Raw genomic sequence first — 57671 nt, 5'->3', positions numbered from 1 at the left:
GGCAAAACCTCTGTGATGAAAAAGCTGCGTGACCAAGTTCGTCGTGTGGCACCTACTGATGTGTCAGTGCTTATTCACGGTGAAAGTGGCACAGGTAAAGAGCTTGTAGGTATGGCGATTCACAACGCTTCTACACGTGCTAAAGGTCCCTTCGTTTCTGTGAAATGCAGTGCGTTACCTGAAAAACTGATTTCATCAGAACTGTTCGGTGATGGCACCACAGAAGGCAAAGTGCAGCAAGCACACCAAGGCACCTTGTTCTTGGATGAAATCGGCGATTTGCCGCTTAACCTCCAAGCGAACTTGCTTCACCTTCTTCAAGATGGAACCGTTGAATCTCATGATGACAAATACGCGAAAGAAATCGATGTTCGCGTGATTGCAGCAACGCACATGGATTTGGAGAAAGCTGTTGCTGAAGGTCTGTTCCGTGAAGATCTCTACTACCGTTTGAATGTTCTGCGTATTTCAGTGCCTTCATTGAAAGAGCGCGGTGCAGACATTCCTGAGTTGGCTGAGCACTTCCTGCTCAAGTTTGCACGTCAATACAACACGCAAGCGCGCACCTTCTCAGAAGAAGCAAACAAAATTTTGGTCAACTACAGCTGGCCAGGTAACGTTCGTGAATTGATCAACCAAGTGAAACGTGCAGTGCTCCTTGCTGATAACTTGGTGATTGAAGCCGAGCACTTGGATCTACCGCGTCAAGGCGATTACAAGCAGAGCCTACGTAAGATCCGTGAAGAATCAGAGCGTGATGCACTGCTAGCAGTACTTGAAAGCAACAACGGTCAAGTGTCTGCGGCAGCGAAAGAGCTGGGTGTTTCTCGAGCGACCATGTATCGCCTGTTGAACAAGCACAGCTTGATCCCTGCACCGCGCAGCTTTCGTTAATTAAGGCATATTAATAACGAAATCTGCTGCGTAATGCATCAGCGTGCTATTGGCCAAAAGCCAAAAGCCAAAAGCCAAAAACAAAAAACCGCCCGAGGGCGGTTTTTTTTATGCGTGTGCTTGAGGCGTTTTCACTGGAAACAGTTTGTCATACGCCAAGTTGTAGACATAGGCATAAACCAGATAGAAGAGCACAAGGCCAATATCCATCAGGAAGGCATTCCACAAGCTTAGGTTTAGCCACCAAGCGATCACCGGAATGGTTATCCAAAGCAAACCTAACTCAAAGAGCAGTGCATGCAAGATGCGGTGCTTCTGTTTCTTATTAGTTGTGCCTGTCCACTTCTGCATGGCTTTGTCGAACCATACGTTATAGATATAGTTCCAACCGGTTGCTAACAGTGAAAACGCAATACCGAGCACACCCGTGTGGGCAGCATCAAAGCCAAACTGTGTCATGATCCCTATGATCAAGATCAGTCCAATCAATTCGAAGGCTATGGCATGTCTAATACGATCTGCGGCGGTTCTCATTATTCTCTCTCCTGTTGATGGGGAGAATGATATCCATAAATTAGATTGGTTGTAGTTACTTACTATCCGATATGGAGATAGATGGTTAAGCAGGAAAGCGGAAAGGGTTTCAATGTATGTCTTTATGGTCATTTTGCATTGAATCTGTGAGGGAGATAACAAACAGAGATATGTACCAATTTATAGGCAAATGACCGACAGTGGCGTGGTTATGTTTTGTACCGCTATAAAACAGAAGAGGATGCGGCTAAATTCATTGTTATAAGAAATAACCCGTTGATATATTGATCTATATCATTAGTATTAACAATGAATTTACAAACGCGATTTTACTGAAATGAAAGGGTTAAGGAGGCAAGCGATGACTTTAAATACGTTTACATCTGTCATGAATTGTTCTGTCTCTTCGCATGCGGGCATGCGAAAACCTGTACAGTAATTTCCGCACCGTAAAATCGGGCCGCGGGAATGATTGCGGCTTTGAAGATACGATATTTTTCACTTTTTCCTGCCGTAACATTCTCTAAGGCCTCCTTAAACCTTAATAGGAGACCATCATGAATCAATCTGTATACCTTCGTTTAGCCACTTTGTTCGTTCAACTTGATATCAAGCGTGAAGAAAAAGCGTGGCGAAAAGCCCATCGACGCATCCGATATATTGGCGAACCTTTGTCTGAGCACATGTTAAAAGATATTGGCTTTGAAAAAGACGGCCTGTCCATTGGACACACTGTTGCACCTCAATATAAGGCACTTCGTGAAGTGGCGCGTATCCGTCGTCGGTTGAGGGTGAACTTAACAACGTAACGATGCGGGAACCTTTAGTGTAAAGGTTCCCGCATTTCTCGTTTTGAGATTCAAAAAACCAAAGAAAAGCGCCAGTGGGCGCTTTTTTGTGTTGAGGTGTGACGTAAGCGAGTGGCTATGGACAGGGGTTCGAATACGTCGCCCCAATCTCTTCAATGCGAGTAAGCAGCGCTTCGGGTAGTTGCACATCTATCGATTCAATGTTGGTTTTTAATTGCTCAAGCGTGGTGGCACCGATGATGTTACTGCCAACAAACGATCTGCCATTCACGAATGCCAGCGCCATTTGAACCGGATCCAACGAGTATTCATGGGCCAAATCCACGTAAGCACGTGTTGCTGTTTGACCTTGTTCGGTGAAGTAACGGCTGAAGCGGCTCCAACGCGTGCAGCGAGCGCCATCTGGGCGAGCACCATCGAGGTATTTGCCCGTTAATGCACCAAAGGCAAGGGGCGAATACGCCAGGAGTTCGACACCTTCGTGGTGGCTGATTTCCGATAAACCGACTTCGAAACTGCGGTTTAACAGGTTATAAGGATTTTGAATGGAGACGATGCGGCTCAAGTTGTGCTTTTCTGCCAGCTTTAAGTAATTCATCACACCCCAAGGGGTTTCATTGGACACGCCGATGTATCGAATCTTTCCTTCGCGCACGAGTTCAGTCAGGGCATCCAACGTTTCTAAGATGCTAACCCCTGAATTTTCGTCTTCATGCTGGTAGTTGAGCTGACCAAAGCTGTTCACATGGCGTTGTGGCCAATGCACTTGGTACAAATCGATATAGTCGGTCTGTAATCGGGCAAGGCTGTCTTCAACGGCTTGGCGAATGTTACGACGATCCAATGACATGTTTTCGCGAATGTAGGGAACACCGCGTGGTCCGGCAACCTTGGTGGCAATAATGCGTTTGTCACGCTGGCCTGATTTTTTTAACCAAGTGCCGATATAGGATTCGGTTAATCCCTGGGTTTCAGGGGTTGGCGGCACGGCATACATTTCAGCGGTATCAATAAAATTCACGCCAAGATCGGTGGCGAGGGCGAGCTGTTCGTGCGCTTCAGCTTCCGTGTTTTGTTGACCATATGTCATGGTGCCTAAACAGATCTTGCTGACGTCTAAGCTGGTATGAGGAAGGGTATGGTATTGCATCCGATCTCCTTGGATTGCGAGCGTAGTCAGTGAAAAACAATGCGTTACAGACAGGACATGCCCAATGGCGATATCGGGCGAAGAAATACGACAAACACTTCCATCTTAGGAGATTTTGTTGGAGGTACAAACCCCTTTATGACTGTTGAACGCGAGGCAGCCTTGGACGCCGCTATTTTTGCAGGATCGAAGCGGATCTCTCCTCACCTTTAGTGTGTTTAATTCTTGAAACTGGTGTGAATTAACGTCTGTTTTCACTATGGGAAGTGTTTGTTTTTCGATGAAATGCACTATAGTTAACATATGGTTAACAATGTGGTAACGATATGAAATTAAAGCAATTGAAGAACTGGATTCTTTCTCACCCAGATAATGTACCTCATTGTTACGTTGTGGCGCACGCGGGTGGCGCTAAGTACATTGTGGAAGTGGAAGTGAGGCATCAGCTTGAACCCCTTAAAGATGACAAACATGATGAAGTGATGCACTTCGATAGCATTGAGCAGGTGAGTGATAAGCTGCGAAAAATAGGGGTAAAGAAAGTGACGCTAAGGCTGCTTGATCCCTACGACGAGTTTGGGCCTGCTGACACCTCCTGCAAAGAAGACATGGAAATTACGCTTTAAAAGGTGTCTTCCGCTGGCAGCATGAAGTGTGCTGCCAGTATCCTGCTTGTAAACGGCTTCTTGAGATAAAACCCCCTCGGCAGTGTCTTTATCGGTTGTCCGTTTGCGCCGTATGCTTCGGTTACGGCTTTGCTGTTGGCCGCCTTAGGGCGCAATTGAAGATACTCTCCATGCTTGGCGGTAATTTGGTGTACCTTCCCAAGGACAATAAATTCCATCAACTCTTCCCAATCCGCTTTTAGCTGGGCTTCTTCTTCATCTGATGGTTGCCAAATGAGTGGCATGCCAACATGCCGTTCGCACACTGGGATTTCACGCTCGCCTTCTACTGGGATCCACAGTACTTTCGACAGTTTATTGCGGATATGGCTGTTTTCCCATGTTAGGCCATGCACATTGGTGAGCGGTGCGACACAAACAAAAGTGGTTTCAAGTGGCTTTCCGGTGTGGCTGATGGGGATCGATTTGAGCTCTATGCCCAAGTCTTGAAAATCTTGTTCTGGTTTGCTTCCTGCGGTTGCGCCTAAACAAGTTTCAAGCAGCATACCCACCCAACCTTTTTCCCGGCGAAGATCGGCAGGGCAGACCAAACCATACTGCTCTGCCAATTCACCAAGCGTAAACCCAGCCAAGGCTGTCGCTCGCTCAAGCAATTCGTTTTCAGAAGTAGGTGCAGGGATCATGGTCTATTCCGTTCAAGATTCTTCGCTGAGCACGCTACCAGCCTCGTTGAGAAAAAACCAGTGTCGAGAAGATGATCATATGGGATTACCCATTAAATGCAGTTATCCACAGCGGAAAGTGACGATTTAGTGTCCAACGATAATGTGTATGTTTACACAGTGTTTTTTTAGGTTTAATTTGAAGGTTTTGCAGGTTTAAGGCGATAAATTGCGCAAGTGGTGTGGGTAACTCTCGCTTTGGTGGATCTTTAACCAGTTTAAGATCTTACCGTTTTTATCCGATACGATCTTCTTTCTACTCCCTAGTGGTTTGTTTTTATCTTGTTGTAATCATTGATTTTATGGTTTTTTTTTCTAGGTATGTAAAACGCAGTTAGCATGGTGAATAAAAATAAAAACAGATGTTTAAGTCCTTTCTACACAAATCTATCCACAGAAAGCGTGAATAAATGTGCGCTTGGTCTCACCGAGCTGTTTATAACTCTAGGTTTAATGTCTTTTCAGCACAGAAGACGGTTGAAGCCCCCAAAAAATGCGTTTCATACGCAATGTTTGTTTACCACTGTGCACATAGTATGAAAAAATCACTGTTAATAGAGATTTATATTTGAGGTCGTCCAGTGATAGATGGCGATGGCTACCGTCCCAATGTAGGGATTGTTATATGTAATAGCCACGGTCAGGTTCTCTGGGCTCGTCGATACGGACAACACTCTTGGCAGTTTCCACAAGGTGGCATTGATGAAGGCGAAACCCCTGAACAAGCCATGTTTCGAGAGTTATACGAAGAAGTCGGATTAACTAAAAAGGATGTCCGAATTCTGGCAACAAGCCGACATTGGCTACGCTATAAGTTGCCTAAACGTTTAGTTCGTTGGGATTCAAAGCCTGTGTGTATCGGACAAAAACAGAAATGGTTTTTGCTGAAACTGGAATGTGACGAGTCTAAGGTGAACATGCAACGCGGGGGTACGCCAGAATTCGACGGTTGGCGTTGGGTGACTTATTGGTACCCCGTGAGGCAAGTGGTGTCATTCAAGCGCGACGTGTATCGCCGTGCAATGAAGGAATTTGCCGCCATTGCGATGCCTTTTCGTGAGCGAAAAGTGAAGCGCAAAGGAAAGCGAGGTTCTCCAAAAAACTAGAACAGTAAATTGCGTGTTCGGTAAAGGCTAGGTCTACGAAAGCAAAGGAAAAGAAAGAGGGTGCTGATGCTAACGAAACTGCGAGACATCGTGCACAACGTTGCGTCATCAAGCGACGTGAAGCAAGCCCTCAATACTTTGGTGGGAGAGACCTGCACTGCAATGGAAACAGAGTGTTGCTCTGTTTACATTGCGGACCATGAACGACACGTTTACGAGCTGATGGCGACGAAGGGACTGAACTCCCGTGCTCGCCGTGTTTCTCTCTCTTTCGAAGAAGGTTTGGTCGGGCTAGTTGGTCGTCGTGCTGAACCCATCAATCTTGCTAATGCCGCAACCCATGCGGACTTCAAACACTTTCCTGATATCGGCGAAGATCATTTCAACTCCTTCTTAGGTACGCCCATTATTTATCGTCGACAAGTGCTCGGTGTGCTGGTGGTTCAGCAACGCGCACCTCGTCAGTTTGATGAAAGTGAAGAATCATTTCTTATTACACTCGCCGCGCAACTGGCTGTCGTTTTTGCACACTCTAAAGCACAAGGTGTGTGGCCAAGTGACGGCAGTGGGTCCATGTTATTACAGGGGGCTGCAGCGTCGCCGGGTGTTGCTATCGCCGAAGCGTGGTGTGATGTCTCTCAGCCGCGCTTAGATCTTGTTCTTCCCGCTTCTTGTCTTGATATTCAACAAGAGCGCGATCGTTTCGACGGTGCTGTCAGTGCCGCCATTATTGAGTTTGGACGTCTTCGCAAACGTTTTGACAGCGAACTCAATCAAGACACCTTGGCGATCTTCGATCTCTTTATCCACTTGCTGAATGATCCTGTGCTTAGAAAAGCCATGAAGGAACGCATTCACAGTGGTGATATGGCTGAGTGGGCAGTGAAGCAAACCATTGATGAGTTTGCTGAACGTTTCAATAACATGTCTGATCCGTACCTTCGTGAACGCGCGAACGATGTGAAGGAGTTAGGTCAACGCCTGCTGTATTTCCTCGAAAACCAAGAAACCAAGCATTGGCAGTTTGAGAAACCCATCGTATTGTTCGCCCGTGAATTGACGGCAGGTATGTTGGCATCCATTCCTCGCGATCAGCTCGCCGGTGTTGTCGCCGAAGAGGGGGCGGTCAATGCCCATGCTGCGATTTTAGCGCGTGCGCTAGGCATTCCCGCGGTGATGGGGGTGGAGTTTCGCCCTGAGCTCGTTCACCGTAAGAAAGTGGTGCTGGACGGTTTTAAAGGACGTTTGTTGGTTGAGCCTGCGCCACAGGTACTTAAAGAATATAAACGTCTGCGAGACGAAGAGATTGAGCTTCAAAAAGAAGTTGATAATGCCTTCACCAAGCAAACCAAAACCGCAGACGGCGTTCGTGTTCAAATACACCTCAATGCGGGGTTGAGTGCAGATACCAGTATTGCCATTAACCGCGGGGTTGATGGCGTGGGTCTTTACCGTACTGAAGTGCCGTTTTTGATGCAGCGTAGCTTTCCATCCGAAGATGATCAGGTCAATCAGTACCGATCCATTTTGGATTGTTACCCGGGGCAACCTGTGGTCATGCGTACGCTCGACATTGGCGGTGATAAGCCGCTCCCGTATTTGAAAATTGAAGAAGATAACCCGTTTTTGGGGTGGCGAGGCATTCGTTTTACGCTGGATCATCCTGATATCTTCTTGATTCAAGTTCGCGCCATGCTTCGCGCAAGCATTGGCCGAGAGAACCTTGCCATTCTGCTGCCGATGATCTCCGGATTGTCTGAGTTGCTGGAAGCCAAAACGTTGATTGAACGTGCGTTTGCTGAAGTGACAGAGCTTGCGGAAGCCGAAGGGGAAGTGCTGCATCGTCCACGTTTGGGGATCATGGTGGAAGTGCCGTCAGTGCTGTATCAATTTGATGCCGTCGCACCCCATATCGATTTTCTTTCCGTTGGTACGAATGACTTAACCCAATACCTGCTGGCAGTGGATAGAAATAACGCCCGAGTCGCAGATGTCTATGATACATTTCACCCATCGGTGATTGCGGTGCTTGTTCAAATACTTGCGCAAGCCCAACGGTTAAAGTTACCTGTCAGTGTTTGTGGGGAATTTGCTGGTGATCCTATAGGTGCAACCTTACTTGTTGGCATGGGTTACCGCCAATTGAGTATGAACACGCGCAGTGTTGCAAAAATTAAATACGTACTTCGTCATATCCCCTCTGACGCGTTGCAAAACCACGTCAACGCGATGCTCGGTCTTTCTCTGGCGAGCGATATTCGCTCGGCGTCAGAAGACTTTCTGGAGCAGTACAACTTGGGTGGCCTCATTCGGGTCGGTAAATAGGAATACATTCATGTTAGATGCCACCTTGTGGCTGTTCGCTGTGTGCCTCATGTTAGGCTGCTGCGTGGGGTTGTTGGCTGGCCTGTTGGGTATTGGCGGCGGCTTGTTGATCGTTCCTGCTTTGTCGGTGCTGTTACCATGGGCCGATATTTCTCCCTCTTTGATCATGCCAATGGCGCTCGCGACATCTTTAGCCAGTATTGTTGTGACTTCTTCTTCTTCCGCGTTCTCTCATTATCGTCTTGGCAATGTTCAACCCTCAGTGATCAAAACGCTGCTACCGGGCATTCTGGTCGGTGGATTAATGGGGAGTGGCATTGCAGATATACTGCCAACAGAGTATTTGCCGAGAATCTTCGGCGTGATTGTGCTGTTGCTCGCGCTACAAATGGTGCTTTCGCTACGTGTAAGGGCGGAAAAGCCATTGCCTTCTGTGGGCAAAAACGTGCTGAGTGGCGGTCTTATAGGTGTGACATCAAGCCTTGCAGGGATTGGTGGGGGCTCGCTTACCGTGCCTTATTTGAATTATCATGGTGTTGAAATGCGCAAAGCCATCGGCACGGCATCTTTGTGCGGTGTGTTTCTGGCGTTATCTGGGATGACGGGGTTTATCTTTTTTGGACTCTCACAACCGGAATCTTTGCCAGAATACAGTGTCGGATATGTTTACTTACCCGCGTTGATTGGTATCGTAAGCACCTCTGTGTTCACCACTCGTTATGGTGCCAAGTTAGCATCGCGGTTACCTACACCAATGATAAAACGCGTGTTTGCAGTATTTTTGCTCCTTGTTGGGGCGAGTATGTTTTTAAGCTAAGGAAGACAAGCTAATGTCACTGACATTTCCCCAAATAGATCCTATTTTGATTGAAATCGGCCCTGTTGCCGTGCGCTGGTATGGTTTGATGTACCTCGCGGGCTTTGCGTTTGCATTGTGGCTAGCAAACCGTCGCGCCGATAAGCCGGGAAGTGGTTGGACGCGCGATGAAGTGAGTGATTTACTTTTCGCAGGCTTCCTTGGTGTGATATTGGGCGGCCGTATTGGCTACGTCTTGTTCTACCAATTTGATACCTTCCTCGCTGATCCTCTGTTCCTGTTTAAAGTATGGACGGGTGGCATGTCTTTCCACGGCGGCCTATTAGGGGTGATCTCCGCGATGGCGTGGTATGCGTTCCGCACCAAGCGCACTTTCTTTGCGGTTTCCGATTTTATCGCGCCACTTGTGCCGTTTGGCCTTGGCGCGGGTCGCCTTGGTAATTTCATGAATGGCGAGCTGTGGGGACGTTCAACGGATGTTGCATGGGGCATGGTATTCCCAACCGGTGGTCCACTGGCTCGACATCCTTCCCAGCTTTATGAATTTGCCCTTGAAGGCGTTGTGCTCTTCTTTATTCTTAACTGGTTCATCAAGAAACCACGTCCAGCCGGTGCGGTATCTGGATTGTTCCTAATGGGTTACGGTACATTCCGTTTCATCGTGGAATTCTATCGCGAGCCTGATGCGCACTTAGGGCTGTTCGGTGAATGGATCAGCATGGGACAGATTTTGTCATCACCAATGATCATTCTTGGTGCCCTAATGATACTGTGGGCGTACCGTCGCCAGAGCGTATCTCAGTCCGCATAATGTCAAAATTTAAGCCGCAGCCCTGTCTGCGGTTTTCTTTATTTTATAAATCATAATTGTCACGCCGGAAGGCGTGCGGGGTAACGAAAGGAAATTCCATGAAGCAATATCTTGATTTAATGCAGGATATCATCGAAAACGGGAGTGATAGAGGCGATCGCACGGGTGTGGGAACGCGTTCTGTATTTGGTCGTCAATTACGTTTTGACCTTAGCGAAGGCTTTCCGCTTCTGACAACCAAGAAGCTGTATACCCGCGCCATCATTCACGAACTGCTTTGGTTTTTGAATGGCGAAACCAATATCAAATACCTGCAAGACAACAAGGTATCGATTTGGGATGAGTGGGCAACAGAAGCTGGCGATCTCGGCCCTGTTTACGGTGCACAATGGCGTTCATGGGCATGTCCAGACGGTTCAACGGTTGATCAAATTGCCGATCTGATCGAGCAGATTAAAACCAAACCGAACTCTCGCCGACACATCATTACTGCATGGAACCCGTCTGACTTGCCAGATGAGAGCATTGCACCGCAAGCGAACGTAGAGCAAGGCCGCATGGCATTGGCACCTTGCCACTGTTTGTTCCAGTTCTATGTTGCCGACGGCAAACTCTCTTGCCAGCTTTACCAGCGCAGTGCGGATTACTTCCTTGGTGTACCGTTCAACATTGCAAGCTACGCGCTGCTCACGCACATGATCGCGCAGCAGTGTGATTTGGACGTGGGCGACTTCGTACACACCTTTGGTGATGTTCACCTTTATGGCAACCATCTGACAGATGATATCGTCTATGAGCAGCTTAAGCGCACGCCAGGGACGATTCCGACATTGACCATCAAACGTAAGCCAGACTCTATCTTCGATTACAAACTGGAAGATTTTGAAATTGAAGGTTACGAAGCACAAGCCGCTATCAGAGCGCCTATTGCGATTTAATTGTTGAGTGCGATGCCAATGAGATAGAAGCCGGGGATTCCCCGGTTTTTTTATGGACAAAGATAATCAAGGCGAGTTAGGAAAGCGTGTTCATATTGCAGCACAAAGCGAACGCTGAATGTGATGAAAGCAGGGTTTGTTTGGTGAGATGCTTGGAGGCTAGAGGCTAGAGGCTAGAGAGTAGAGAGTAGAAGCTAGAGGCTAGAGAGTAGATAACGCAACGAGAAAGCGTTCCGCTAGAAACAAAAACGCCCGCTAAATGCGGGCGTTTTTCATATCTGTCTGAGTGCTTATTGTGTTGCTAGCATCACAGCAGATGGGATTGCTACGAAGACGAGACCAAGGTATGCAACCACAGCCAACTTGCTCTTCGCTGCCGCTTCACCCAGCATCTCAGCACACTTCAATGGGATTTCGCGTAGGAACGGCGTACCAAAGATGAGCAGTGTCGCGAGAATGTTGAACGTTAGGTGAACCAATGCAATTTGCAGAGCAAATACTGCGTTTGGACCCGTTACCGCTGTCGCTGCAAGCAGAGCAGTGATACAGGTACCGATGTTTGCGCCAAGTGTGAATGGGTAAACATCGCGTACTTTTAATACGTTTGTACCTACCAATGGAACCATCAGGCTTGTCGTCGTAGAAGAAGACTGAACCAGAATCGTTACCAAAGTACCTGATGCGATACCGTGGATTGGACCACGACCGATGGCATTGTGAAGAAGTTCTTTTGCACGACCAACCATCAGTTTACGCATCAGTTTGCCCATCATAGTGATAGAAGCAAAAATCAGTGCGATACCCAGTACGATCAGTGCGACGCCGCCCCAGTCACCAGGTAGCACTGATAGTGCGCTCTTGGTGCTGTTAACAAGAGGCTTAGTCAGTGGACCCATGAAGTCCAAGCCTTTCATGCTTAAGCTGCCATCAAACATCAATGGAGCAACCAACCAGCTAGAGATTTTATCAAGAAGACCAAACATCATTTCCAAAGGAAGGAAGATTGAAACAGCCATCAAGTTAAAGAAGTCATGAACGGTTGCACAGGTAAATGCACGACGGAATTCGTCTTTGCAACGTGCGTGTCCTAGGCTTACCAAAGTGTTGGTAACTGTGGTGCCGATGTTAGCACCCATAACCATAGGAATGGCGGTCTCTACAGGTAAGCCACCAGCTACCAGACCAACGATAATTGACGTTACTGTGCTTGACGATTGAATCAGTGCAGTCGCAACGATACCAATCATCAAACCAGCAACAGGGTGAGACGCGAATGCGAATAAGGTCTTAGCCTCGTCGCCTGCAGCCCACTTGAAACCACTACCAACCATGGACACTGCCAAAAGCAGAATATAAAGCATTAGTGCCAGGTTAGCCCAACGTACCCAATTCTTAGAGCTGTTAATCGGTGCAGCAGTAGAAGCTTGGGAGGTCATAAAGAAATCTCCGTGACAGTTGTATGTCAGATTTATGTCAATGAAAGAATCTGAGGGCGATAGTAGGCATGAAATATTTCACTAATATTACAGTTTTATGGCTTACCCATAATCAATCATTTCCATAGGGGGCTAAGTAGTAGTTAAATGGTTGTTTATATAATTAAAAACAATAGTTTAGGTGTTAAGTTGGCAGGGGTGTTTGATCGGTCGTTTTTCATACATTCGCGCTAAATTAGGCTCACATCACAACAAAAAAAACAGCATTTATGACAATAGGGAAATTCATATTGCGAAAAAATCATCAATAATTATTGAATCATTCGGGAATTCCGAGGTTTAATCTCCGAAGAACCGATTTTTCATACTTGCTGGTCGACGCCTAGACTAGTATCGAATAACTATTTTATGGAGTGCTTTTAATGACTGATGCCATTCGTCAGTTTATGAAGATGGAATCAGCCGGTGGTTTAGTGCTGATCGTTGCTGCTATTTTAGCAATTATCATCGCAAACTCACCGCTGCAACCTGTTTACGAAAGTGTGCTTTACAGCTACGTCGCAGGTCTATCTATCGAGCATTGGGTGAATGATGGCTTGATGGCTGTCTTCTTCCTCTTAATTGGACTGGAAGTCAAACGAGAACTGATCGAAGGCGCACTCAACACTAAAGAGAAAGCGATCTTCCCTGCCATTGCCGCCGTTGGTGGTATGGTAGCGCCAGCTCTGGTTTATCTAGCATTCAATGCTAATGACCCTGTTACTGCAAGTGGTTGGGCGATTCCAGCGGCAACCGACATTGCTTTTGCACTGGGTGTGATGGCGCTGTTGGGTAAACGCGTCCCTCTTTCGTTGAAAGTGTTCCTGCTGGCTTTAGCCATCATCGATGACTTAGGTGTCATTGTGATCATTGCGCTGTTCTATAGCAGTGACCTTTCTGTTACCGCCTTGACTGTTGCCTTCCTCTCTACCATTGCACTGTTCTTAATGAACAGTAGAAACGTGACAGGGGTTAAATGGTACATGCTGGTAGGCGCGATCTTGTGGTTCAGCGTGTTGAAATCCGGCGTGCATGCAACGCTTGCGGGTGTCGTGCTTGGCTTTGCGATCCCACTTGAAGGGGGCAAAGATGGCAAATCACCGCTTAAGACGCTTGAACATGCCATTCACCCATATGCCGCATTCTTTATCCTGCCGCTGTTTGCGTTTGCAAATGCAGGCGTGTCTCTTGAAGGTGTCTCTTTTGACAGCCTAACGAACACATTGCCTTTGGGTATTGCGCTTGGTCTCCTTGTGGGTAAACCACTGGGTATTTTCACCTTTAGTTGGTTATCGGTGAAAATGGGGGTTGCAACTCTTCCTGAAAGTGTCAACTTCAAACAGATCTTTGCTGTGTCCCTGCTGTGCGGGATTGGCTTTACGATGTCGATTTTTATCTCGTCGTTGGCGTTTGTTGGTGTAGATCAAAGCTACATTACGTTCTCTCGACTGGGTATTTTGATTGGTTCAACGCTATCGGCCCTAGCAGGTTATGCCTTACTGAATGCTGTATTGCCGAAATCGAGTCAGGTGGAGGAAGAAAGCGATGAAAAGAAAGTGGGTATTGATTATTAGTGGTGCGTTACTTGCCACACCAGCGTTAGCGTCGGAAGACTATTCGCATTGCTTTGACGATAACACGACCGATGTTTGCCAAGCGTTTATCGCTGGCACGGAAAGTGGTTACTCGGAAAGTATTGATACAGAGAAGGCGGTATTTGTTGAGAGTAGCGCTGACAAAGACAGCTGGTTTAGCCGAGCGCTAGAACAAAGAGCCGGAGGGCGTAACCGTGCGCCTACGTCTCTTGAGAAAGGCTAAATTTCCCACCCATTAAATTTAAAGACGTCAGAATCCCATTTTGGGGCAACTCTGGCGTCTTTTTCGTTGAAATCATATGTCACATTTAAACTATAACCATTTGTACTATTTTTGGATGGTCTGCAAGCAAGGCTCGGTGACCAAAGCGGCTGAAGCCTTGTTTCTTACGCCTCAAACTGTGACAGGCCAAATTCGTGCGCTGGAAGAACGTCTGAAAGGGCGACTCACTAAACGTGTTGGACGAAATATTGAGCCTACTGAACTTGGGCAGTTGGTTTATAAGTACGCGGATAAAATGTTCGGTCTTAGCTACGAAATGCTGGATATCGTGAACTACAGCCAACAAGAGAACGTGTTGTTCGATGTAGGTGTCGCTGACGCATTATCGAAGAGTCTCGTCAGTAGGGTGCTTCTGAAGGCCGTTCCTGAGGACAACAGCATACACTTACGCTGTTTTGAATCGACTCATGAACTTTTGCTTGAACAGCTTAGCCAGCACAAGCTCGATATGATTTTGTCTGACTGCCCTGTTGATTCCACCCAGAGCCCCGGCTTGTTTAGCGTGAAGTTGGGGGAAAGTGTCATGAGCTTCTTCTGTTCTGACTCGTTGATTGACGCATCATTTCCTGCTGTGATCGAAGAGTACAAACTCTTGATTCCTGGCACGAGAACGGCAATGGGACGCAAACTGATGCACTGGTTTGATAGCCAAGGTATCACGCCGAATATTTTGGGTGAATTCGATGATGCGGCGCTGATGAAGGCTTTTGGGTCGAACCATCGCGCCATGTTTGTCGCGCCGACTTTTTACTCAGAAGACGTGCTGGAACTACCAAATGTGCAAGAAGTTGCAAAAGTGAAAGAGTTGAAAGAAGAGTATTACGTTATTTTTGCAGAGCGCATGATTCAGCACCCTGCAGTAAAAAGAATATGTGAAGCAGATTTTAGCAAGTTGTTTCATTAGTTTTTAACGCCTTTCTTAAACGATAGGCATTGTTAACAAAATGATCAGTGTTAAACTAAAATGAAACCAAACAACCCGTTACATGGAAGACAGTAGGCAGTAAGTATGGATTTGAAACAGATGCAAGAACAAGGGCCAAAAGCGGTACAGTTGTTAAAAGCAATGGCCAATGAGCGTCGACTTTTCATTCTATGCTATTTGCTGGAAGGTGAGTTGTCAGTGGGCATGCTCAGTGACAAATTACAACTCAGTCAATCAGCGTTATCACAACACCTTGCTTGGCTTCGTCGTGATGGGCTTGTGGCCACACGCAAAGAAGCGCAAACGGTGTACTATTCGCTGAAAAGTGTTGAAGTTCAAACGATTATGTCGACACTTCATCAGCTATATTGTAAATAACCACCGTCGAGCAAAGCAAAGTATTCATACCTGATCAGTCATCTTGCCAACACAATACTCGGCCTTGTGAGGCCACGTTCTTAATGGGCGTTTTACTATGGGAATCATAGCCAAGAGGTGTTACTGAAGCTTTAAAGCGAATGAGTGATGAGGTGTGAAGATTCGTTTAGTTAGCACTCAAGTCTAAATATCACGTATAAAAAAACCGGCCATAAGCCGGTTTTTTTATTTCAAATTGAAGCGCTATTAAAGAGCTTTAATTTGAGCAACTAGGTTCGCTTTATGACGAGCAGCCTTGTTCTTGTGGATAAGGCCTTTTGTAGCCATACGATCCAAGATAGGTTGCATTTCGCCAAACGCTTTAGTAGCCGCTTCTTTATCACCAGCTACGATAGCTGCGATAGTTTTTTTCATGTAAGTGCGCATCATTGAGCGACGGCTTGCATTGTGCTGGCGGCGCTTCTCAGATTGGATTGCACGCTTCTTAGCAGATTTGATATTCGCCAAGGGTCTAACTCCCAAATCTTATATTCGGTGACAATTTAAGGCCGAGGAATATGCCCCGTTTTACCCGAGTTGTCAATTCATTTGTGCAATAATGCGCCGCATTACCATAGCAATGGCATGTGACGAACATCGCGGTTAATATGGCGGCAGATTCTACCAGCATTCTTAGTATGAAGTAAGCCTTTTATCTGCCTTTTCGCATTTGTTGTTCAGTCTAGAATTCAATTAAAACAGACGTGATAACATGAACAGACAGATGCATCTTACTTTATTTTTGGTTTTAAGGGGTTATAGGTGTCAAAGCGATTACTTCGCTCGGGAATGATTGTCAGTTTTATGACCATGGTGTCTCGCGTGATGGGGTTGGTGCGCGATGTGGTTATCGCAAACTTAATGGGGGCTGGTGCCGCCGCGGACGTTTTCTTTTTCGCGAATAAAATCCCTAATTTTTTACGTCGTCTGTTTGCAGAAGGTGCGTTTTCACAGGCGTTTGTGCCTGTTTTAGCCGAATACCAAGCCAGTGATGATAAAAATAAAACCCGTGAGCTGATTGCTTACGTATCAGGCACCTTGGGTGTATTAGTGACCATTGTCACCGTGGTGGGCGTGATTGCATCGCCTGTGATCACTGCACTATTTGGTGCGGGTTGGTTTTTGGATTGGGTCAACGATGGCCCTTCGGCGCACAAATTTGAATTAGCGTCTCTAATATTGAAGATCACCTTCCCTTATCTTTGGTTTATTTCCTTTGTGGCGTTGGCAGGATCCATCCTCAACACGCTAGGGCGATTCGCCGTTTCATCATTTACGCCTGTATTTCTCAATATTGCGATGATTTCGGCGGCCATTTGGATAGCGCCCAATTTAGAACAGCCTGAAATTGGATTGGGTATTGGTGTTTTCCTCGGCGGTTTGATCCAGTTTGCATTCCAGTTTCCGTTTCTTTACCGCGAAGGAATGCTGGTTAAACCGAAATGGGGATGGTCTCATCCCGGTGTTGTGAAAATTCGCACCTTGATGATTCCAGCACTGTTTGGTGTGTCTGTTAGTCAGATAAACTTACTGCTTGATACCTTTATCGCGAGTTTTCTTGCGACGGGCTCCATCAGTTGGTTGTATTACTCTGACCGCCTCTTAGAGTTTCCGTTGGGGTTGTTTGGTATTGCAATTGCCACCGTAATATTGCCGGCATTGTCGAAAAAGCATGTTGAGCAATCGTCCGGTCAGTTCGCCAGTACGATGGACTGGGGTATTCGCATGGTGCTATTGCTTGGCTTACCCGCCATGGTCGGCATGATGGTGTTGGCCAAACCTATGCTGATGGTGCTCTTCATGCGTGGCGAGTTTAGCCCGTCAGACGTGGATGCCGCGGCGCTGTCGTTAATGGCCTACGCATCGGGCTTGCTTAACTTCATGCTCATCAAAGTACTGGCACCTGGCTATTACGCTCGCCAAGACACGAAGACGCCTGTGCGCTATGGCATCATTGCTATGGTTAGCAATATGGTGTTTAACCTTATCTTCGCTTCATTTTATGGCTATGTCGGTCTTGCTATGGCAACGGCGTTGTCAGCATTGGTGAATGCGGGCTTACTTTACAGAGGCCTCCATAAGCAGGGTGTGTACCGCGTGAGTCGTGAAACACTGTTCTTCACGCTACGTCTCGTGATTGGAGCGGCATCGATGGGCAGTTTGGTGTTTTGGTTGATGCCAGAAAATACAGATTGGCTCGCGATGGGGCTCTGGGAACGTACCTACATTCTTTTTGGCTTAATCGCTTTGGGTGCAGTGACTTACCTAGTGTCTTTGGCCGTATCTGGTGTAAGGCCGCGTCAACTTCGAGCAGAAAGCTGATTGCTGCGCATAACTAGTATATAATCCGTCGGTTTTTTTAGGGGAAAGCAGTTTTACCATTATGGAATTGATCCGAGGCATTCATAACATCCGAGACAGACACCGAGGGTGCGTACTGACGATCGGTAACTTTGATGGTGTGCATTTAGGCCACCAACAAGTGCTTATTCAAGTGGTAAAGAAGGCCCGAGAGTTGGGTGTTCCGCCCACGGTCATGCTGTTTGAACCGCAACCAAGAGAACTGTTTGCTGCTGATCGAGCGCCTGCGCGATTGACCCGTTTGCGTGACAAGTACACGCAACTGGCGAAATTAGGCGTTGAGCGGTTACTTGTGGTGAATTTTAATGCAAAATTCGCTGCCATGACGCCCTATGACTTTGTTCATCGCTTGTTGGCTGAACAATTGGGTGTTAAGTTTCTCGTGGTCGGCGATGACTTCCGCTTTGGCGCTATGCGTCAGGGTGATTTTGTTTATCTGCAACAAGAAGCAAAATCTGCACATTTTGATGTGGTGAGTACGCAAAGTTTTTGTGTCTCAGAGCAGCGTGTTAGCAGTACGGCCATTCGTGATGAATTGGCACGAGGCGAGCAGGACGCTGTGGAGCAGATGCTAGGGCGACCTTACAGCATCAGTGGGCGTGTTTCCCACGGTAAAAAGCTGGGTCGTACCATCGGATTCCCTACCGCAAATGTACCCTTGAAACGACGCGTTACGCCTGTGTCAGGTGTGTATGTCGTCAAGGTTGGCGGTATTGATGAGAACACATGGTTAGGTGGTGTTGCCAACGTAGGCACGCGACCAACCGTTAATGGTGTACGCCAACAACTGGAAGTGCACCTTTTTGACTTCGCTGGCGATCTTTACGGTCGACATGTTGAAGTGCAGCTTCTTCATAAGCTGCGAGATGAGAAAAAATTTGGTTCGCTAGACGAACTAAAAGCCCAAATTGAACTTGATGACCAGACAGCGCGTGGCTGGCTGGTCAAGATAATGTCGAAAACGTCCATACGGAATGAACAATCAATGAGTGACTTTAAAGATACCTTAAACCTGCCGGAAACCGCGTTTCCGATGCGAGGTAATCTTGCACAACGTGAGCCGCAAATGCTCAAGCGTTGGTACGATGAAGATCTTTACGGCGAGATCCGTAAAGCGAAAAAAGGCAAGAAATCTTTCATCCTGCATGACGGCCCTCCGTATGCAAACGGCAACATCCATATTGGTCACTCAGTAAACAAGATTCTTAAAGACATTATTATTAAGTCCAAAACATTGTCGGACTTTGACGCACCTTACGTACCTGGTTGGGACTGTCACGGTCTACCAATCGAACTGATGGTTGAGAAGAAAGTCGGCAAGCCGGGCAAAAAAGTGACGGCTGCTGAATTCCGTCAGAAGTGTCGTGAGTACGCAGCAAAGCAAGTTGAAGGCCAAAAGGCGGATTTCAAACGTCTTGGTGTGTTGGGTGAGTGGGATAAGCCATACCTGACCATGGACTTCAACACTGAAGCGAACATCATCCGTGCACTAGGCAAAATCGCAGACAACGGTCACCTCCACAAAGGCTTTAAGCCTGTTCACTGGTGTACTGACTGTGGTTCAGCACTGGCTGAAGCAGAAGTAGAATATGAGAACAAAGTGTCTCCTTCTATTGATGTGATGTTCCGCGCGACGGACGAAGCAGCGGTACTGGCAAAATTCGGTTTGGCGGAAGGCCATGAAGGTCACGGTGACGTGTCTATCGTTATCTGGACCACCACGCCTTGGACGTTGCCTGCAAACCGTGCAGTGGCCGTTTCTGATGCGCTGGAATATGTACTTGTTCAAGTGGAAGGCGAGACGCCTCGCCGTTTGATCGTGGCATCTGAACTTGCGAAGCAAGTGATGGATCGCGCAGGTATCGAACATTTCCATAATCTTGGCTTCTGCCAAGGTGACGCGTTGGAGCTATTGCGCTTCAACCACCCGTTTTACAGCTTTGATGTGCCGGTTATTTGTGGCGAACACGTAACGACAGAATCAGGTACGGGTGTGGTTCACACTGCACCTGGTCACGGTCAAGAAGACTTCGTGGTAGGTCAAAAGTACGGCCTAGAAGTGGCGAACCCAGTCGGCAGTAACGGCGTTTACTTGCCAGATACCGAGTTGTTTGCGGGTCAACACGTGTTAAAAGCAAACGACAACGTGATTGACGTGTTGAAAGAACACGGTTCTTTGCTTCATCACCACGCGTACGAGCATAGCTACCCACATTGCTGGCGCCACAAAACACCGATCATTTTCCGTGCAACGCCGCAGTGGTTTATCTCTATGGAGAAAGCTGGCCTGCGTGCGAAAGCACTGGAAGAGATCAAAAACGTAAAGTGGATCCCTGAGTGGGGTCAAAACCGCATCGAGTCGATGGTTGAAGGTCGCCCTGATTGGTGTATCTCCCGTCAACGTACGTGGGGCGTGCCAATTGCGTTGTTCGTTCACAAGGAAACCTCAGAACTTCACCCGAACACGGTTGAACTGATCGAGCAAGTGGCGCAGAAAGTTGAACAATCAGGCATTCAAGCGTGGTGGGATCTCGACACGGCAGAGTTGCTTGGTGACGACGCTGAAAGCTACGAAAAAGTATTGGATACCCTCGACGTATGGTTCGACTCAGGTGCTACGCACTATGCAGTTGTTAACCAACGTGCGGAATTCAACGGCCATGAAGCTGACATGTACTTGGAAGGCTCGGATCAACACCGTGGCTGGTTCCAATCGTCACTTATGACGTCTGTTGCAATCAAAAATGCCGCACCTTACAAGCAAGTATTGACCCACGGTTTCACCGTTGATGGTCAAGGCCGTAAGATGTCTAAGTCGATCGGTAACGTTGTTTCTCCACAAGAAGTGATGAACAAGTTGGGTGGCGACATCTTACGCTTGTGGGTGGCATCAACGGATTACACGGGCGAAATGACCGTGTCAGATCAAATCCTAAACCGCAGTGCTGATGCGTATCGCCGCATTCGTAACACGGCGCGCTTCCTGCTGGCTAACTTGAACGGTTTCAACCCTGAAACTGACATGGTTGCAGCGGAAGACATGGTGATTGCAGACCGCTGGGCGGTTGGTAAGGCACTGGAAGCACAAGAAGAGATTCTGAAAGCGTTTGAAGAGTGTAACTTCCACGCAGTAACACAACGTCTGATGCAGTTCTGTTCTGTAGAGATGGGTTCATTCTACTTGGACATCATCAAAGACCGTCAATACACCGCGAAAGCAGGTGGCCTTGCGCACCGCAGCTGTCAAACGGCCTTGTTCCATATCATGGAAGCGTTGGTTCGCTGGATGGCACCGATCATGTCGTTCACTGCAGATGAAATCTGGAACGAAATGCCGGGCGTTCGCAACAAGTACGTATTCACTGAAGTGTGGTACGACGGTTTGTTTGGTCTGAACGATGACGAGACGCTGAACAACGCATTCTGGTCTGAATTGCTGCGTGTTCGCGGTGCTGTTAACAAAGTATTGGAACAAGCGCGTAACGATAAGAAAATCGGTGGTTCACTCGAAGCTGAAATCACCCTTTATGCGAAACCTGAGTTTGCTGCCAAGCTAGAAGCGATGGGTAATGAGCTACGTTTCGTGTTGCTGACCTCAAAAGCAGACGTTGTTGCGACTGACGCAGCGCCGGAAGCTGCAGTGGCAACAGAAATCGATGGTTTGTCTGTGGTTGTTGCGAAATCAGATGCAGAGAAGTGTGAGCGTTGCTGGCACCATGTTGCAGATGTAGGCACAATCGACGCACATCCAACCCTATGTGGTCGTTGTGTAAGTAACATTGATGGTGAAGGCGAAACGCGTCAATTCGCGTAATCGTCATCACGCATAAAGAGAGTAGGAAGGCTGGATGAAAGATCTGACAGTAAAACAGTCGGGTGTGCGTTGGCTGTGGCTAGCACTGCTGGTGTTCGTGTTGGATATTGGCAGCAAACTGTTTGTTATGGACACGATGGGATATGGTTGGGCGAACCGCATTGAGGTGCTGCCTTTCTTTAACCTTTTGTATGTTCACAATTACGGTGCTGCATTCAGCTTCTTGAGCGATGCCGGTGGCTGGCAGCGATGGTTCTTCGCGGCTATTGCACTGACTGTATCAGGCATGTTGGCGTACTGGATGCGCCAAACACCTGCGAGCAACAAGATCTTGAACATCGCTTATGCCTTAGTCATTGGTGGTGCGATCGGTAACTTGTTTGATCGTCTTGTTCATGGCTTCGTGATCGATTTCCTCGATTTCTTTATCGGAAAGAATCACTGGCCAGCCTTTAACCTGGCAGATACGGCAATTTGTATTGGTGCTGGTTTGATTGTGCTGGAAAGTATTTTGTCCTCAAGAAAACAAGCCGCTGAAACTGAGTAAACGGTTTGTGGTGAGACAAAAGAAATAACACTATGGCGCTGGTCGTTTTACGGGCAGCGCCGTATTGTATTCAAAAATACATAACCCAATTAGAATTGGGGTTTATACCCAACATTAAGATGTTACTGGGTAAGATTGGACGGTAAACGTCCTCATTGAATTCAAGGATGGTTGAATGGCAAACATTAGTGCTAAGAGTGAAGTGGTTATGCACTTCACCATAAAACTGGAAGACGGTTCTGTAGCAGATAGCACCCAGACATCTGGCAAACCTGCGAAGCTTGTGATGGGCGATGGCAGTTTGACGGATAACTTTGAAAAGTGCCTATTAGGTTTATCCGAAGGCGAGAAAGCCAGTTTTACACTGGGTCCTGATGATGCGTTTGGCCAATCCAACCCTGACAACATCCAACATATGGATCGCAGTCAATTTTCTGGGGACATTCCTTTAGAGGAAGGTACCATCGTCGCGTTTGCAGGTCCCGGTGGTCAGGAAATTCCAGGTGTCATTACGGAAGTGTCGGGCGAGTCTGTCACGGTGGATTTTAATCACCCACTCGCCGGCCAAAATGTCATCTTTGATGTAGAAATAGTGAGTGTCGGTTAAAAGGCGTTGTAATGAAGATTTTGCTAGCTAACCCTCGTGGGTTTTGTGCCGGTGTCGATCGTGCTATCAGCATTGTTGAGCGTGCACTAGAAATGTATCAGCCTCCTATTTATGTGCGTCATGAAGTCGTGCATAACCGCTTTGTTGTGGAAGGCCTAAAGTCTCGTGGTGCTGTGTTTGTTGAAGAGCTCAGTGAAGTGCCAGATGACAGCATTGTTATTTTTTCAGCCCACGGTGTGTCACAAGCGGTTCGCAATGAAGCAAAATCTCGCAGTCTAACCGTGTTCGACGCAACGTGTCCGTTAGTGACTAAAGTGCATATGGAAGTTGCGCGTGCAAGTCGTAAGAATATGGAAGTGGTGCTGATTGGCCATGCTGGTCATCCAGAAGTGGAAGGCACCATGGGACAGTACGCCAGCGAAACAGGTGGTATGTACTTGGTGGAAACGGCGGAAGATGTCCATACCATCAATGTGAAAGACCCTTCTAACTTGCACTACGTCAGTCAAACCACCTTGTCGGTGGATGAAACGGCAGACGTGATTGACCGATTACGTGAGGTATTCCCTGAGATCCAAGGCCCGCGCAAAGATGACATTTGTTACGCCACCCAAAATCGCCAAGATGCAGTTCGTGAGTTGGCGACACAATGTGATGTGATGGTGGTGGTGGGGTCGAAGAACAGTTCAAACTCCAATCGCTTACGTGAATTGAGTGAAAAACTGGGAACGCCAGCATACCTGACGGATTGCGCAGAAGATGTGAAGGCGGAATGGTTTGAAAGCAAGGTGAAGGTCGGGGTGACGGCGGGTGCGTCAGCACCAGAAGAACTTGTGAATCTTATCATTGCTCAAATTGAAGCGTATGGCGGTACGGCGGTGGAAGAATTGAAAGGACGTGAAGAAAACATGTTCTTTGAAGTGCCGCGCGAGCTTCAAGTTAAGCATATTGACTAACGACACCTTGATTATTCTCGATTGTGTAAAAGGAGCCTTTGGCTCCTTTTTGCGTTTTAACGCGGGAAGAATTTCGTCGACGATACAGAGCGTCATTCCAAGCATTGCTCGGATATACATCACTGTTTGAAAAAGGTAGAGTGACAAACGAATGATTTTATTGCGCCGCGTTGACGTGGCGCTGACCAAGATTGAAAGGGGATTTACATGGTTCGCATTGCAATTGCGGGCGCTGCTGGCCGTATGGGCCGACAGCTAATTCAAGCCACGGATGGAATGGAAGGCGCAATACTGGCTGCTGCAAGTGAACGTCCTGAATCGAGTCTTATTGGCGCTGACGCAGGTGAGCTCGCCGGCATTGGTAAGCGCGACGTGACCATTGTGGATGATTTAGCTAAGGTGGCAGATGACTTTGACGTCATCATTGATTTTACTGCGCCTGTCGTGACGTTAGCCAACCTTGCACTTTGCCAACTGCATGGGAAAAAACTGATCATTGGTACAACAGGTTTTACTGATGAGCAGCGCGCACAGATTGATGCTGCAGCTTCTGACACCGGTATTGTGATGGCGCCAAATTATAGCGTTGGCGTAAACCTTGTCTTTAAGCTGCTTGAGAAAGCCGCAAAAGTGATGGGTGACTACTGCGACATTGAGATCGTTGAAGCGCACCATCGTCATAAAGTGGATGCACCTTCGGGTACTGCTATTGGTATGGGTGAAGCCATTGCAGGTGCGATGGGCAACAAGCTGAGTGATGTTGCTGTGTATGCACGTGAAGGTATCACTGGTGAGCGAAGCCGCGACGAAATAGGTTTTGCCACGATCCGTGCTGGCGACATTGTGGGTGAACATACAGCCATGTTTGCTGACATTGGTGAGCGCGTTGAAATCACTCACAAAGCGACAAATCGAATGACGTTTGCTAACGGTGCTGTTCGCGCAGCGATTTGGCTCAATGCGAAACCATCGGGCTTTTTTACGATGCAAGATGTATTAGAGCTCGATACCCTTTAATCAAAATTCGATTAACTATGCAGTTTGCGTGAGCGGACTGCATGGTGTTTTCCCCTTTCTCTGGATCTTTCCTTTCTCTCTTTCCTTTCCATGTTTCCACCATGTTTAGGTGTGCTTTTGTGCCTTTGCCCCTGTTTATGCTGCTTTAGCCTCTAAAAGTATCGAAAAGATAACATTAGGAAACGGTTGCGTAATGGTCTGATTGCTTACCTTTCTTTTCGAATGCTCAGCCAACCATGGTAAGAGGTGTTTTTATGGGAAATGCGTATTTCGCTTGAGTTTAGTGGGGTTTTTATACGCTTGAGGGTGAAAACTATTTAGGGTGGGTGAAAGTTATGTTCTTTTTTGCGAGTCCTGTTGACACATTCGGCGTGGATCTCTAGAATGCGCGCAATTTGTCAAATTTCGGCTTGACGTCGAACTGGCAATTGTATGGAATGACTTAATGCGAATTTATCTATTTATTTTGCATTTTTATTGATTTGGAGGTTGTCTTGAGCAAGTCTGCGCTCTTAGTCCTAGAAGATGGGACTGTATTCCACGGTGTGTCCATTGGTGCTGATGGTTCTGCTGTTGGTGAAGTTGTTTTTAATACCTCGATGACGGGGTATCAAGAAATTCTCACTGACCCTTCTTACTCTCAGCAAATTGTTACTCTTACTTATCCCCACATTGGCAACACCGGTACTAATACCGAAGACGAAGAATCCTCAAGAATCCACGCGCAAGGCTTGGTAATTCGTGACCTTCCCCTTATTGCTTCAAACTTCCGCAGCCAACAAACGCTTTCCGATTACCTTAAGTCTCAAAACATCGTTGGTATCGCCGACATCGATACCCGTAAGCTGACACGTCTATTACGTGAAAAAGGCGCACAAAACGGTTGTATCGTTGCAGGTGACAACCTTGACGAAGCATTGGCACTTGCTAAAGCGAAAGCATTCCCAGGTCTGAAAGGCATGGATTTGGCGAAAGAAGTGACCACTGCAGAAGCTTATGAGTGGAAGCAAGGCTCTTGGACGCTAGAAGGCGGTTTGCCAGAAGCAAAAGACAGCAGTGAATTACCATTCCACGTTGTTGCTTACGACTTCGGTGCGAAGCGCAACATTCTGCGTATGCTGGTGGATCGTGGTTGTCGTTTGACCGTCGTCCCTGCACAAACATCTGCTGAAGATGTATTGGCACTTAACCCTGATGGTGTATTCCTGTCGAATGGCCCGGGTGACCCTGAGCCATGTACATACGCTATCGAAGCAACAAAAGTATTCCTAGACAAAGGTTTGCCAATTTTTGGTATCTGTCTTGGTCACCAAATTCTGGCTCTGGCATCGGGCGCCCAAACGGTAAAAATGAAGTTTGGCCACCACGGTGCAAACCACCCAGTAAAAGACTTGGATCGCAGCGTTGTGATGATCACATCGCAAAACCACGGTTTTGCCGCTGACGAAGCCACGCTTCCTGAAAATCTACGTGCTACTCACGTATCGCTATTTGATGGTTCTCTGCAGGGTATTCACCGTACAGATAAACCAGCCTTTAGCTTCCAAGGGCACCCTGAAGCGAGCCCTGGTCCGCACGATGCGGCACCGCTTTTTGACCACTTCATTGAACTTATTAAGCAACACAGCGCGTAATCCGGAGTAGCAGAGAATGCCAAAACGTACAGACTTAAAAAGTATTCTTATTCTAGGCGCAGGCCCAATTGTTATTGGCCAGGCGTGTGAGTTTGACTATTCAGGTGCGCAAGCTTGTAAAGCGCTGCGTGAAGAGGGTTACCGCGTTATTTTGGTGAACTCTAACCCAGCCACCATCATGACCGACCCAGAAATGGCGGATGCGACTTACATTGAGCCAATTCAATGGGAAGTTGTTCGCAACATCATTGCAAAAGAGCGTCCTGATGCGGTTCTACCGACAATGGGCGGTCAAACGGCATTGAACTGTGCGCTTGAACTTGAAAAGCACGGTGTACTGGCTGAGTTCGGCGTCGAAATGATTGGTGCAACGGCGGATGCGATTGATAAAGCAGAAGACCGTTCGCGCTTCGACAAAGCAATGAAGTCTATCGGTTTGGAATGTCCAACCGCAGACACAGCGAAAACGATGGAAGAAGCTTACAAAGTTTTGGACATGGTCGGTTTCCCTTGCATCATCCGTCCTTCTTTTACCATGGGTGGTACCGGTGGTGGTATCGCGTACAACAAAGAAGAGTTTGATGACATCTGTCGTCGTGGTTTGGATCTTTCTCCAACCAACGAACTTCTTATCGATGAATCTCTGATCGGTTGGAAAGAATACGAAATGGAAGTTGTTCGCGACAAGAACGACAACTGTATCATCGTATGTGCCATCGAAAACTTTGATGCAATGGGCATCCACACGGGTGACTCTATTACTGTGGCGCCAGCACAAACACTGACCGACAAAGAATACCAATTGATGCGTAACGCATCGCTAGCGGTTCTGCGTGAAATCGGCGTAGAAACCGGCGGCTCAAACGTTCAGTTTGGTATCAACCCGAAAGATGGCCGTATGGTTATCATCGAGATGAACCCACGCGTATCTCGCTCTTCTGCGCTAGCATCGAAAGCAACAGGCTTCCCGATTGCAAAAGTGGCAGCGAAGCTAGCCGTTGGTTTCACCCTTGATGAGTTGATGAATGACATCACTGGCGGTGCAACACCAGCATCATTTGAACCAACCATCGATTACGTTGTGACTAAGATCCCTCGTTTTAACTTCGAAAAATTTGCTGGTGCGAATGACCGTCTGACCACTCAGATGAAATCTGTGGGCGAAGTCATGGCGATTGGTCGTAACCAGCAAGAATCGCTTCACAAAGCATTGCGTGGCCTAGAAGTTGGCGCGACAGGCTTTGATGAGATGGTCGATCTGGATGAACCAGACGCAATGACCAAGATTCGTCACGAATTGAAAGATGCCGGTGCTGAGCGTATTTGGTACATCGCTGATGCTTTCCGTGCAGGCATGTCGGTTGATGGTGTATTTAAGCTGACCAATGTTGACCGCTGGTTCTTGGTACAGATTGAAGACATCGTCAAAATCGAAGCTGAAGTCAAAGAAAATGGCTTCGCGGGTCTAAACAAAGATGTACTGCGCAAACTAAAACGCAAAGGCTTCGCTGATGCACGTTTGAGCAAACTATTGGGTGTGAGCGAAAACGAAATCCGCAAGCTTCGTGACCAGTACGACATCCACCCTGTTTACAAGCGCGTGGATACCTGTGCAGCAGAGTTCTCGTCTGATACCGCGTACATGTACAGCTCTTACGATGAAGAGTGTGAAGCGAACCCAACAGATAAAGACAAGATCATGGTATTGGGCGGTGGTCCAAACCGTATCGGTCAAGGTATCGAGTTCGATTACTGCTGTGTACACGCATCACTAGCACTTCGTGAAGATGGCTATGAAACCATCATGGTTAACTGTAACCCTGAAACGGTTTCTACCGATTACGATACGTCTGACCGTTTGTACTTCGAGCCAGTAACACTTGAAGACGTGCTCGCTATCGCTCGTGTTGAAAAGCCTAAGGGCGTTATCGTGCAATACGGTGGTCAAACGCCACTGAAATTGGCGCGTGCGCTAGAAGCTGCTGGTGTGCCAATCATTGGTACGAGCCCAGATGCGATTGACCGTGCGGAAGACCGTGAACGTTTCCAATCTGCGGTTGACCGTTTAGGTTTGAAAACACCAGAAAATGCGACAGTGACGACAATGGAACAAGCCATTGATAAGTCAAAAGAGATTGGTTTCCCTCTGGTTGTTCGTCCATCGTATGTTCTGGGTGGCCGTGCAATGGAAATCGTGTATGACGAAAACGACTTGCGCCGTTACTTCAATGAAGCGGTAAGCGTTTCTAACGAATCACCAGTACTGCTTGACCGTTTCCTTGATGATGCGACCGAAGTGGATGTGGATGCTATTTGTGACGGCGAACGCGTTGTGATTGGCGGCATCATGGAGCACATCGAACAAGCGGGTGTTCACTCAGGTGACTCTGCATGTTCACTGCCAGCTTACACCTTGAGCCAAGACATTCAGGACGAGATGCGTCGCCAAGTTGAAAAACTGGCGTTTGAATTGGGTGTTCGTGGTTTGATGAATACGCAGTTTGCAGTAAAAGACGGCGAAGTTTACCTGATTGAGGTGAACCCGCGTGCTGCACGTACGGTGCCATTTGTATCGAAAGCTACTGGTGCACCACTGGCTAAAATTGCAGCGCGTGTTATGGCTGGCCAATCGCTTGAGTCACAAGGTTTCACACAAGAAATCATTCCACCGTATTACTCTGTGAAAGAAGTGGTATTGCCGTTCAACAAGTTCCCAGGTGTTGACCCACTGTTGGGCCCAGAAATGCGCTCGACCGGTGAAGTCATGGGTGTGGGTGACACATTTGCTGAAGCGTTTGCGAAAGCGGATCTTGGCTGTGGTAAGCAATACAGTGAAAAAGGTCGCGCACTTCTGTCTGTTCGTAATACTGACAAGCAGCGTGTTGTTGACCTTGCCGCGAAGCTTATCAAGCTTGGCTTTGAACTGGATGCGACACACGGTACTGCTGTTGTTCTTGGTGAAGCGGGCATTAACCCTCGCCTAGTGAACAAGGTACACGAAGGTCGTCCTCACATTCTTGACCGAATCAAGAACGGCGAATACAGCTACATCGTGAACACCACTGAAGGCCGCCAAGCGATTGAAGACTCAAAAGTACTTCGTCGTGGCGCACTGGCTGAGAAAGTAAGTTACACCACAACGCTAAATGCGGCGTTTGCTACCTGTATGGCGCATGCCGCAGTAGATATGTCGAAAGTGAACTCAGTACAAGAGCTTCACGCACGCGTTGTTGAGAAATACGGTAAAGCGTAATTTCTTAAAAAATGTAAAAACATAATCAATGAGTCGGCAGGAAGCCGACCTAGATAACAACCTCCTTGCCCGCCTTTATGGCGGGCTTTTTTGTGCCATTTATTTACGGAAGCAATGCCAATATCGTGTTGTATTTTGCTGATAAATCAGCGCATGGCGTGTTATTAAATTTTCACAATTTAACCGTGGGTAAATGTTTTTTATCGCGTGAAAGAGGCGTAGTATTGCTCCGTCGCAATACTGCGGCACTTTTGGAGAAAACCATGAACGTTATCGACCATCCTCCGAGTTGTCAGGGAGGCCAGCAAGTCCGGCGGTGACATTAGTGTGTTTTCACATTTCGACTGCCCGGTCGGAATGATCTGTGCTTTTCCATTCCCAGTGCTTCCCCAATATTCTGAGTGAAAATACGTCTAGAAACCTTTAGGTTTCCAATCTTGCGTAGTGAGTAATCACTGTGCGCGAACATTTGCTGTTTTATTTCTCTAGAACAACATGCTGTTGAAACACGTATTTTCATGGTCGTTACCCTCACCAGATAATGTCTGGCACTAGCCAATCGGGAGGTTCGCTATGGCGGTAATGAATGCCACCTTGCTGGAATACCAGCACAATCATGTCGCTGCTCATGAAATTGAAGCAGCAAAAAACGCGTTTCTTATTCACAGTGGAGAAGACAGAATTCGGTTGCTGTCTGTAATGCCTGTGGCTGAAGCGATTGGTGTACTGAATTGTTGTCCGTTGGGCTTGGTCAGAAAGCTACTTGATGATCTGGCTGAAACTGGCGATGCGATTAGGGTAAGGCAAATCGCGACAGGGCTGGGTTTGATTAACTCTGAAGTAGAGCCTGATGGGGACTATCTAACGAATTCAGTCATGTCACATGTCCGACAGCGCATTGGTTGGATCATTGGTCTTGCGTTACTGGGCGTTGTATCGGGGCTGATCATTTCTCATTACGAGGATTCGATCAGCCAGCTGATTTTACTGGCGATTTATATGCCCGTGGTTGCGGCTGCGGGGGGGAATGCAGGCTCACAAGCGGCCACGTTAGTTGTTCGCGCCATGGCAATGAACGAAGTGCGCCCGTCTCACTGGCTACGCGTCATGTGGAAGGAAGTACGCGTGGCGGTCGTCATCGCGTTTGCACTGGCTGCCGTCATCATGGCAAGGGTGATGCTCTTTAGTGACAGCGCCGCACTGCCATCGGGTTTTTCGCTAGATGACATTGCTATGGCTATTGGCATTGCGCTGATCATACAAGTTCTGTTGTCCACCACCATTGGAGGTGTGCTCCCGCTCATTGCGACGAAATTTCGCCTCGATCCCGCTGTGCTTGTGAGCCCTGTATTGGCATCCGTTGTCGATATCAGCGGAATGGCGATTTATTTCATGACAGTTAACGCGTGGTTAGACTTGATGTAAGCAAGGCTTGATACAATTCGCGCTCAAATTGCGTAATGGGGCTGGCGAGGGTCGCTGGGCGCTCGTCTGTTTTAGGGATGTGGTAGTTGGTGACCAATTGCACCACTAACACATCCTGCCCCTTATCATTTCTTATCACGCCAGCTAAGTTGTAACTCCCGTAGAGCGAGCCAGACTTGGCTTTTAACCTTTGCTTCAAAGGCGCATTCCTCACGCTACTACGATACTTCAACGTGCCATCAACGCCGGATACTGGCAGCATCGCTAATACACCTAAATCTTGATGAGAGTAGGTGTAGTGGATGACATCCATCAATTGTTTTGCAGACATACGGTTGTTTCTTGAAAGCCCAGAGCCATCAACGATTACGGCGTGGGTTAAATCAATATTGGCACGTTCTTGCATGATGGCTTTCACGGCTGCAGCGCCGTTAGAGAAAGAGCCCGGTTGGTTGAAATACTGATGCCCCAGTGTTTTTAACAGATTGTCTGCGATCAGGTTGTCTGAACGTTTGAGCATTTTCTTAAGCAATATGTCGCGAGGTGCCGAGGTGTGCGTGGCGATGCGTTGTTTTGGTGCATTGCTGATGGGGTTACCAATGCGGATTTGTCCTGTGAGACCAATTCTTGCCTTTTTGAGCTCCGCTGAAAGTACATCGCGCATGTATTTCTCAGGGTTTTGAACCGCGAACTTAAGTGGTAAGGGTTTGCTTCTGTGGGGTAAACAACCGGTTAATTTGTAGCTATTGTTGTTTTCGTAGTGCAGTTCGAGGTCGCAATGTGTTGTTTTCATCTCGTCTTTTGTCACAGCGAGTGCATCAGTGGTGACGGAAATAGGTTGATGCTCTGGCACAAAGACACGCGTCGTTGTTTTTCCTTTTTCGCTGTAAATCGAACCCTGAACACAGTTTCGCTCAAGAGCAATAGAAGTGGATGGGGCGCTATAACAGACCCCCAGAATATCCCATGGCCAGCCGACTGCGCGCTCATAACCAGTAAAAATGCTGCCATCTAGCCACACATCACCATTGATACGGGTGACCCCTGCTGTCTTGATGTCCTTCAGTAAGGATTGGATGTTTTTACGCGTTAACGTTGGGTCGCCAGAGAATGAAAAAATAACGTCTTTACCTGAGCGATATGCGTGTGTAGTGAAGGTGAAGTCTTTAGGAAGATAAAGTGCAGAGGCGAGCGCGGTGACGACTTTTTGAGTACTGGCAGGGGGAAGTAGAATCTGATCATCCAGCGCAACCATCTGCTGTTTACTGTCGATGTTGTAAACCGAGAGGGCGAGTTGACTGCCCGCAGGAAGCATGGCTTCAAGCGTATTCACAGGCACCGCTGATGCACGAAATGATAAGCAAAGGGAAAGAATAAGAAGGCAACATCGCACCATGGTGGGCTCCAATGAAGAGGGCAGATCCAGTATGGTACAAAAAACGCCTACACGGAGGTAGGCGTTTGTCTCTGTATTCAGTGTTTAACTGAAATCAGATTAGAAATCGTAGCGTAGACCGAATACTAGCTCGTCTTCTGCCTTCGCTTTGCCAACTTTATCTGCATCAAGCAGGTTGAAGTTGTAAGACGCGTAAGTGCGGAAGTTACCGTTGAAGTAGTGGGTCGCGTCGATTGCGATAGAGTCTGCAGTGTCGTCTGACTCAGTTTCAGCTTTACCGTAAGTGGTAGTGAACTTGGTTTGGCCCATGGTGTAAGCCGCTGCCAATTCGTAACCAGTTAGATCTTTGTCAGAGCCTGAAACGTTGCTTTCGCCGTCTTTGTAAAGTGCAGCAACGTAGATGTCGCCCATGGTGTAAGAAACCGCTGCTTCGATTTGGCTTTCAGTGGTTTTGGTTAGGTTGTCTTGGTCAGCGTAACCTAGACCCATAGCCAAACCGTTCTCCATCGCGTAAACCGCACCTAGAGAGTAACCTTTGTCGATAGTTTCGTTGTTACCAACGTAGTTAGCTTTAACCGTTAGGCCACCGAATTCACCTTTGTACGCGATGTTGTTGTCGGTACGGTCAGCAACAGTGATTTTTGAGCTAGCAGCAGCGCCGTGGTAAGACATGATATCAGTGAAGTCAGTGATCATGCCCAGAGAACCGTCGTTCTTACCGTAAGTTACTAGACCGTACTCAGTACCGATACCAGCGAACAGGTAACGGTTTTCGTCGCTATCTTTGTTTGATTTGAATTCACGTTCGAAGAAACCAACACCGTATGCTTCTTCTGAGATTTGAGTGGTACCCAGAACATTGATACGTACGCGGCTTGCATCATTCATGTCGCCATCTTTGATAGACGCACGTGCTTCTGCACGACCGCCGATAGCCATAGAAGAAGTACCGTCATTGAAAATTTCAGCAGCAGAAACAGAGGTAGACGCTAGAGCAGCTACAGCAAGTGCGATAAACGTTTTATTCATTACGTTGTCCTTTATAAGGTTTTGAGTTTCTTGATGGTATCTCCAACCATCTCGATGCATTGTTTGTACCCGCTGACGATTTACGACCGCTAGTAAAACAATCAAAAAACACATTTAAAACACTGTTTTTTATGTTGATCTTGTGTTTTTAATTCAATATTTTCAATGACTTGAAATATTGCATTAAAGTTCCGTTACATTTGTAGCGTTTATGTTTTTTTATCTTTTTGTGCGAGCCGAATCTCTTGTTAAGCGTTTGTTTGTGTGAGCTTTGATTGGTTTTTTTGGTTTGATTTGTGTATGTATCTCTTGCTTGTGGAGTGGGTACTTGGTGTGCTCTGAGGGGGCGAAAAATGATTGGTGACCTTCAGGGATAAGTTGTTTACACTGAAAACACAGATATTCGTTTGCTGCGCTCATCATTGTATATGGGCGTGGCTTTGTTATTGCCAAAACCAAGGGTTTTGGAGACAGAGGTAATGTCATTTATGGATAAAGTACCCATGACTGTTCGTGGCGAACAGCAGCTTCGTGTAGAGTTAGACCGCCTGCTGAAACGTCGTCCAATTATTACTCAGGCGATCGGTGAAGCTCGTGAGTTGGGCGATCTTAAAGAAAATGCTGAATATCACGCAGCGCGTGAAGAACAAGGTATTTGTGAAGCGCAGATTCGTGATATTGAATACAAGCTTTCAGTGGCTCAAGTCATCGACATCGCAAAGATGCCAAACAATGGCAAAGTGATCTTTGGTTCAACTGTAGGCTTGATTGACATTAATACCGATGAAGAGTTGTCTTACCAAATCGTTGGTGATGACGAGTCTGATATTAAGAAGAACCTGATTTCCATCAACTCACCCATTGCACGTGGTTTGATCGGCAAAGAAGCAGGCGACGAAGTGTCAATCACCACGCCGGGTGGCGTGAAAGAATTCGAGATCGATAGCGTAACGTACGCTTAATCGAAAAAATGTTAGCGGTTGTTACTATCGTAGAAACAAAAAAGGCCGCGATGCGGCCTTTTTTTATTTGCGTGGGATTTCTATTTTACGTTCTGCGCTCTGGCGGTACAGTACAAGTGTTTTACCAATAACCTGTACTTTCTCTGCCTTGGTTTCACGAACAATTGCGTCTACAATCAAGTTCTTAGTGTCGCGATCTTCTGATGCAACTTTCACCTTGATTAGCTCGTGATGATCGAGAGCGATTTCAATCTCAGCAAGCACTGCTTCTGTTAGGCCGTTGGCGCCCATCAATACGACAGGTTTAAGAGAGTGTGCCAGTCCTTTTAGATGCTGCTTTTGTTTTGTGCTTAGATTCATGTTGACTCGATTTGTTGTTTTATCGGGGTTGAAAACGTGACATTCTACCGCCATATCTATACAAACTGAACAAATATCCCCCTAAGCAGTTCGTTAACATTTAACGACAGTAAATGTGGGCTAGGTAAAACATGAGCAAAAAGAAACACTCAGCGAGTTCTGGCCGCTGGTTGAAAGAGCATTTTGATGATAAATATGTTCAAGAAGCCCAGAAAAAAGGCTTTCGTTCACGTGCGATTTTTAAGCTAGATGAAATTCAAGGCAAAGATAAGCTGCTTAAACCTGGTATGACTGTGGTTGATTTGGGTGCCGCTCCAGGTGGGTGGTCTCAGTACGCTGCAGAACAAGTTGGTGACAACGGTCAAGTTATAGCATGTGACATCCTTCCTATGGATTCCCTGCCTGGAGTAAGCTTCTTGCAAGGGGACTTTCGTGAAGAAGCAGTCTTGAATGCGTTATTAGATCGTATTCAACCTGACATGGTGGATGTTGTTATGTCCGACATGGCGCCAAATATGAGTGGTAATTTGGCATCAGATCAACCCAAAGCAATGTACTTAGTTGAACTTGCGATGGAAATGTGTCGAGAAGTTCTCGCACCAAATGGCGCATTTATTGTTAAAGTTTTTCAAGGCGAAGGCTTTGATCAATATTTAGCTGAAGTGCGTAAAATGTTTAAAGCAGTAAAAATTCGTAAACCCGATTCTTCTCGTGCTCGATCACGTGAAGTCTACATTGTAGCTACAGGTTATAAACTGTAGTACTCTACCATTATTCTTATAGTTTTCGCGGGGCTAACACCTTGAGTGACATGGCAAAAAACTTGATTTTATGGCTGGTCATCGCTGTTGTGCTGATGTCTGTGTTCCAAAGCTTTGGACCTGGCGACAGTGCTGGCCGTCAAGTCGACTACACAACGTTTGTCCAAGAAATAGGGCAAGATAAATTACAGGAAGTACAGTTCGATAATCGCGAGCTGAAAGTCACGCGTCGTGATGGCACGAATTATGTCTCTTACATGCCTGTTCTCCAAGATCCTAAATTGCTTGATGACCTGATCAGTCATAAAGTGCAGGTTCGTGGCACGCCTCCTGAAGAGCCGAGCATTCTTGCGTCTATCTTCATCTCTTGGTTCCCAATGCTTCTGCTTATCGGTGTATGGATTTTCTTCATGCGTCAGATGCAAGGCGGCGGTGGCAAAGGTGCGATGTCTTTCGGTAAATCGAAAGCACGTATGATGAGCGAAGAGCAGATTAAAACAACGTTCGCGGATGTCGCAGGTTGTGACGAAGCGAAAGAAGACGTTAAAGAACTGGTTGACTACCTGCGCGACCCAAGTCGTTTCCAAAAACTCGGTGGTAAAATCCCAACGGGTGTTTTGATGGTAGGTCCTCCTGGTACCGGTAAAACCTTGCTGGCGAAAGCCATTGCAGGTGAAGCGAAAGTACCGTTCTTTACGATTTCTGGTTCTGATTTCGTTGAAATGTTCGTTGGTGTGGGCGCATCTCGTGTCCGTGACATGTTCGAACAAGCGAAGAAAGCCTCGCCATGTATCATCTTTATCGATGAAATTGATGCCGTAGGTCGCCAACGTGGCGCGGGTCTTGGTGGTGGTCACGACGAACGTGAACAAACATTGAACCAAATGCTGGTTGAAATGGATGGCTTTGAAGGTAACGAAGGTATCATCGTTATCGCAGCGACTAACCGTCCAGATGTTCTTGACCCTGCCTTGTTGCGTCCGGGCCGCTTTGACCGTCAGGTTGTTGTTGGCTTGCCAGATGTACGTGGTCGTGAGCAAATTCTTAAAGTACACATGCGTAAAGTACCACTAGGTGGTGATGTTGAAGCATCGCTTATCGCACGTGGTACCCCAGGATTCTCTGGCGCAGACTTGGCGAACTTGGTCAACGAAGCAGCATTGTTTGCTGCACGTGGTAACAAGCGCGTTGTATCTATGATCGAATTCGAACTGGCGAAAGACAAAATCATGATGGGCGCTGAGCGCAAATCAATGGTTCTGACTGAAGAAACCAAAGAATCGACCGCCTACCACGAAGCGGGCCACGCTGTTGTAGGTCGACTTGTGCCTGAGCATGATCCGGTTTACAAAGTGTCTATCATTCCTCGCGGACGAGCGCTGGGTGTCACGATGTATCTGCCTGAGCAAGATCGTGTGAGCATGTCTCGTCTACACCTAGAATCCATGATTTCGAGCTTGTACGGTGGCCGTCTAGCGGAAGAGATTATCTATGGTGTTGAGAACGTTTCAACGGGTGCGTCGAATGACATCGAACGTGCTACAGATATCGCGCGCAAGATGGTGACGCAATGGGGCTTCTCAGATAAGTTGGGACCTCTGTTGTACGCTGAAGACGAAGGTGAGGTTTTCCTTGGTCGTTCCGTCGCGAAATCTAAGCATATGTCTGATGAGACCGCGCGTCTTATTGATAGCGAAATTCGTTTATTGATAGACCGTAATTACATACGTGCTCGCAAGCTTATCGAAGAAAATATGGATATCATGCATGCAATGAAAGATGCACTGATGAAGTATGAAACGATTGATGCTGGTCAAATCGATGATTTGATGGAGCGACGTCCAGTTCGTGAACCTGCAGGTTGGGGCGCTGAACCAGATAATTCTGGCAATACGCCGAAAAAACCGGATGCAGATGCTGATGTGGAAGCTGAAAAGCCTTCATCGTCAGACGCCAGCGCTAAGCCTGTCGATCCTGATAATCAGCCGGACGCGTAATTGCATTTTAGTTAAAAGAAACCCCGGGCTTACTCGGGGTTTTTCTTTTGGTAGTGACAAATTCTAGCCTCAAACAAAGCCCAACTATGATACTGACCAGCAAAGAATTCTTTCTCGATCTATCTTCCCCGAAAGTTATGGGTATCCTCAACGTCACGCCTGATTCTTTTTCAGATGGCGGTAAATTCAATCATCTCGATACGGCGCTTTATCATGCAGAAAGTATGCTCAGTGCGGGTGCGTCGGTATTGGATATTGGTGGTGAGTCTACGAGACCTGGGGCGGTAGATGTTTCGCTGGATGAAGAACTATCAAGGGTTATTCCCGCGATAGAAGCTATTCGAGAAAGGTTTGATTGCTGGATTTCAATTGATACCAGTAAAGCGGCAGTAATGACCGCAGCTGTGAATGCAGGTGCTAATCTAATCAATGATGTGCGTGCACTTCAAGAGCCAGGGGCGCTTAACGCGGCAGCCATGGCTGATGTGCCAGTATGTATTATGCACATGCAAGGGCAGCCTCGTTCGATGCAGGTTGATCCAACCTATGACGATATTTTTGAAGATATCCATGGTTTCTTCAATGAAAGAATTGAAGCTTGTGCGGCAATGGGTATTGGCAAAGAAAAACTGATTTTAGACCCAGGGTTTGGGTTTGGTAAAACATTGACACATAACTACCAGCTGTTAGCAAAGCTGGAATTGTTTCACCGTCATGGACTGCCGATACTGGCGGGTATGTCACGGAAGTCTATGATTTTTAAATTATTGGATAAACCCCCTGCCGATGTTTTGGGGGGAAGTTTAGCTTGCGCTACCATTGCTGCTTTGAAAGGGGCTCAGCTCATTCGCGTGCATGACGTAAAAGAAACCGCAGATGTGGTTCGTGTTGTCAGCATGATGCAAGAAGCAGCAGATCTACTTGGAGATACACAATGACAGAACGTAAATACTTCGGCACCGACGGTGTACGCGGTAAAGTTGGCCAGTTCCCAATCACTCCAGATTTTATGCTGAAATTAGGTTGGGCTGCGGGTCGTGTGCTGAGCCAGCAAGGCACGAAGAAAGTATTGATAGGCAAAGATACACGCATCTCTGGCTACATGCTTGAATCTGCGTTGGAAGCTGGCTTATCAGCTGCTGGTCTTCAGGCTGCGTTTACAGGCCCAATGCCAACGCCTGCCATTGCGTACTTAACGCAAACGTTCCGCGCGGAAGCGGGGATTGTTATCTCAGCATCGCATAACCCTTACTATGATAACGGCATCAAATTCTTTTCATCAGAAGGCACAAAATTGCCTGATGCGGTTGAGCTTGCGATTGAAGCTGAACTCGAAAAGCCACTGACTTGTGTTGAGTCAGCAGAGCTGGGTAAAGCAAGCCGTATCGTTGATGCTGCGGGCCGTTACATTGAGTTTTGTAAAGGCACGTTCCCGTCAGAAATGAACCTGAAAGGCCTTAAAATCGTTATCGATTGTGCACACGGTGCGACGTACCACATTGCACCTGCCGTGTTTTCTGAGCTGGGCGCTGATGTCATTGCTATGGGTGTGGAGCCAAACGGCACAAACATCAACGCAGAAGTGGGTGCAACCGATGTTCGAGCACTTCAAAAGCGTGTTGTTGAAGAAAACGCAGTATTGGGTATTGCGTTTGATGGTGATGGTGACCGTATCATCATGGTCGACCATGAAGGTAATAAAGTAGACGGCGACCAAATTGCCTATATCATTGCGCGTGAATCGTTACGTCGAGGCGAACTGAAAGGCGGTGTCGTTGGTACTTTGATGACCAATATGGGCATGGAAGTGGCGCTGAAAAAACTCGGTATTCCGTTTACCCGCGCGAAAGTTGGCGACCGCTACGTCATGGAAAAACTGCTTGAGAGCGATTGGAAGATCGGCGCAGAAAACTCAGGTCACGTTATCCTTCTTGATAAAGTCACCACTGGTGATGCTATCGTTGCAGCGTTGCAAGTATTAGCAAGTGTTGTTGGAACAGGTCTAACACTCAAAGATCTGTGTGATGGCATGAGCATGTTCCCACAAGTCCTTGAGAATGTTCGTTTTAGTGGTGATAGCGATCCATTGCAATCAGACGCAGTGATGACTGCGACTGCAGCGGTTGAAGAGAAGCTAGGTGACACGGGTCGTGTATTGTTACGTAAATCTGGCACTGAACCATTAATCCGTGTCATGGTTGAAGGTGAAAACGCTGATGAAGTGCAAGCGTATGCACTTGAAATTGCAGATGCGGTAAAAGCGAACTGCTAATAACAAAAGGAAAGCGGAAGGGACGCGAGTCTGTTTGGTTATAAGATGCGCAAACGGGATGAAAAGTACCGCTTTTTTGTATTTTTCTCTTGTTTCGTATGCCGTCATTCGTTAGTATTCCTCCGCTCCCAATGATGGGAGTTGCGCTAGTGAACTGAATAGTCAGCTGGCTCAACAATTTGGAACATAGGTGGAACCCATGTACGAAATTCTACTTGTGATTTATCTGTTGGCCGCGCTTGGTGTAATTGGCCTAGTTCTGGTTCAACAAGGTAAAGGCGCAGATATGGGAGCCTCTTTCGGGGCTGGGGCATCAAATACAGTATTTGGCTCTGGCGGCTCTGGAAACTTTCTGACCCGAATGACCGCGATTTTCGCGACAATATTTTTTGTTCTTAGCCTAGTGCTGGGTAACATGAGTACTCAAAACGCAACCGTTGGTAGCGAGTACGAAGACCTGAGTGTACCTGCCAGTGAGCAAGTAACTCCGGCGAGGGATGTCCCTGCTGAAAACAACAGCGACATCCCTCAGTAAAAGAATTAAGCAGTAATGCTTGCCGAGGTGGTGAAATTGGTAGACACGCTATCTTGAGGGGGTAGTGCCTGTATAGGCATGCGGGTTCAAGTCCCGCTCTCGGCACCATTTTAAAATCCTTACTTAGTAAGGTCGCAGTACTTGAAAAAGAATGCGAGGCGACGATATAATAATCGCCAATCGGACGCGGGGTGGAGCAGTTTGGTAGCTCGTCGGGCTCATAACCCGAAGGTCGTCGGTTCAAATCCGGCCCCCGCAACCACTTTATCGACAATTGTTTAGTGAGACCAAAACAGTTGTTGGCCATGGGAAACCATGGCATCAGGGTCCAGTTGCATTAAACCCCGTAATTCGGGGTTTTTTATTATCTGAACATGACCCATTCGGATGGATATCTGGGCTTTTAAGCCCTTTTTTTATTTCTGGGGTTTGTATGACCGGACTAGAAAAACAGCTTGTAGCATTGCTAGAAGCGCCTGTTGAAGCATTGAACTATGAGCTTGTTGGGCTTGAGTTTGTTCGTGCGGGACAACATTCAACCCTGCGGATCTTTATTGATCATGAAAACGGCATCACTGTTGATGCTTGTGCCGAAGTGAGCCGCCAGGTTAGCGCTGTGATGGACGTAGAAGATCCAATTACCGTTGCTTACAACTTGGAAGTTTCATCACCAGGGTTGGAAAGACCACTATTTAAAGCCGCGCATTATCAGCAATTTATCGGTCACGAAGTGAACGTAGTGTTGAAAATGGCGATGCAAAACCGTCGCAAATGGAAAGGGCTGATTCTTTCTGTTGACGGCGAGACCGTCACCATCAACGTGGATGGAAACGAAGAAGCGTTCGCCCTGAGCAATATCGCCAAGGCTAACCTGGTTCCTTCATTTTAAATTTAAATGAGGCATTAGTTCATGAACAAAGAAATCTTGGCTGTCGTAGAGGCGGTGTCGAACGAAAAAGCTGTTCCACGTGAGCGCATTTTTGAAGCGTTAGAAATAGCGCTGGCGACGGCAACAAAGAAAAAATACGAAGCAGAAATCGAAGTACGTGTAGAAATCGACCGCAAAACCGGTCAGTTCGAAACACTTCGTCGCTGGGAAGTGGTTGAAGAAGTTACTCAGCCTACTCGCGAAATTACGCTAGAAGCGGCACAGTTTGAAGACGAAACAATGTCTGTCGGCGATTACGTTGAAGATGACATTGAGTCAGTAACGTTTGACCGTATTACGACACAAACTGCAAAACAAGTTATCGTACAAAAAGTACGTGAAGCTGAGCGTGCACAAGTGGTTGAGCAGTTCATGGACAATGAAGGTGAGTTGATCACGGGCATTGTTAAGAAAGTGAACCGCGAAGTGGTTATCGTTGATTTGGGTAGCAATGCAGAAGCGGCAATCCAACGTGACGATCAATTACCACGTGAAAACCTACGTCCAGGCGACCGCGTGCGCGGTTTGCTGTATGCTGTGCGTCCAGAAGCTCGTGGCTTCCAGTTATTCATGACCCGTTCTAAGCCAGAAATGCTGATCGAATTGTTCCGCATTGAGGTGCCAGAAATCGGCGAAGAAATGATCGAAGTGATGGGTGCGGCTCGCGATCCGGGTTCTCGTGCGAAGATTGCTGTTAAAACTAACGACAAGCGTATCGACCCTGTAGGTGCGTGTGTAGGTATGCGTGGTGCACGTGTTCAAGCCGTTTCGGGTGAACTTGGCGGCGAGCGTATTGATATTGTTCTTTGGGACGATAACCCAGCGCAACTTGTTATCAACGCGATGGCACCTGCAGAAGTAGCATCTATCATCGTTGACGAAGATACCCACACAATGGATATCGCTGTAGAAGCTGATAACTTGGCTCAAGCTATCGGTCGTAACGGTCAAAACGTTCGTCTAGCCTCTCAACTTACTGGTTGGACGCTGAACGTAATGACAGTGGAAGATCTACAGAAGAAACACCAAGAAGAAGCTGGCCAGTCAATTGAACTGTTTAGTAAGCACTTGGATATCGAAGAAGATTTCGCAGCACTGCTGGTTCAAGAAGGCTTCACCACGCTAGAAGAAGTTGCATACGTTCCTGCAGCAGAACTTCTAGAGGTTGATGGTCTTGATGAAGATACCGTTGAAGAACTGCGAAGCCGTGCGAAAGAAGCGCTGACCACAATCGCGCTTGCGAAAGAAGAAATCCTTGACGGTGCTGAGCCGGCTGAAGATCTGTTGGGTCTTGAAGGTTTGGATCGCGACCTTGCGTTCCGCCTTGCAGCGAAAGGCATCTGCACTTTGGAAGATCTTGCTGACCAAGGCACTGATGATCTTCTGGATATCGAGGGAATGGATGAAGTTAAAGCGGGTGAGCTGATCATGGCCGCGCGCAATATTTGCTGGTTCAGCGACGAAGCTTAAACGCAGCAAAGGAGGAGCAGAATGTCAGAGGTTACAGTTAAAGCACTGGCGAGCGAGATCGATACGCCGGTAGAACGTTTGCTGAAGCAATTTCAGGATGCAGGCATTCAAAAGTCGGCAGACGACAGCGTAAGCCAGGATGAGAAACAAACCTTACTGTCTCACTTAAAACGTGAACATGGTGACGATGGTAGCGCTCCAACTCGACTGACGTTACAGCGCAAAAAACGCAGCACCCTAAGTGTTTCTGGAGCTGGCGGAAAGAGTAAGGATGTTCAAGTAGAAGTGCGCAAAAAGCGCACCTACGTGAAGCGCAGCGAACTAGAAGAACAACGTGTGGCTCAAGAAGCCGCACAACGTGATGCTGAAGACGCAGCACAACGCGAGGCTGAGGAAAAAGCCCGTCGTGAAGCTGAAGAAGTAGCGAAGCGTGAAGCTCAAGAGAAAGCGAAACGCGAGGCCGAAGAAAAAGCCCAACGTGACGCTGAAGAAAAAGCACGCATTGCCGCTGAGAAAGCGCAGCAATCACAAGAAACAGCAGAAGAAACATCTGCTCGTGAAGCTGCAGAAGCGCAAGTGAAGAATGAAGCTGATGAACTCAAGCGCCGCCAGGAAGAGGAAGCCAAGCGTAAAGCTGAAGAAGAAAGTCAGCGCCAGCTAGAAGAGGCACGCAAAATGGCAGAATTAAACGAAGAGCGCTGGAGTCAACAAGAAGCAGTGCCAAACGTGATGGAAACTGCAGACCATCACACAGTAACATCTACGTATGCACGTGAAGCAGAAGATGAGGCGGATCGTCGCCAAGAAGCTGCGCCACGTCGTCGCAAAAAGAAAAAATCAGCACAAGACAAAGATGATAGCCGTAACCGTGGCAATCGTGGGAAAAGCAAAGGCCGTTTGGCTAAGCCAACTTCTATGCAGCATGGTTTCCAGAAACCAGCTCAGAAAGTTAACCGCGATGTAGAAATCGGTGAGACCGTTACTGTTGCTGAACTTGCTAACAAAATGGCCGTTAAAGCCACTGAAGTTATCAAGGCGATGATGAAGATGGGTGCCATGGCAACCATCAACCAAGTGATTGACCAAGAAACAGCAGCACTTGTTGCTGAAGAAATGGGCCACAAGGTTGTTCTTCGCAAAGAAAACGAATTGGAAGAAGCGGTACTGTCTGACCGTGATGACACTGCGTTACGTGAACCACGTGCGCCAGTTGTTACTATCATGGGTCACGTTGACCATGGTAAAACGTCGCTACTTGACTACATTCGTAAAGCACACGTTGCTTCGGGCGAAGCAGGCGGTATTACGCAGCACATCGGTGCTTACCACGTTGAAACTGACAACGGTATGATCACCTTCCTGGATACTCCAGGACACGCAGCGTTTACATCTATGCGTGCTCGTGGTGCGAAAGCGACAGATATCGTTGTTCTGGTTGTTGCAGCTGACGATGGCGTAATGCCACAAACTATCGAAGCTATCCAGCACGCAAAAGCGGCAGAAGTGCCACTGATTGTTGCTGTGAACAAGATCGATAAAGAAGCAGCAAACCCAGACCAAGTTAAAAACGAACTTGCTCAGTATGATGTTATTCCTGAAGAGTGGGGCGGCGAGAACATCTTCGTTCACGTTTCAGCGAAACAAGGCATCAACATCGATAGCTTGCTTGAGGCAATTCTTCTGCAATCAGAAGTTCTTGAACTTGACGCAATCCGCGATGGCATGGCAAACGGCGTTGTTATCGAATCACGTCTAGACAAAGGTCGTGGCCCAGTTGCTACCGTTCTTGTACAAGAAGGTACGCTGAAAAAAGGCGATATCGTTCTTTGTGGTCTTGAGTACGGTCGTGTTCGTGCAATGCGCGATGAAAACGGTCATGACGTTGACGTGGCTGGTCCTTCTATTCCTGTGGAAATCCTGGGTCTTTCAGGTGTTCCTTCAGCAGGTGATGAAGCAACAGTTGTTCGTGACGAGCGTAAAGCTCGTGAAGTAGCACTTTACCGCCAAGGTAAATTCCGTGACGTTAAACTGGCTCGCCAGCAGAAAGCGAAACTGGAAAACATGTTCTCTAACATGACCGAAGGTGAAGTATCTGAACTGAACATCGTACTGAAAGCTGACGTACAAGGTTCTGTTGAAGCGATTGCTGACTCACTGGTTAAATTGTCTACTGACGAAGTGAAAGTGAAGATCATCGGTTCAGGTGTTGGTGCTATCACCGAAACTGACGCTGTTCTTGCTGCTGCTTCTAACGCGATTCTGGTTGGCTTTAACGTCCGTGCTGATGCATCTGCACGTAAGACGATTGATGCTGAAAGCCTAGATTTACGTTACTACTCAGTTATCTACGCCTTGATTGATGAAGTGAAACAAGCGATGAGCGGTATGCTTGCGCCTGAATTCAAACAAGTCATCATGGGTCTAGCGGAAGTGCGTGAAGTCTTCAAGTCACCTAAGATTGGTGCTATTGCTGGCTGTATCGTTTCTGAAGGCACCATCAAACGTAACAACCCAATCCGCGTTCTGCGTGATAACGTTGTTATTTATGAAGGTGAGCTAGAGTCACTACGTCGCTTTAAAGATGACGTAAATGAAGTGGCGAAAGGTTACGAGTGTGGTATCGGCGTTAAGAACTACAACGATGTTCGCGTAGGCGACCAAATCGAAGTATTCGAAATCGTTGAAGTGAAACGCACCATCGAATAATAGCTGCCTGTAACAGGTTGTTTATACACACCATGGGGGGAAGCGCTTTGCGCTTTCCCCCCATTTCTTATGAGAGAAGAGCGTTATGGCCAAAGAATTTAGCCGTACTCAACGCGTATCGCAGCAAGTGCAAAAAGAAATCGCACTGATCCTGCAACGCGAAATTAAAGACTCACGTATCGGCATGGTGACGGTATCGGGTGTTGATGTTTCTCGTGACCTTGCTTACGCAAAAGTACACGTGACCTTCCTGACTACGGGTGATCAAACCGCAGAAGAAGGCCTAGAAGCATTGAATGAACAAGCTTGGTACGTACGTACTTTGCTTGGTAAAGCGATTCGTCTTCGTATTACCCCTGAAGTGATTTTCATTTTTGACCAATCACTGACTGAAGGTATGCGTATTTCCAACTTGGTAAGTCAAGCGGTGAAATCTGACGAAGAACGCCATGTTGAAGATGATAAAGATGGAGAGGCCGAATAATGGGCCGCCGTCCACGTCGTCAAGGACGTCCTGTTGACGGGATTGTTCTGCTAGATAAGCCAAGTGGCATCACGTCAAACGGTGCATTACAGCAAGTTAAACGCATTTTCTTCGCAGAAAAAGCGGGTCACACTGGCGCACTGGATCCTTTAGCAACGGGCATGCTGCCGATTTGCTTTGGTGAAGCGACGAAGTTTTCCCAATTTTTGTTAGATTCTGACAAGCGTTACCGTGTGGTGGCGAAATTGGGCGAACGTACCAATACATCAGATTCTGATGGTGAAGTGGTTGAAACACGTGACGTAAACGTCAACCTAGAACAGCTTGAAGGTTTTATCGCGGGATTCCGTGGTGAAACCATGCAAGTCCCTTCTATGTTTTCAGCATTGAAGTTCGAAGGTAAACCACTTTATGAATACGCACGAGCAGGCATCGAAGTGCCGCGCGAAGCGCGTAAAATTACGGTTTACGAAATCTCATTACTGCGCTTTGAAGGCGACGAAATTGAGATGGAAGTGCACTGCTCTAAAGGCACGTACATCCGTACTATCGTTGATGACCTCGGCGAGATGCTGGGTTGTGGCGCACACGTAACGGCACTTCGTCGTATTGGTGTTTCTCACTACCCGGTCGAGAAAATGGTCACGTTGGAACAACTGGAAGAATTGCTAGAACAAGCGCGTGAGCAAGGCATTCAGCCTCGTGAACTGCTTGATCCATTGCTGCTTTCTCTTGATTCAGCGGTACAAGATCTTGAAGAAGTGAACCTTCAACCTGATGTCGCAAGCTATGTCTTGCAGGGCCAAGCTGTTCAGGCTGCAAATGCGCCGTCTGAAGGCCAAGTTCGTATGACGATGGGCGAAGAGCGCACCTTTATTGGTGTGGGGGAAATTGATGCCGACGGCATGATCGCGCCAAAGCGTTTGGTTAAGATCCGTCAGCAATAAGTTTCCCAAACTGAAATTAGTTATTGGTGGGGACTATATCGATTGCCTTATTGGGGCAAGCGCTGTAGAATCCGCCGCTCGGGTGTCGGCTGAATCAGAGATTGGCTGGCGCAAATATAACCTTTTACATTTAGGAATAGACTATGTCTCTGAATGCAGAAACTAAAGCAGCAATCGTTGCTGAATACGCACAAGGCACTAACGACACTGGTTCTCCAGAAGTTCAAGTAGCGCTTTTGACTGCTTCTATCAATCACCTGCAAGGCCACTTCGCTGAGCACAAAGGTGATCACCACAGCCGTCGCGGTCTACTGCGCATGGTTTCGCGTCGTCGTAAACTGCTTGACTACTTGAAAGGCAAAAACGCTGACCGTTACCTTGAGCTGATCAAGCGTCTGGGTCTGCGTCGCTAATAAGCCTTTGGCTTATAGGTACCGCATACCGAAAAGGAGCCTTATGGCTCCTTTTCTCGTTTTTGTTCCCGCCCAATTTAGTGTTTTAACTAGGCTTAAGCGTCAGGGATTGTTGGTCAAGAATTGGCGTTTGGTCATTTTTGATTCCGTCTTTTCGCATTGCAACCTCAAGCCTTGAGCATAACCCCAGTTATTCGTGCCGAAACATGCAACTTACACCCGTTTGGGTATATAATATTGGCGCTTTCATTGGCTTCGCAGTCTACGAAGTCGACCATCAGGTCGCGACTATTGAGAGTACTCCGTTAATCTCTTACTTTTCAACTCAGTAAGAAGGCTGAGTATTGTCATTAGTCGCGATTGGTGAAGCCTTTGAACAAAAAGTGACTCGCACTAAGTAAGTGCAAATAAAACAAGGAATTTCTCGTGAATCCAATCGTAAAAACATTCCAGTATGGCAACCACACCGTTACGCTAGAAACCGGTGTTATGGCTCGCCAAGCGACTGCTGCTGTTATGGCTAGCATGGACGACACTTCAGTATTCGTAAGTGTTGTTGGTAAGAAAGACGCTGTTGAAGGTCAAGATTTCTTCCCGTTGACTGTTAACTACCAAGAGCGTACTTACGCTGCAGGTAAAATCCCTGGTGGTTTCTTCAAGCGTGAAGGCCGTCCTTCTGAAGGTGAAACGTTGACGTCTCGCCTGATCGACCGTCCAATTCGTCCACTGTTCCCAGATGGTTTCAAAAACGAAGTTCAAGTTATCGCTACTGTGGTTTCTGTAAACCCAGACGTTAGCCCTGACATCGTAGCAATGCTTGCAACCTCTGCTGCTCTGGCGATTTCTGGTCTTCCGTTCAATGGCCCTATCGGTGCTGCACGTGTTGGTTTCATCAACGATCAGTTGGTGCTTAACCCAAGCAACACTGAACTTGAAAACAGCCGTTTGGACCTGGTTATCGCGGGTACTGAAGGCGCGGTTCTGATGGTTGAATCAGAAGCTGACCGTCTAAGCGAAGAGCAAATGCTACAAGCCGTTGTGTTTGGTCACGACCAACAACAAGTTGCGATCACTGCAATCAATGAGTTTGCTGCTGAAGTTGCAACACCTGCTTGGAATTGGGCTGCTCCAGAAGTCAACGCTGAGCTGAAAGCACGCGTTGCTGAACTGGCTGAGTCTCGTTTCGTTGAAGCGTACCAAATCACTGAGAAAATGGCGCGTTACGCTCAAGTTGGCGACATCAAGCAAAGCGTTATTGCTCAGCTGAGCGAAGAAAACGACGATCTTAACGTTCGTGAAATCCAAGGCATGCTAGGCAGCCTTGAGAAGAACGTTGTTCGTGGTCGCATCATTGCGGGCAACCCACGTATCGATGGTCGTGAAAAAGACATGGTTCGTGCGCTAGACGTTCGTACTGGTGTACTTCCACGTACTCACGGTTCATCGTTGTTCACTCGTGGCGAAACTCAGGCATTGGTTACTGCAACATTGGGTACTAAGCGTGATGCGCAAATCATTGATTCAATCACTGGTGAGCGTACTGACCACTTCCTACTGCACTACAACTTCCCTCCATACTGTGTAGGTGAGACGGGTTTTGTTGGTTCACCTAAGCGTCGTGAAATCGGCCACGGTAAACTGGCTAAGCGTGGTATTGCTGCAGTAATGCCAAGCCAAGATGAATTCCCATACACCATCCGTGTTGTTTCAGAAATCACTGAATCAAACGGTTCGTCTTCAATGGCGTCTGTATGTGGTACCTCTCTTGCGCTGATGGACGCGGGTGTTCCTATCAAGAAATCTGTTGCGGGTATCGCGATGGGTCTTGTGAAAGAAGACAATGACTTTGTTGTTCTGTCTGACATCTTGGGTGACGAAGACCACCTAGGCGACATGGACTTTAAAGTAGCGGGTACTGATGATGGTGTTACTGCATTGCAGATGGACATCAAAATCGAAGGTATCACTAAAGAGATCATGGAAATTGCTCTGAACCAAGCGAAAGGTGCGCGTCTGCACATCCTTACCGTGATGGACGAAGCGATTGGCTCTGCACGTGAAGATATTTCACAGTTCGCGCCACGTATCCACACTATCAAGATCAACCCTGAGAAGATCAAAGATGTGATTGGTAAAGGCGGTGCGGTAATTCGTGCACTGACTGAAGAAACTGAAACCACCATCGAAATCGAAGATGACGGTACAGTGAAAATTGCTGCAACTGATGGCGACAAAGCGAAAGCCGCTATTGCACGTATCGAAGCGTTGACTGCAGAAGTTGAAGTTGGCCGTATCTACACGGGTAAAGTAACGCGCATCGTTGACTTCGGTTGCTTTGTGTCTGTTATCGGCACTAAAGAAGGTCTAGTACACATTTCTCAAGTTGCTGATAAGCGCATCGAGAAAGTGTCTGACTACGTAGAGCAAGGTCAAGAAGTGCAAGTTAAGGTTCTGGAAATCGACCGTCAAGGCCGTATCCGTCTGAGCATGAAAGAAGCTGTAGAAGCGCCAGCAGGCGAAGCAGCAGCGTCTGAAGCACAGCCAGAAGCTGACGCATAAGATAGCCTGACTCTGCCACTGGCTCGTGTTGAACGGCGTTTCGCCCACACAACATCACTCAGGTAAGGCATTGAGGTTTACGCCACACGCGTAAACAAGGTATAAGAAGGGGGCGATGCCCCCTTTTTTAATGGTAGGAGATTGGTGCGAATGCGAAAAAATAGATGGCTAACGTTCACGCTTGTGGGCTCGTTGTTGTTGCTTTCAGGGTGTGCGTCGACGTCGTCAGTCAGTAGTGCTCAACCTTGGCATTTGCTGCCAATGGCTGAGCCTTTGCAACCTACCACGCAGCAAGAAGTAAAGCTTGCACGCATTGATCAGCTCCTCACACGTTCTGATTTAACTGAAAAAGACAGAGCGCAGATTTATTATGAGCGTGGTTTAGTTAACGACAGTTTAGGTTTGCGTAACCTTGCGCGTCTCGACTTCAATCGTTCCCTTTCTTTTAATCCCGCTCAGCCGGATGTGTTTAACATCTTGGGTGTGTATTTCACGCAAAGCGGGCTTTACGATGCGGCTTATGAAGCCTTTGACTCCACATTAGAGCTTGACGAAACGCATCAGTTTGCTGAGCGTAACCGTGGCATTGCGCTCTATTACGGTGGTCGTTATGAGCTTGCTGAGCGTGACTTGCTCAAGCATTACAAAGACAACACTCATGATGCTTATCGTGCATTGTGGCTGTATCTGGTCGAAGTTGAAAAAGACGGCGATGTGCTTGCAAGGGAGCGTTTAGCGTCTCGTTATCAGGCTTCAGACAAGCAAGATTGGGGATGGCAGATTGCACGTCTTTATATTCGAGATGTCAGTGAAAGTGAATTTTTTGAAAATATCGGGCGTACAAGCCGAGACAATACGCAACTGGCGGAGAGACTGTGTGAAGGGTATTTCTATTTAGCGAAACGCTACCAGACCATGGGTGATTACCGTTCCGCTGAGGCCCTTTATAAACTGGCGATGTCAGGCAATGTGTACGACTTTGTTGAGCATCGCTATGCCATGTTAGAGCTGGGTCTTATCGCGCAGAAGATGAGACAAGCGCCGTCGTCGTAGCGTTGGATCCCACACTGTGCTATTCATTATTTAGATCGGATTTGACGCAGAAAAAAAGCCGCATAAGCGGCTTGTTGTTTTTTAGCTATCACAGCGTTGTCCGGTAACGCTTGATACATTTAGCCTTGTGTCGCCATGCCTTCGATGCCATGCCAGTAGCCATTACATTGATGGTTGCGTGGCGTAAAGCCTGATTGACCTGATTTGAAGCCAGCAAGAACGTCTAAGGTATCTTTACCCTGCGGGCTAATACGAACCACATCGACCACGCCATCCATTGAAACAAGGTCGCCACTCAGATCGTAGCAATAGCCAGATTGTGTCTGAATGCCATTTAACGTAAAGACCGATTGGCCTTCCTGGCTTTTTACGTCAATGCCTTGTGGGTAGCGAATACAGCAGGTTTCGCATTTGTCTTTGGGTTTGTCTTCAGCTCTTGCTGTGAAACAGCGCGCTGAATAGGCCAATGGCAAATGCCCGTAGCTAAAGACTTCAACCTCAAATTTGTCTCGAATACCTAAGGCCTCAGCTTCAACAAGCACCTTTTGCAGCCAATCACGTGATAACTCGATGGGCATGCACCAGCGAGTCATGCCTTTTTTCAGCATCACGTTTAGTGCTTGTGCGTTGTATAGGTTAAGCGCTGGGCCCGCGACAAAAGGCACCCCTTTCGCGTGAGCAAGCTGAATGGCTGACACATCGTTTGCTTCAACAATGAATTCGCCATTGTCGATCAAGGTTTTCATGATGTTGACTTCAGACGGTGCTTCGAGCAATGCCATGGTGGAAAGCACCACTTGTTTGCCACTGTTTGCGAGTTCTCGTGCCAAATCTAGCCAGTCGTTAGTGCGCATCTCTCTACGCTTGGAACATACTGTTTCACCGAGATAAACAATATCAGCTTGGCCAGTAGCAGCTTGATGGTAGAAATCTTCAACGTCGTTTTTCGGCCAAAAGTACAGTAGCGGGCCAAGAGAGTATTTCATAAGTGGTTAGCTCCTACTGCCATTTGCGGTGGTATGCGCCAAGGGTGGTTTGCGCCCCTTCAGACACGCTGTCTAAGCATTGATTCCATTGAGGCAGTACGTGGTAGCCCTCAGGGTTTGCTTTGTAGCTATCAATGGCTTGTCGCCATGTGCGTGTTACTTGTTCGACATAAGCCGGGCTGCGTTGGCGGCCTTCAATCTTGACGGAAGCTATGTTTGCTTCAAACAGCTCAGGCAGGATAGACAGGGTATTCAGACTCGTTGGCTCTTCCAGTGCGTGGTACGGCTCACCATCGGTGATGAAACGGCCTTTACACAAGGTCGGGTAACCGGCGTTTTCGCCTGCTTTGTAACGGTCGATCAAAATCTCATTCAGACGAGACTCTAACCCTTCGTTGGTTTCTTTCCAGCGCACATATTTTGCCGGAGAGCATACACCGACCGTGTTCGGCGATTCTCCTGTGAGGTATGACGACAGATAGCAACGCCCCTCAGACATGATGCAAAGGCTGCCGAAGGCAAAGACTTCTAGATCGACATCTGTGGTGCGAGAAAGCTGTTTTACTTGGTGCATAGACAGCACACGAGGAAGAACCACACGCTTTACGTTGAAATGATCGCGGTAGAAATCGATGGCTGCACTGTTTGTGGCTGATGCCTGCACAGACAGGTGAATTTCCATGTCTGGGTGTTTGGTCGCGGCATAATCTAGCACGGCCAGATCGGCCACGATCAAGGCATCAACACCGAGATCGACCGCAGCATCAACGGCATCCGTCCAACGGTGAAAGCCATCAGGGTGTGCAAAGGTGTTGAGTGCGACATGCAGTTTCTTGTTACGGTCATGCACATAACTTGCGGCTTTTTGAAGTTTCTTGCCGTCGAAGTTTAATCCTGCGAAATGGCGGGCGTTAGTGCCATCTTTAAAGCCGATGTAAACGGCGTCCGCACCATTATCGATGGCGGTTTTTAGGGCGGGTAGATTCCCTGCCGGGCAAAGTAATTCCATATAATTCCCCACGTCAAAGAATATGACGTGTTGTGTTAATGAACCTAATGAAGGGATTTTAGGGAGTCACTTCTGACGGGGCATTGATATAAGGCAGGTTTACGCGTCATACGCCGCGTTTCATCTCTGAAAGGCATGAAGAAAGCGGTCGGGTTGATGGCTTTTTCGCTCAGCAACCCGACGCAATAGGGCTTATGACGCTTTTGCTTTGACTTTTTTGTTGCTCACTAAGATGGCTTCAAATTCTGCACGAGGCATGGGTTTATAGAAGTGGAACCCCTGAATGGTGTCGCACTTTAGGTTGGCCAATACGCTTGCTTGCTTGCCGGTTTCGACGCCTTCGGCCACTAACGACATATTCAACGATCGACCAAGGTTGATGATGTTTTCAATCAAGGTCACCTGTTTAGGAAACGTCTCCATGTCGCAAATAAATGCGCGGTCGATTTTCAACTCATCAAGCGGGAATTTAGCCAGATAAGACAACGACGAATACCCAGTACCAAAATCGTCAATCGACAAGGAAAAGCCAAGATCTTTGATGGCGTTGAGCATTTGGATGGCGTGTTCGCCGTCATTCATGACCGCACTTTCCGTCAGCTCAAAGGTAATGAGTGATGGATCGGTTTGCGTCGCGACCTGAAGTTTTTTCATGTGCGAGGTGAGGTTCGGGTTTTTGAACTGTTGTGGCGAGAGGTTTATCGCCACGCGACCTGGCAATACCTTCATGTTTTGCCAGCGCCTCACGGTTTGGAACACCTCACGCATAACATTACGGCCCAGCAATTCAATCATGCCAGAACGCTCAGCCACAGGGATAAAGCGTGCAGGGCTTATGTAGCCTTCAACAGGGTGCTTCCAGCGAACTAGCGCCTCTGCACCATTGATGGTGTAGTCTTTTGCACTCACCTTAGGCTGATACCACACTTCTAGTCCGTTGTTTTGCAGGGCTTTCTGGAGCTCGATTTCCAACCATAAACGCATGCGCGCTTCTTTATTCATGTGTTGGCTGTAATTCACCACACGATTACGGCCTTGCTCTTTGGCTTCGTACATCGCGGTGTCGGCATTTTGCAGCAAACTTCGAGCATCTTTACCATCGCCCGGGTATTTCACCAATCCAATGGAACACGCGAGAAACTTACTGAAATGGTAAAGATCGAAAGGTTGGCTGATCACATTCACAATGCGGTTAGCGAGATCTGTGGCCAACGCTTGATCGCTTTGTTCGGGCATCAATACCGCGAACTCATCACCACCGAGATGGCCGAGGATGGTTTCTGGCGGCAACTGCTTTCTTAGACGTTGAGCGATGTCTTGCAGAACACGATCACCAATGTGATGACCAAGAGAGTCATTGATGTTTTTGAAATTATCGACATCAAGATAGAACATGGCCAGCGGCGTTTTATTGGCGATTAACTGCTCTAATCGACGCGAAAAGCCGTGACGATTATACAGTCCTGTGAGTGCATCAAACTGTGCCAATTTTTCAATGGTTTGCTTGTGGTTTTCAGGCTCTGAAACGGAGCGGGAAAGGGTAATGATCGACCCTTCACTGCCTAGTACATTGATGGCACTGAATGCGATATTGATAGGGCTGCTATCTGCAGCGGTGCAAACCGGTTGGCAAGCGAGTTGCTGTCCGGGTTTCAACGACGTTAACGCTGCCACAATAGAGCGCCCTTTTACGGGGCTTATCAGCAGCTTTTCGATATCCTCACCAAGGATTTCATTGACGTTGTCATAGCCAAGTAAGGCGACTGCGCGTTCGTTAGCGCTTAAAACAATACCATCATCCAATACACAACAGCCATCGCTCACAAGCTGGCTAAGGTGTTTAAATCTGTGTTCGGATGATTCAAGCGCACTGGTGAGTATCTGACGCTCAGAGGTATCTACAGCATGAAAAACGATCGCACCTTCAGGCAATCCTTCATGCAGAGAAGGACCGAGCGTGGAAACGCTGAAGTGAAAGCTGGAGTCATGTACACCATCGTTGAGAACGATTTCACCTTCGGAGTTTTCTCCGTTAATGGCACGTAAATAATGGGGTTTTAATGCCTCGTAGAACGTCGAACCCAATATGTCCTTATCGTGTTTTCCTACTAACTCATCTTGATTCAATCCACTGATTTCACAATAACGCTGGCTGACCCATAGGTACTGGTGGTTTTTGTCGAGAACGGCGAAGAGAAAAGGGCTGTTATGAGTGAGAAGGGAGAACCAATATGTTAACTGCTTCATTGGCATTAAGGCACCACACATCCGAACTGGCGGAGTATTTCCAAATACAACTCCGAATTAATTCAACACTATATAACGTTGAGATAGCAGAGATAAACCTTTATAGCGATGAGCACTGTTTTTTTGACTCAAGGCATAAAAGTTAGGTGATCCACTGGCATACAATACATGCTCATTTCGACTGACCTTAAATTGGATGGCAATTTTGCTCGACAAGATTCACACTAAGTTAGTACAGCAAGCTCCTGCTTTTCTTCGCTTACCTGTTAAGCTTGTTCCAGCATCAGTTCAGCAATCATTGATGCTTGAAACATTGAAACGTGTTTTTCAAGAAGCGTTAGACGATGGTGAGTTTGAGTTCCTCGAAAATCGTTGGTTAGAAGTGCACGTTCGCGATATTGGTTTTAAAAGCTACATCAGCTTTGAAAATGAAAAGCTGGTGGTTCGCAGTGATATTGAAAACGCCGATGTGCGTTTCAGTGGCGATCTTAACGATTTGATTTTAATCGCTGCACGAAAAGAAGATCCTGATACCTTGTTCTTCCAGCGTCGTTTGATTATTGAAGGCGATACAGAATTAGGTCTAGAAGTGAAGAATTTGATGGACAGCGTGGATCTGGACTCGTTACCCTCCATGCTTCGACAGGCATTGTTTTCCTTAGCTGATTTTGTTCAGAAAGGCCTGCAAGCCCCAACCTCTTTGGAAGAAGCACACTATGCTCCTAAGATCTGAAGCTCCAGCTGACCTCCTGCCTATCGATCGATTGGTAAAAAAAGCGTTCGATACTGATGCAGAAGCTAAATTGGTCATGACATTGCGTGAGAATGGACATAACACCTTGTCCCTCGTTGCATGTAATGACGACGGTAAGGTTGTTGGACACATTATGTTTAGCCCTGTGATTATTGGCGGGCGAGACACGGGCATTCAAGGTTTAGCGCCCGTTTGTGTGCACCCTGATTACCGAAAACAAGGCTTGGCGTCTGACATGATCCGTGAAGGCTTTGAAATTCTAAGTGAGTTTGGTTATCCCGCCTGTGTTGTTCTGGGCGATCCTGCTTACTATTCGCGCGTTGGTTTTGTTCCGGCTTCTCAATATTCGCTAACCTGCAAGTGGGATGTGCCTGCTGATGCCTTCATGGCGATCGAGCTACTCGATGGTGCATTCAGCGATGTAACAGGGTTAGTCGAGTACTGCGCGGAATTTGACGCGCTATAATCATCACTCAACTTGTCAGCGTTTCACCGTTATGGCGTGCGCTGACATTCCTGCTTTACCTGTTTTTTGATAGCATGCCTTCATTAACCTTACCTCGTGAAACGGGCTCTCGCTTTTTATGAACGATGTTCAACGTCTCAAAGAAATGGGTATTCCCGTGTGGGGATTGCGACGCCCTGAATTGTTTCCCAACGTTGCGTTAAACACATTGACGTTACCGGATACCTGTAAGCTGTTGTTTGTGTCTGAAACAACGCCGAATGAACATGACGCATGGCTGTTTGGTAAGATCTTAGCCAGTATGAAGCTGACGCCGGATCAAGCACTGCGCTTGCCGAGAGAAGCAATTTCAAACCTCAAATCACACGCCTTGGAATGGTGTTGGTTTGCGGGTGTTGATGCCATCGCGATGGCAGATGTAAAGCAACTTACGTCGCCGTCACTTTCACTTCTTCAAGATAACCCTGATGCAAAAAAAGCATTGTGGGTGCAGATCCGACAACATGAACGCTGAACTTCTCACGCTCGACGAGCAGTGGTTTGACGCCGTTATTAAGATAGAGCGCGCTGCACATTCGCATCCGTGGGCCGAATCGATGTTGGCTCAAGCTGAAACCAAGTTTGCTTGTAACCGTGTCCTTGTCGTGGATGGCGACGTGGTGGGGTATTTCTATGGGCAATGCGTGGCGGGTGAAGCGTCTTTATTAAACATCGCTGTTGCACCGACACAACAAGGTAAGGGCTATGGGAAGCAACTTCTCTTGGCGTTTATTGATTGTATGCAGTCTGCTGGTGCCCAAGAAGCATGGCTTGAGGTGCGTGAAAGCAACGTAAACGCTATCAGGCTTTATGAATCTCAAGGTTTTAATGAATTCGATCGTCGCTTCGATTACTACCCTATAGCGGGTGGACGAGAGGATGCGTTGATCATGAGTTACTGGTTTGAGTAACCGTGACTTGGTGAAAAGAAGCCCGCACTGAGCGTAATGCCGATCAGTTAAGCAAAAAATGATCGGTTGAACGATCCTGAGAGGCTGGCAAAATCCGAGTGTATTTCTACACTCGGATTTTTTTATGTTCTTAAGACAAGCCCTCGACCGAATACACCAATTTTCTGCTGACCAACTCAATGGCCTATCAGATCTCCTGTGCCCCGCTCTCATTAATCAATGCCTTGAAGACACAGGCGTCACGACGATTCGAAAGCGTAGGCTCCCCATGGAACTGATGGTGTGGAGCGTCGTGGGAATGTCACTTTATCGGCATCTATCGATGAGTAAGGTGGTCTCTCAGCTC

Annotated in this window: 51 protein-coding genes, 2 tRNA genes and 1 pseudogene (1 of these 54 running past the window's edge); 43 read left to right on the top strand and 11 right to left on the bottom strand. The window is 47.4% G+C overall.

The genetic code is table 11. The annotated features are described in order from the left end of the window. Positions 1-894, top strand: the 3' portion of a protein-coding gene (locus BM082_RS08830) for a sigma-54-dependent transcriptional regulator (RefSeq protein WP_017009124.1). The gene continues 441 nt to the left of window position 1, outside the view; the window shows 894 of its 1335 coding nt (coding positions 442-1335); the start codon falls outside the window, past its left edge; its stop codon occupies positions 892-894. Between the two features lie 108 nt (positions 895-1002). Here the strand turns inward: BM082_RS08830 and BM082_RS08825 are convergent, their stop codons facing one another. Next, positions 1003-1428: a PACE efflux transporter gene (locus tag BM082_RS08825; protein ID WP_017017181.1), complete on the bottom strand. Its 426-nt coding sequence runs from the start codon at positions 1426-1428 to the stop codon at positions 1003-1005. 557 nt (positions 1429-1985) lie between these two features. On the opposite strand from BM082_RS08825, the gene BM082_RS08815 reads away from it, so the two are divergent. Beyond that, on the top strand, positions 1986-2237 hold the full coding sequence (locus BM082_RS08815) for a hypothetical protein (RefSeq protein ID WP_017009121.1): 252 nt from the start codon (positions 1986-1988) through the stop codon (positions 2235-2237). A gap of 115 nt (positions 2238-2352) precedes the next feature. Here BM082_RS08815 and BM082_RS08810 read toward each other — a convergent pair whose 3' ends face one another. Further along, on the bottom strand, positions 2353-3387 hold the full coding sequence (locus tag BM082_RS08810) for an NADP(H)-dependent aldo-keto reductase (RefSeq protein WP_017017180.1): 1035 nt from the start codon (positions 3385-3387) through the stop codon (positions 2353-2355). A gap of 326 nt (positions 3388-3713) precedes the next feature. Here BM082_RS08810 and BM082_RS08805 point away from each other — a divergent pair, with 326 nt between their 5' ends. Then, the gene (locus BM082_RS08805) at positions 3714-4013 is read left to right on the top strand and encodes a DUF6482 family protein (RefSeq protein WP_017009119.1); all 300 of its coding nucleotides are present in this window, start codon (positions 3714-3716) and stop codon (positions 4011-4013) included. On the opposite strand, the gene mutH is transcribed toward BM082_RS08805, so the two are convergent. Beyond that, positions 4010-4696, bottom strand: coding sequence for a DNA mismatch repair endonuclease MutH (mutH, locus tag BM082_RS08800; RefSeq protein WP_017009118.1), 687 nt, complete (start codon positions 4694-4696; stop codon positions 4010-4012). The two genes, BM082_RS08805 and mutH, sit on opposite strands and share 4 nt — an antisense overlap. Before the next feature lie 620 nt (positions 4697-5316). On the opposite strand from mutH, the gene rppH reads away from it, so the two are divergent. The 5 genes from rppH to BM082_RS08775 all read left to right on the top strand — a co-directional run bounded on the left by rppH (position 5317) and on the right by BM082_RS08775 (position 10732). Next, positions 5317-5841 (top strand): RNA pyrophosphohydrolase, encoded by a 525-nt coding sequence (gene rppH / locus BM082_RS08795; protein WP_017009117.1) that lies wholly within the window; start codon positions 5317-5319, stop codon positions 5839-5841. Between the two features lie 66 nt (positions 5842-5907). Beyond that, positions 5908-8166 carry a phosphoenolpyruvate--protein phosphotransferase gene (gene ptsP / locus BM082_RS08790; RefSeq protein ID WP_074926606.1) on the top strand — a complete coding sequence of 753 codons (2259 nt, stop codon included), beginning with the start codon at positions 5908-5910 and terminating at the stop codon, positions 8164-8166. A gap of 10 nt (positions 8167-8176) precedes the next feature. Then, on the top strand, positions 8177-8983 hold the full coding sequence (locus BM082_RS08785; protein WP_074926603.1) for a sulfite exporter TauE/SafE family protein: 807 nt from the start codon (positions 8177-8179) through the stop codon (positions 8981-8983). A 13-nt stretch (positions 8984-8996) separates the two neighbouring features. Continuing rightward, complete coding sequence (gene lgt / locus BM082_RS08780; RefSeq protein ID WP_074926600.1) at positions 8997-9794, top strand: prolipoprotein diacylglyceryl transferase; 798 nt, start codon at positions 8997-8999, stop codon at positions 9792-9794. A 98-nt stretch (positions 9795-9892) separates the two neighbouring features. Next, positions 9893-10732 carry a thymidylate synthase gene (locus BM082_RS08775; protein WP_074926597.1) on the top strand — a complete coding sequence of 280 codons (840 nt, stop codon included), beginning with the start codon at positions 9893-9895 and terminating at the stop codon, positions 10730-10732. A 290-nt stretch (positions 10733-11022) separates the two neighbouring features. Here BM082_RS08775 and BM082_RS08770 read toward each other — a convergent pair whose 3' ends face one another. Beyond that, entirely contained in the window at positions 11023-12168 is a 1146-nt protein-coding gene (locus tag BM082_RS08770; protein ID WP_017008762.1) for a Na/Pi symporter, read from the bottom strand. A gap of 422 nt (positions 12169-12590) precedes the next feature. Here BM082_RS08770 and nhaA point away from each other — a divergent pair, with 422 nt between their 5' ends. From nhaA to BM082_RS08750, 4 genes are all read left to right on the top strand, one after another. Then, complete coding sequence (nhaA, locus tag BM082_RS08765; protein ID WP_017012539.1) at positions 12591-13781, top strand: Na+/H+ antiporter NhaA; 1191 nt, start codon at positions 12591-12593, stop codon at positions 13779-13781. Continuing rightward, a complete protein-coding gene (locus BM082_RS08760) occupies positions 13753-14025 on the top strand; it encodes a hypothetical protein (protein WP_017012540.1) in 273 nt (90 codons plus the stop codon). Before nhaA ends, BM082_RS08760 begins: the two co-directional genes overlap by 29 nt. A 76-nt stretch (positions 14026-14101) precedes the next feature. Beyond that, positions 14102-14989: a transcriptional activator NhaR gene (gene nhaR, locus BM082_RS08755; RefSeq protein ID WP_017008765.1), complete on the top strand. Its 888-nt coding sequence runs from the start codon at positions 14102-14104 to the stop codon at positions 14987-14989. Positions 14990-15094: 105 nt separating this feature from the next. Then, positions 15095-15388 carry an ArsR/SmtB family transcription factor gene (locus BM082_RS08750; RefSeq protein ID WP_017008766.1) on the top strand — a complete coding sequence of 98 codons (294 nt, stop codon included), beginning with the start codon at positions 15095-15097 and terminating at the stop codon, positions 15386-15388. 246 nt (positions 15389-15634) lie between these two features. Here BM082_RS08750 and rpsT read toward each other — a convergent pair whose 3' ends face one another. Beyond that, entirely contained in the window at positions 15635-15895 is a 261-nt protein-coding gene (rpsT, locus tag BM082_RS08745) for a 30S ribosomal protein S20 (RefSeq protein WP_017008767.1), read from the bottom strand. 294 nt (positions 15896-16189) lie between these two features. Here rpsT and murJ point away from each other — a divergent pair, with 294 nt between their 5' ends. From murJ to BM082_RS08695, 10 genes and pseudogenes are all read left to right on the top strand, one after another. Beyond that, entirely contained in the window at positions 16190-17749 is a 1560-nt protein-coding gene (murJ, locus tag BM082_RS08740; protein WP_074926594.1) for a murein biosynthesis integral membrane protein MurJ, read from the top strand. Between the two features lie 61 nt (positions 17750-17810). After that, positions 17811-18749: pseudogene (ribF, locus tag BM082_RS25300) on the top strand (bifunctional riboflavin kinase/FAD synthetase); the annotation flags it as partial. Positions 18750-18773: 24 nt separating this feature from the next. Then, positions 18774-21602: an isoleucine--tRNA ligase gene (ileS, locus tag BM082_RS08735; RefSeq protein ID WP_244275973.1), complete on the top strand. Its 2829-nt coding sequence runs from the start codon at positions 18774-18776 to the stop codon at positions 21600-21602. 34 nt (positions 21603-21636) lie between these two features. Then, entirely contained in the window at positions 21637-22149 is a 513-nt protein-coding gene (lspA, locus tag BM082_RS08730; protein ID WP_017012543.1) for a signal peptidase II, read from the top strand. 175 nt (positions 22150-22324) lie between these two features. Continuing rightward, complete coding sequence (fkpB, locus tag BM082_RS08725; RefSeq protein WP_017008771.1) at positions 22325-22756, top strand: FKBP-type peptidyl-prolyl cis-trans isomerase; 432 nt, start codon at positions 22325-22327, stop codon at positions 22754-22756. Positions 22757-22767: 11 nt separating this feature from the next. After that, complete coding sequence (gene ispH / locus BM082_RS08720) at positions 22768-23712, top strand: 4-hydroxy-3-methylbut-2-enyl diphosphate reductase (protein ID WP_017008772.1); 945 nt, start codon at positions 22768-22770, stop codon at positions 23710-23712. A gap of 207 nt (positions 23713-23919) precedes the next feature. Beyond that, the gene (gene dapB, locus BM082_RS08715) at positions 23920-24729 is read left to right on the top strand and encodes a 4-hydroxy-tetrahydrodipicolinate reductase (RefSeq protein ID WP_017008773.1); all 810 of its coding nucleotides are present in this window, start codon (positions 23920-23922) and stop codon (positions 24727-24729) included. Positions 24730-25223: 494 nt separating this feature from the next. Next, positions 25224-26363 (top strand): glutamine-hydrolyzing carbamoyl-phosphate synthase small subunit, encoded by a 1140-nt coding sequence (gene carA, locus BM082_RS08710; RefSeq protein WP_017008774.1) that lies wholly within the window; start codon positions 25224-25226, stop codon positions 26361-26363. Positions 26364-26379: 16 nt separating this feature from the next. Further along, complete coding sequence (gene carB / locus BM082_RS08705; RefSeq protein ID WP_017008775.1) at positions 26380-29616, top strand: carbamoyl-phosphate synthase large subunit; 3237 nt, start codon at positions 26380-26382, stop codon at positions 29614-29616. A 573-nt stretch (positions 29617-30189) separates the two neighbouring features. Further along, positions 30190-31041, top strand: coding sequence for a magnesium transporter (locus BM082_RS08695; protein ID WP_017012545.1), 852 nt, complete (start codon positions 30190-30192; stop codon positions 31039-31041). Here BM082_RS08695 and dacB read toward each other — a convergent pair. Together dacB and BM082_RS08685 are read right to left on the bottom strand one after the other, a co-directional pair. Further along, positions 31016-32437, bottom strand: a complete 1422-nt coding sequence (gene dacB, locus BM082_RS08690) for a serine-type D-Ala-D-Ala carboxypeptidase (RefSeq protein WP_017012546.1) — start codon at positions 32435-32437, stop codon at positions 31016-31018. The two genes, BM082_RS08695 and dacB, sit on opposite strands and share 26 nt — an antisense overlap. A 99-nt stretch (positions 32438-32536) precedes the next feature. Beyond that, positions 32537-33466 carry a porin gene (locus tag BM082_RS08685; protein WP_017008779.1) on the bottom strand — a complete coding sequence of 310 codons (930 nt, stop codon included), beginning with the start codon at positions 33464-33466 and terminating at the stop codon, positions 32537-32539. Positions 33467-33954: 488 nt separating this feature from the next. Here BM082_RS08685 and greA point away from each other — a divergent pair, with 488 nt between their 5' ends. After that, complete coding sequence (greA, locus tag BM082_RS08680; protein WP_026024475.1) at positions 33955-34428, top strand: transcription elongation factor GreA; 474 nt, start codon at positions 33955-33957, stop codon at positions 34426-34428. A 63-nt stretch (positions 34429-34491) separates the two neighbouring features. Here greA and yhbY read toward each other — a convergent pair whose 3' ends face one another. Then, positions 34492-34788 (bottom strand): ribosome assembly RNA-binding protein YhbY, encoded by a 297-nt coding sequence (yhbY, locus tag BM082_RS08675; protein ID WP_017008781.1) that lies wholly within the window; start codon positions 34786-34788, stop codon positions 34492-34494. Positions 34789-34919: 131 nt separating this feature from the next. Here yhbY and rlmE point away from each other — a divergent pair, with 131 nt between their 5' ends. The 15 genes from rlmE to nlpI all read left to right on the top strand — a co-directional run bounded on the left by rlmE (position 34920) and on the right by nlpI (position 50913). Then, positions 34920-35549, top strand: coding sequence for a 23S rRNA (uridine(2552)-2'-O)-methyltransferase RlmE (rlmE, locus tag BM082_RS08670; protein WP_017008782.1), 630 nt, complete (start codon positions 34920-34922; stop codon positions 35547-35549). 50 nt (positions 35550-35599) lie between these two features. Next, positions 35600-37546 (top strand): ATP-dependent zinc metalloprotease FtsH, encoded by a 1947-nt coding sequence (ftsH, locus tag BM082_RS08665; protein WP_017008783.1) that lies wholly within the window; start codon positions 35600-35602, stop codon positions 37544-37546. Between the two features lie 86 nt (positions 37547-37632). Continuing rightward, entirely contained in the window at positions 37633-38484 is an 852-nt protein-coding gene (folP, locus tag BM082_RS08660) for a dihydropteroate synthase (protein ID WP_026024784.1), read from the top strand. Then, the gene (gene glmM / locus BM082_RS08655) at positions 38481-39818 is read left to right on the top strand and encodes a phosphoglucosamine mutase (protein ID WP_017008785.1); all 1338 of its coding nucleotides are present in this window, start codon (positions 38481-38483) and stop codon (positions 39816-39818) included. Before folP ends, glmM begins: the two co-directional genes overlap by 4 nt. A 199-nt stretch (positions 39819-40017) precedes the next feature. Continuing rightward, positions 40018-40353 (top strand): preprotein translocase subunit SecG, encoded by a 336-nt coding sequence (gene secG, locus BM082_RS08650; RefSeq protein WP_074926590.1) that lies wholly within the window; start codon positions 40018-40020, stop codon positions 40351-40353. Between the two features lie 21 nt (positions 40354-40374). Beyond that, positions 40375-40461, top strand: a tRNA-Leu gene (locus tag BM082_RS08645). A 77-nt stretch (positions 40462-40538) separates the two neighbouring features. After that, positions 40539-40615: transfer RNA gene (locus BM082_RS08640), tRNA-Met, on the top strand. 171 nt (positions 40616-40786) lie between these two features. Then, positions 40787-41242 (top strand): ribosome maturation factor RimP, encoded by a 456-nt coding sequence (rimP, locus tag BM082_RS08635; RefSeq protein WP_026024477.1) that lies wholly within the window; start codon positions 40787-40789, stop codon positions 41240-41242. A gap of 21 nt (positions 41243-41263) precedes the next feature. After that, complete coding sequence (gene nusA, locus BM082_RS08630; RefSeq protein ID WP_017008787.1) at positions 41264-42751, top strand: transcription termination factor NusA; 1488 nt, start codon at positions 41264-41266, stop codon at positions 42749-42751. A 21-nt stretch (positions 42752-42772) separates the two neighbouring features. Then, positions 42773-45457 (top strand): translation initiation factor IF-2, encoded by a 2685-nt coding sequence (gene infB, locus BM082_RS08625; protein WP_017008788.1) that lies wholly within the window; start codon positions 42773-42775, stop codon positions 45455-45457. Between the two features lie 85 nt (positions 45458-45542). Next, positions 45543-45941 carry a 30S ribosome-binding factor RbfA gene (gene rbfA, locus BM082_RS08620; protein ID WP_017008789.1) on the top strand — a complete coding sequence of 133 codons (399 nt, stop codon included), beginning with the start codon at positions 45543-45545 and terminating at the stop codon, positions 45939-45941. Continuing rightward, a complete protein-coding gene (gene truB, locus BM082_RS08615) occupies positions 45941-46888 on the top strand; it encodes a tRNA pseudouridine(55) synthase TruB (RefSeq protein WP_017008790.1) in 948 nt (315 codons plus the stop codon). Before rbfA ends, truB begins: the two co-directional genes overlap by 1 nt. A 143-nt stretch (positions 46889-47031) precedes the next feature. Beyond that, complete coding sequence (gene rpsO, locus BM082_RS08610) at positions 47032-47301, top strand: 30S ribosomal protein S15 (protein WP_017008791.1); 270 nt, start codon at positions 47032-47034, stop codon at positions 47299-47301. Positions 47302-47727: 426 nt separating this feature from the next. Beyond that, entirely contained in the window at positions 47728-49860 is a 2133-nt protein-coding gene (pnp, locus tag BM082_RS08605; protein ID WP_017008792.1) for a polyribonucleotide nucleotidyltransferase, read from the top strand. Between the two features lie 150 nt (positions 49861-50010). Beyond that, positions 50011-50913, top strand: coding sequence for a lipoprotein NlpI (gene nlpI / locus BM082_RS08600; protein ID WP_017017170.1), 903 nt, complete (start codon positions 50011-50013; stop codon positions 50911-50913). Positions 50914-51032: 119 nt separating this feature from the next. Here the strand turns inward: nlpI and BM082_RS08595 are convergent, their stop codons facing one another. The 3 genes from BM082_RS08595 to BM082_RS08585 all read right to left on the bottom strand — a co-directional run bounded on the left by BM082_RS08595 (position 51033) and on the right by BM082_RS08585 (position 55161). Beyond that, the gene (locus BM082_RS08595; RefSeq protein WP_017017169.1) at positions 51033-51899 is read right to left on the bottom strand and encodes a U32 family peptidase; all 867 of its coding nucleotides are present in this window, start codon (positions 51897-51899) and stop codon (positions 51033-51035) included. Between the two features lie 13 nt (positions 51900-51912). After that, positions 51913-52908 (bottom strand): ubiquinone anaerobic biosynthesis protein UbiU, encoded by a 996-nt coding sequence (ubiU, locus tag BM082_RS08590; RefSeq protein ID WP_074926588.1) that lies wholly within the window; start codon positions 52906-52908, stop codon positions 51913-51915. A 192-nt stretch (positions 52909-53100) separates the two neighbouring features. Next, on the bottom strand, positions 53101-55161 hold the full coding sequence (locus tag BM082_RS08585) for a sensor domain-containing protein (protein WP_074926673.1): 2061 nt from the start codon (positions 55159-55161) through the stop codon (positions 53101-53103). Positions 55162-55360: 199 nt separating this feature from the next. Here BM082_RS08585 and ubiT point away from each other — a divergent pair, with 199 nt between their 5' ends. The 5 genes from ubiT to BM082_RS08560 all read left to right on the top strand — a co-directional run. Continuing rightward, a complete protein-coding gene (gene ubiT, locus BM082_RS08580; RefSeq protein ID WP_026025174.1) occupies positions 55361-55888 on the top strand; it encodes a ubiquinone anaerobic biosynthesis accessory factor UbiT in 528 nt (175 codons plus the stop codon). Continuing rightward, positions 55872-56375, top strand: coding sequence for a GNAT family N-acetyltransferase (locus BM082_RS08575; protein WP_017008798.1), 504 nt, complete (start codon positions 55872-55874; stop codon positions 56373-56375). The genes ubiT and BM082_RS08575 overlap by 17 nt, the downstream gene beginning before the upstream one ends. A 118-nt stretch (positions 56376-56493) precedes the next feature. Then, complete coding sequence (locus BM082_RS08570) at positions 56494-56889, top strand: DNA polymerase III subunit psi (protein WP_017017165.1); 396 nt, start codon at positions 56494-56496, stop codon at positions 56887-56889. Then, positions 56879-57325 (top strand): ribosomal protein S18-alanine N-acetyltransferase, encoded by a 447-nt coding sequence (gene rimI / locus BM082_RS08565; RefSeq protein ID WP_017017164.1) that lies wholly within the window; start codon positions 56879-56881, stop codon positions 57323-57325. Before BM082_RS08570 ends, rimI begins: the two co-directional genes overlap by 11 nt. Positions 57326-57449: 124 nt before the next feature. After that, on the top strand, positions 57450-57671 hold a 222-nt coding region (locus BM082_RS08560), incomplete at its 3' end, for a transposase domain-containing protein (protein WP_208862520.1).

The organism is Enterovibrio norvegicus DSM 15893, from assembly GCF_900115495.1.
Taxonomy (GTDB): Bacteria; Pseudomonadota; Gammaproteobacteria; order Enterobacterales; family Vibrionaceae; genus Enterovibrio; species Enterovibrio norvegicus.
This window is presented reverse-complemented; position numbering and strand designations above follow the sequence as displayed.

What these genes read in the sequence shown, in the direction of transcription:
- BM082_RS08825 (WP_017017181.1), bottom strand. Translation starts at nt 1,428, where the DNA reads ATGAGAACCGCCGCAGATCGTATTAGACATGCCATAGCCTTCGAATTG.
- BM082_RS08815 (WP_017009121.1), top strand. Translation starts at nt 1,986, where the DNA reads ATGAATCAATCTGTATACCTTCGTTTAGCCACTTTGTTCGTTCAACTT.
- BM082_RS08810 (WP_017017180.1), bottom strand. Translation starts at nt 3,387, where the DNA reads ATGCAATACCATACCCTTCCTCATACCAGCTTAGACGTCAGCAAGATC.
- BM082_RS08805 (WP_017009119.1), top strand. Translation starts at nt 3,714, where the DNA reads ATGAAATTAAAGCAATTGAAGAACTGGATTCTTTCTCACCCAGATAAT.
- mutH (WP_017009118.1), bottom strand. Translation starts at nt 4,696, where the DNA reads ATGATCCCTGCACCTACTTCTGAAAACGAATTGCTTGAGCGAGCGACA.
- ptsP (WP_074926606.1), top strand. Translation starts at nt 5,908, where the DNA reads ATGCTAACGAAACTGCGAGACATCGTGCACAACGTTGCGTCATCAAGC.
- BM082_RS08785 (WP_074926603.1), top strand. Translation starts at nt 8,177, where the DNA reads ATGTTAGATGCCACCTTGTGGCTGTTCGCTGTGTGCCTCATGTTAGGC.
- lgt (WP_074926600.1), top strand. Translation starts at nt 8,997, where the DNA reads ATGTCACTGACATTTCCCCAAATAGATCCTATTTTGATTGAAATCGGC.
- BM082_RS08775 (WP_074926597.1), top strand. Translation starts at nt 9,893, where the DNA reads ATGAAGCAATATCTTGATTTAATGCAGGATATCATCGAAAACGGGAGT.
- BM082_RS08770 (WP_017008762.1), bottom strand. Translation starts at nt 12,168, where the DNA reads ATGACCTCCCAAGCTTCTACTGCTGCACCGATTAACAGCTCTAAGAAT.
- nhaA (WP_017012539.1), top strand. Translation starts at nt 12,591, where the DNA reads ATGACTGATGCCATTCGTCAGTTTATGAAGATGGAATCAGCCGGTGGT.
- BM082_RS08760 (WP_017012540.1), top strand. Translation starts at nt 13,753, where the DNA reads ATGAAAAGAAAGTGGGTATTGATTATTAGTGGTGCGTTACTTGCCACA.
- nhaR (WP_017008765.1), top strand. Translation starts at nt 14,102, where the DNA reads ATGTCACATTTAAACTATAACCATTTGTACTATTTTTGGATGGTCTGC.
- BM082_RS08750 (WP_017008766.1), top strand. Translation starts at nt 15,095, where the DNA reads ATGGATTTGAAACAGATGCAAGAACAAGGGCCAAAAGCGGTACAGTTG.
- ileS (WP_244275973.1), top strand. Translation starts at nt 18,774, where the DNA reads ATGAGTGACTTTAAAGATACCTTAAACCTGCCGGAAACCGCGTTTCCG.
- lspA (WP_017012543.1), top strand. Translation starts at nt 21,637, where the DNA reads ATGAAAGATCTGACAGTAAAACAGTCGGGTGTGCGTTGGCTGTGGCTA.
- fkpB (WP_017008771.1), top strand. Translation starts at nt 22,325, where the DNA reads ATGGCAAACATTAGTGCTAAGAGTGAAGTGGTTATGCACTTCACCATA.
- ispH (WP_017008772.1), top strand. Translation starts at nt 22,768, where the DNA reads ATGAAGATTTTGCTAGCTAACCCTCGTGGGTTTTGTGCCGGTGTCGAT.
- dapB (WP_017008773.1), top strand. Translation starts at nt 23,920, where the DNA reads ATGGTTCGCATTGCAATTGCGGGCGCTGCTGGCCGTATGGGCCGACAG.
- carB (WP_017008775.1), top strand. Translation starts at nt 26,380, where the DNA reads ATGCCAAAACGTACAGACTTAAAAAGTATTCTTATTCTAGGCGCAGGC.
- BM082_RS08695 (WP_017012545.1), top strand. Translation starts at nt 30,190, where the DNA reads ATGGCGGTAATGAATGCCACCTTGCTGGAATACCAGCACAATCATGTC.
- dacB (WP_017012546.1), bottom strand. Translation starts at nt 32,437, where the DNA reads ATGGTGCGATGTTGCCTTCTTATTCTTTCCCTTTGCTTATCATTTCGT.
- BM082_RS08685 (WP_017008779.1), bottom strand. Translation starts at nt 33,466, where the DNA reads ATGAATAAAACGTTTATCGCACTTGCTGTAGCTGCTCTAGCGTCTACC.
- greA (WP_026024475.1), top strand. Translation starts at nt 33,955, where the DNA reads ATGGATAAAGTACCCATGACTGTTCGTGGCGAACAGCAGCTTCGTGTA.
- yhbY (WP_017008781.1), bottom strand. Translation starts at nt 34,788, where the DNA reads ATGAATCTAAGCACAAAACAAAAGCAGCATCTAAAAGGACTGGCACAC.
- rlmE (WP_017008782.1), top strand. Translation starts at nt 34,920, where the DNA reads ATGAGCAAAAAGAAACACTCAGCGAGTTCTGGCCGCTGGTTGAAAGAG.
- ftsH (WP_017008783.1), top strand. Translation starts at nt 35,600, where the DNA reads ATGGCAAAAAACTTGATTTTATGGCTGGTCATCGCTGTTGTGCTGATG.
- folP (WP_026024784.1), top strand. Translation starts at nt 37,633, where the DNA reads ATGATACTGACCAGCAAAGAATTCTTTCTCGATCTATCTTCCCCGAAA.
- glmM (WP_017008785.1), top strand. Translation starts at nt 38,481, where the DNA reads ATGACAGAACGTAAATACTTCGGCACCGACGGTGTACGCGGTAAAGTT.
- secG (WP_074926590.1), top strand. Translation starts at nt 40,018, where the DNA reads ATGTACGAAATTCTACTTGTGATTTATCTGTTGGCCGCGCTTGGTGTA.
- rimP (WP_026024477.1), top strand. Translation starts at nt 40,787, where the DNA reads ATGACCGGACTAGAAAAACAGCTTGTAGCATTGCTAGAAGCGCCTGTT.
- nusA (WP_017008787.1), top strand. Translation starts at nt 41,264, where the DNA reads ATGAACAAAGAAATCTTGGCTGTCGTAGAGGCGGTGTCGAACGAAAAA.
- infB (WP_017008788.1), top strand. Translation starts at nt 42,773, where the DNA reads ATGTCAGAGGTTACAGTTAAAGCACTGGCGAGCGAGATCGATACGCCG.
- rbfA (WP_017008789.1), top strand. Translation starts at nt 45,543, where the DNA reads ATGGCCAAAGAATTTAGCCGTACTCAACGCGTATCGCAGCAAGTGCAA.
- truB (WP_017008790.1), top strand. Translation starts at nt 45,941, where the DNA reads ATGGGCCGCCGTCCACGTCGTCAAGGACGTCCTGTTGACGGGATTGTT.
- rpsO (WP_017008791.1), top strand. Translation starts at nt 47,032, where the DNA reads ATGTCTCTGAATGCAGAAACTAAAGCAGCAATCGTTGCTGAATACGCA.
- nlpI (WP_017017170.1), top strand. Translation starts at nt 50,011, where the DNA reads ATGCGAAAAAATAGATGGCTAACGTTCACGCTTGTGGGCTCGTTGTTG.
- BM082_RS08595 (WP_017017169.1), bottom strand. Translation starts at nt 51,899, where the DNA reads ATGAAATACTCTCTTGGCCCGCTACTGTACTTTTGGCCGAAAAACGAC.
- ubiU (WP_074926588.1), bottom strand. Translation starts at nt 52,908, where the DNA reads ATGGAATTACTTTGCCCGGCAGGGAATCTACCCGCCCTAAAAACCGCC.
- BM082_RS08585 (WP_074926673.1), bottom strand. Translation starts at nt 55,161, where the DNA reads ATGCCAATGAAGCAGTTAACATATTGGTTCTCCCTTCTCACTCATAAC.
- BM082_RS08575 (WP_017008798.1), top strand. Translation starts at nt 55,872, where the DNA reads ATGCTCCTAAGATCTGAAGCTCCAGCTGACCTCCTGCCTATCGATCGA.
- BM082_RS08570 (WP_017017165.1), top strand. Translation starts at nt 56,494, where the DNA reads ATGAACGATGTTCAACGTCTCAAAGAAATGGGTATTCCCGTGTGGGGA.
- rimI (WP_017017164.1), top strand. Translation starts at nt 56,879, where the DNA reads ATGAACGCTGAACTTCTCACGCTCGACGAGCAGTGGTTTGACGCCGTT.